Source organism: Brevundimonas denitrificans, assembly GCF_030160755.1.
Lineage (GTDB): Bacteria > Pseudomonadota > Alphaproteobacteria > Caulobacterales > Caulobacteraceae > Brevundimonas > Brevundimonas denitrificans.
In genome coordinates, this window is record NZ_BSOY01000004.1 from 1 (window position 1) to 56005 (window position 56005).

Consider the following 56005-nt stretch of genomic DNA (forward strand, 5'->3'; position numbering starts at 1 on the left):
CGAGACCGCCGTGCGCGGCCAGCGTCCGCCGGAGCGCCGGGCCTGGGAGGCGGCGGCCGTCGAATCCGTCGCCGGCAACAATGTCCGCATCCGCACCGCGCGCGACAATCGCGCCGGCTCGCTGATCGCCGCCGACGCGGCCTGGGCCAACGCCAACCGCCCGCTGCGGCGCGGCGACCTGATCTTCGTCGAGGCGCGGGGCGGCCAGTACCTTCTGAAACAGGTGCCCAACGTCAACGGCGCCCTGGTGGCGATCGAGCCCCAGTCCGGACGGGTGCTGGCCATGGTCGGCGGCTATTCCTACGCCCTGTCCAGCTTCAACCGGGCGACCCAGGCGAACCGTCAGCCCGGCTCGGCCTTCAAGCCCTTCGTCTATGCGGCGGCGCTGGAGGGAGACTATACGCCCGCCTCGATCGTGCTGGACGCGCCGATCAGCTTCGCCGGCGGACGCAATGGCGAACGCTGGAGCCCCGAGAACTACAGCCGCGAATACTATGGGCCGCAGAGCCTGCGCCGGGGGCTGGAGCTGTCGCGCAACGTCATGACCGTGCGGCTGGCGCAGGATGTCGGCATGCGCAATGTCGTGGACCTGTCGCGGCGGATGGGCGTGGCCGACAATCTGCAGCCGAACCTGTCGGTGTCGCTCGGGGCGGGGGAGACCACGCCCTATCGCCTGACGGCCGCCTACGCCGCCTTCGTCAACGGCGGGCGTCGGGTCGATCCCTATCTGATCGAAATGGTGCAGGACCGCGACGGCGAGACCATCTACCGCGCCGACCGCCGCCGCTGCCGCGACTGCGGCCGCCCCTTCACCGGCCAGGAATCGCCGCGGCTCGAGGGGCGCGGGACGCAGGTGATCGATCCGATCACCGCCTACCAGATCAGCTCGATGCTGGAAGGCGTGGTCCAGCGCGGCACGGGCGCCAGCGCCCGGGGCCTCGGCCGCTGGGTCGGCGGCAAGACCGGCACGACCAATGAATACCGCTCGGCCTGGTTCGTCGGCTTCTCGTCGGACATCGTGGTCGGGGTCTTCATCGGCTTTGACGACAACCGGCCGCTGGGCTCGGGCGAGACGGGGGCGACCGGCCCGGTGCCGGTGTTCACCGAGTTCATGCAGGTCGCCCTGCGCGAGCGCCCGGCGCGGCCGTTCGTGCGGCCCCGCAATGCGATCTTCCGCACCGTCAACGGCATCGAGGAGGCTTTCCGCCCCGGCACCGAGCGCCGCCGCGAGGAGGAGCGTCCGGCGCAGGAAATCCCGACCGGCCCGCAGAACTACAATGAGGTGATCCGCCGCGAGGAGGAGGAGGCCACGGGCCAGACGCCGTCCGCCGCCCCCGCTCCGCCCGCGACCCCGCCGCCGCCGAAGAAGGAGCCGGCGGAGGATTTGAGCGGACTGTACTGAGTGGCGAGTGAACCGGGGAAAACGTCGCACCGGCGATAGCGCCCCGCCAATCACTAGCCACTAGCCTCTCGCCGCTAACCCCTCTATGTCCGCGCCTCACTCTTGTATCGCCGGAGAATGCGATGAGACCGGATGTCGAGGCCATGAAGGCCGACATCGAGCAGAGCATCGCTCTGCTCAGGAGGCGTCTTTGACTGGGATGTCGCGCTTCGAAAACTTGATGAGCTGAACGCGCGGGTCGAGGACCCGACGCTGTGGAACGATCCCGAGGCGGCCCAGGCCGTGTCGCGCGACCGCTCGCGGCTGGCCGCCCAGATCGATGCGGTCCGCGAGATGGAGACCGGTCTGGAGGAGGGCGTGATGCTCGCCGACATGGCCGACGAGGAAGGCGACGAGGCGACGCTGGAGGAGGCGCGCGCCTCGCTGAAGGCGATCAAGGACCGCGCCGGCCGCGCCGAGCTGGAAGCCCTGCTGTCCGGCGAGGCCGACGGCAATGACGCCTATCTGGAAGTGAACTCCGGCGCCGGGGGCACCGAGTCCTGCGACTGGGCCGGGATGCTGCTGCGGATGTATTCGCGCTGGGCCCGGGCGCACGGCTATGAGGTCGAGCTGGAGGCCGAGGAATCGGGCGACCAGGCCGGCATCAAGTCGGCCACCATCCTGATCAGCGGACCGAACGCCTATGGCTGGCTGAAGTCGGAATCCGGCGTGCACCGGCTGGTGCGCATCAGCCCCTATGACGCGGCGGCCAAGCGGCACACCTCCTTCGCCTCGATCGGGGTCTCGCCGGTGGTGGACGACGCCATCGAGATCGACATCAATCCGTCGGACGTGCGCACCGACACCTACCGCGCCTCCGGCTCGGGCGGTCAGCACATCAACAAGACCGACTCGGCGGTGCGTCTGACGCACATCCCGACCAACACCGTGGTGGCCTGCCAGGCGGGCCGGTCGCAACACCAGAACCGCGAACAGGCGTGGAAGATGCTGCGGGCGCGGCTGTACGAGCTTGAACTGCAACGGCGCGAGGCGGCGGCCCAGGCCGTGGCCGACGCCAAGACCGACATCGGCTGGGGCCACCAGATCCGGTCCTACGTCCTGCAGCCCTACCAGATGGTCAAGGACCTGCGGACCAACGTCGAGACGTCGGATACGCAGGGCGTACTGGACGGCGATCTGGACCTGTTCATGGGCGCGGCGTTGGCGGCGCGGGTCGGCGAGACGCGGGGATCGACCGTCGAATAGGGAACAGGATGTCGGCGATCTGGCCGGTTCGCCAGGTGCGAGTATCCTGAGCCGCCCTATCCTTCCTCGTCGGCCCCGCCCGCAACCACATTGACCTCCCGGCCTCGTTGAGTCAGCGTCACAACCGGGACGGGGATGTGCGCAATGACGGACGTGATGAGGGCGCGACGATCACGTCAGCGCGCAACTGCGGCGGCGACTTGCGACCCCGTAGAGCTGTCCAGCGAACAATTCCCGGCTGTACGGCCACCCGAAACCCTCGAGGCGCTGGAGCTTGCTCTCAGCGCCGCCCGCCGGGAGGCGGCGCTGGAGGCCCCCGCGCGCGACGTTCTCACCCGCAACGCCCGGCTGCTTGAGGAGCAGATCGGGTTGGCCCGCAATGAACGGTTTCGCGCGCGCATCAAGGCGGTCCGCGACCTGTCCATCTCCGCCACCGTCATCCTGCTGCTGGCGGCGGTCGGTGCGATAGTCTGGAGCGCGCGGCAGGCGAACGAGGTGGTGCTGCAGGCCTTTGTGGTTCCGCCCGACATGGCCGCGGAAGGACTGACCGGCGAAGCGGTCGCGGGGGGAGCTGCTGGACCGGATGGAGATCATCCAGGCGAAGGCAGAGGTTGGCACGGTCTTCTCCCAGGCCGAGGCTCGCGGCGAGGGCGAGACGGTTCGTGTCGAGATTCCGCAGACGGGCGTCTCCCTGGGTGAGGTCGAGCGCTACCTGCGCCAGCGCCTGGGACGCCAGACCATCGTCTCCGGCGCGCTGCGTCGGCAGGGAGATCGCCTGCTGTTGACCGTCCGGGCCAGCGGATCGCCGGGGCGCACGCTTGAGGGGACAGAGGCGGAAATGCCCGCCTTGCTCCAGAGCGCCGCCGAGGCCGTACTGCAGGACACCCAGCCGCTCCGCATGGCGAGCTACCTGACCAGCGAGGAGCGTATGGAGGAGGCCGAAGCCCTGGTGCGCCCCCTGCTTGGCAGAGGCACGGACAAGGAGCGGGCCCAGGCCTACCTGGCGATGAGCGTTCTTCTCCTGAACAGTGAGCGGGCCAGAGAAGCCCTGAGCGCGGCCCGCCGGGCGGTCCAGTTGAACCCATCCGACGGGGCATCGCTGGCTTTCGTGGGCGCATCGGAGTGGATACTGGGGCAGCATGAGGCGGCGCTGGCCTCCATAGCATCGGCGCGAGCCGCCTTCCGTCGGCCCGGCGGCGGCGATGGTCTCAGCCAGATAGCGCGTGCGACCGGCGAACCCGCCATGCTGAGCTACGCGCGACTATTGACCCGAGACCACGCCGCCTCGGTGGAAGCCAGTGAAGAGGCCGCAGCAATCTCCGCCCGAGGCGGCGATGATTCGGGAATGCAGTCCTATCTTTGGGCGGCCGCACAGCAATCAGCTTTGGGTCGCGACCTGCCGTCGGCCCGGCGGCTGGCGGCCGATCTCCCCCGCACAGACGCAACGTTGTTGGTCCGCAATTTTCTGGAAATGGAAACGGCTGCCGCACTGGAAGACTGGCCCCGCGCACTCCGCGCCTCCTTGGCGATACCGAACAACGGGAGTCCTGATGCTGCGGCAATGGACGCCCGTTACCTCGTGCGCAACGGCCGCGTGCCCGAGGCAGCAGAACTGGCCGCCGCCATGCCCAACGACTGCTACCCCTGCCTTATCGTTCGCGGCGAACTCGCAGCCCGGTCGGGCGATCCCGCCGCCGCCGACCGCTGGTTCGCCGAGGCGGTGCGCCAGGGGCCGTCCTTGCCCTCCGCCCACTCCGCCTGGGGCGAGGTCAGGCTGGCGCGCGGCGATCTGCCGGGCGCGATCCGGATGTTCCGCGAAGCGCAGTCTCGCGGCCCTCGCTGGGCAGACCCGCTGAAGTTCGAGGGCGACGCCCTGGCCCGCCAAGGGGATCACCGCGCCGCGCTGCGCCGATACGAAGCCGCCATTGATCGCGCGCCGCGCTGGGGCGCCGCCCATCTGGCCGCCGGCCGCTCGCTCGCCGCCCTGCGACGGCCCAGGGAGGCGACCGAAGCGTATCGCCGTGCACTGCGGCTAGATCTCAGCGCTGCGGATCGGGCGGAAGCATCGCGCCTCGCTTCGGTCCAATCCGCAAGACCATGACGGAGGACGGGCACGCTGAAGGTCCGCAATGGGTCGAAACCGGGTGTCGATCTCGGCCCCCCAAACGGCCCTTACGTCACCAAGGCTTGTGAACGCATGGCCATAAAAAAAAAGGCCCCGGATCGCTCCGGGGCCTTTTGTCTTTCAGACCGGATGGATCAGGCCGAAGGACCCTTCATGTCGATGATCTGCGGCGCGGGCTCGGGCGAGGCCGGACGCGGGGCCGGCGTCGGAGCCGGGGCTTCGCGGCGGCCTTGCAGGACTCGGCCCTGGAAATAGGCGCCGATGTCGATCGACATCTGTTCGGCGGTGATGTCGCCGTCGACATAGGCGGTGGCGATCAGCTTGACCTGTTTGCCCGAGATGCCGCCGACGATGCGGCCGCGAACCTCGACGTAGTCGGCCGAGACATTGCCCTCGACCGCGCCGGTCTCGCCGACGATCAGCCGGCCGACGCGGACGTCGCCCTTGATCGCGCCGTCGATCTGCAGGTCGCCGCCGCCCGTGATGCCGCCCTCGAACTGAAGGTCGGACGACAGGGTGGACAGGCCGCGCGGACTGGGGGCCGACGGGGACGCGGCGCGGGCCGGCGCCGCCGGACTGCCCGGCATGGGCAGATCGGGCAGGGGCGGGATCGACGAGCCGCTGTCAGCGCGAGGCTGGGGCGTCGGGGCGGGGGATTTAGTCTTGTTGAACAAGTTGGTCTCCGGCTCTCATGAAGCGGGCGGGGTTTTGGGGTCGGCCGTCCATCCACACTTCGTAATGCAGATGCACGCCGGTGGAGCGTCCTGTGGTTCCCATGGCGCCGACACGCTGACCGAGTTGGATCCGCTGGCCGGGCATGACAGCCGTGGCGTTCAGGTGGGCGTAGCGCGTCTTGAAACCGCGTCCATGATCTATCTCAACGGTGTTGCCATACCCTGAACGTACGCCGACGAAAGACACGATTCCGGGAGCGGGCGCGTAGATCGGCGTGTTCAGCGGGGCGGCGAAGTCCTGGCCCTGATGCAGGGCGGGGCGGCCGTTGAAGGGGTCGAAGCGGACGCCGAAGCCGGACGTCGTGCGCGACTGGGTCGGGCGGCGGAAGGGCATGCTCTCGGCTGCGTTGGCCAGGGAGCGCATGTCGGACAGATTGTCGGCGGCGTGGCGGATGCGCACCGCGAAGGCCTCATCGACATCCAGCACGGCGGCGAGGGCCCGGGGATCGCGCGCCTCGACCAGCGGTCCGCCCAGGGCCGCGTCGTGCGGGGTGTAGGCCGCCGGGTTCAGGCCGGCGAGGCGGAAGGCCAGCCGCAGCCGTTCGGCGCGGGTCTGGGCCTCGGTCTCGGCGCGGGCGATCAGACGTTCCTGATCCATGCGCACGGCGATCATGCGCTGGACGGGCGAGGACCGGTCGGGATTGAGGGCGGCCGCCGGGCGAAGCGCCTGTTCGGCGCCTTCGACGCCGCGGAACATGCCCATGACCTGGGTCAGGGCCGCGTGGCGGCGTTCGACCATCTGGGCCATTTCATCGAGCGAACCGGTCGTGGCGGTCATGCGCACCACGGCGCTGTCCAGCCGCGCCTGCAGATCGGCGTTCATGCGTTCCGAGGCGGCGCGGGCCCGGGCGACGGTTCGGTCCGTCTGGCTCTGCGCCACCATGTCGAAGACCAGACTGCCGGACGCCATGACGGTCCAGCCGCCCAGCAATACCGCGGCCACGGCGCCGAGCGCCTGTTTTCCGGGCGTCAGGGCCCAGGCCCGGACGGCGTCGCCGTCGCGCAGATACAGATATCGGGTCGGAAACCACTTTCCGATCAGAGACCGCCTGACAGTCGGCTCTTGTTCGGTCATCACGCAACGCCCCCAGAACGTACGACGAGGGGTTATGCGCCATGGCGCAGCTTGGGTACAAGTCTGTTCACGACTTGTTAACCACCTTGGGCGGTCTTCACGCGAAGAACGTCGGTATTCGTCGCTTTTATTCGCTTGGAAGGCGAGTCCGCGAATCTATGTAACGCCGGTTACATCTCCGGCGGGTCTGGAACGTTCCGTGGTCAGATTGATTGGGCGGCCGCCAAGACTTCCGCCGCGTGGTTCTTGACTGACACCTTGCGCCAGACGCGCCGGACGACGCCGTCGCCGTCGATCAGGAAGGTGGCCCGCTCGACGCCCATATACTCGCGGCCGTAAAGCTTTTTCTGGACCCAGACGCCGAAGGCTTCGGTGACGTTCTCCGGCTCGTCGGAGGCGAGGATGACCTTGAGATCGTATTTGGCCTTGAACCGGTCGAGCTTCTTCACCGGATCGCGGGACACGCCGATGACGGTCGCGCCGGCGGCGGCGAAGGCGTCGATGTGTTCGGAGAAGTCCCGCGCCTCATTGGTGCAGCCCGGCGTGTCGGCCTTGGGGTAGAAATACAGGACGACCGTCTGGCCTTTCAGACTGTCCAGGGAGACGCGGTCTCCGCCGGCCGCGGCCATGTCGAATGCAGGGGCTTTCGAGCCTTCGGTGATTTCCGGCATTCCCGTTCTCCGCTTATCCCGGCGAACGCCGGGACCCAGTTCTGTCCAGCCTGACGCCAGCGCCTCAGGACTATCGTCAGCGCAACCGTTCCGTCACCAGCGCTCACCCGAAGCACCGGGTCCCGGCGTTCGCCGGGATGAGCGGAAGGGTCAATGAGGGCGGACCAGGACGATCTGTCCGCGTTTGCCCAGCCGGACCCTGAACGCGCCCAGTTCCGGATCGACGTCTTCCAGCGAGAAGACCCGGGCCGGGTCGCGCACCAGTTCGTCATTGATCCAAACACCCTCGTTCTCGATCTTCTTGCGGGCCTGACCGATCGATGGAGACAGGCCGGACCATTTGAGCAGCGCCTCCGCGCGACGTTCGGTGAAGGGCCCGTCATTTCTCTCCTGCTCGTCGAGCGTGCCTGCCCAGGGCATGTCCTCCGTGTGCAGGCCATCCGTCGCGACCCCTTTTTCAAAGGCGCTTTCCGCGGTTTCGCGCGCTCTTTCGGCGGCGTACGCCCCGTGCAGCATGGTCGTCGCCGCGTCGGCGAGGGCCTTCTTGGCGTCGTTGATGGCCGCGCCGTCGAAGGCCTCCAGCCGGGCGATCTCGTCCAGCGGCAGGTCGGTGAACAGGCGCAGGAATTTGCCCACGTCGGCGTCGTCGACGTTGCGCCAGAACTGCCAGTAGTCATAGGGCGACAGCTGTTCGGCGTTGAGCCAGACCGCGCCCTGGGCCGTCTTGCCCATCTTGCCGCCCGAGGCCGTCGTCAGCAGGGGGGTGGTCAGGCCGAAGGCGGCCTTGTGGTCGACGCGACGCACCAGGTCGACGCCCGAGACGATGTTGCCCCACTGGTCCGAGCCGCCCATCTGCAGGGTGCAGTTCCAGGCCCGGTTGAGCTCGAGGAAGTCCACCGACTGCATCAGCATGTAGTTGAACTCGAGGAAGGTCATCGGCTGTTCGCGTTCCAGCCGCAGCTTGACCGAGTCGAAGGCCAGCATCCGGTTGATGGTGAAATGCGTGCCGTATTCGCGCAGGAATTCGACATAGCCGTAGGTCGACAGCCACTGGTCGTTATCGAGCATGACGGCGTCGGTCGGGCCGTCGCCGAAGGTGAGGAATTTCTCGAACACCGTCTTGATGGAGGCGATGTTCGACTGGATGGTTTCGTCGGTCAGCTGGGGCCGCGAGGCGTCCTTGCCGGTCGGGTCGCCGACCTTGGTCGTGCCGCCGCCCATCAGGACGATGGGCCTGTGGCCGGCCTGCTGCAGGCGGCGCAGCATCATGATCTGGATCAGGCTGCCGACGTGGAGCGACGGGGCGGTGGCGTCGAAGCCGATGTAGCCGGTGACGACCCCGGCGGCCGCCGCGGCGTCCAGCTCGGCCGGGTGGGTGATCTGATGGATATAGCCGCGGTCCTGCAGCGTCTGGAGGAACCTGGACTTGAAGGCGGGCTCGGCGGTCTCGGTCATCGGATCAGGCTTGGCTTGGGAGGGAAGGGGCGTGTAGCACGAGCCTATGGAAGCGCGAACCGCCGGGATGCCCGGACAGCGACTGTCTTTGCAGCGCCACGCCGACTCCGCCGGAGAGGCGGCGTCCCGCGTCGAGGCGACCGCGCGGCGTCCACAGCATGGCCGCCTCGCCCTGCGGTATGTGATCCATGCCCTTGCGGACGATCTCCGCCTGCCGCCGATCGCGGACTCGAGCCGGGTCGATGGCCTGTGGCGGCACACCTGCCTTGAAGCCTTTATCCGGACGCCGACGGGCGACGGCTATTTCGAGATCAACCTGTCCCCCTCGACCCGGTGGGCGGCCTATCGGTTCGACGGCTATCGTGAGGGCATGGCGAACCTCGAAATGTCAGCGCCCCTGATTGAAAGCCGCGCCTGGCCCGATCGTTACGAACTGGAGGCGCTGATCGATCTGGGCGGCCTGCCGGACCTGGCGCGATCCGACTGGCGACTCGGGCTGTCCGCTGTCATCGAGGACGCGGACGGCGACAAGGCGTGGTGGGCCCTGGCCCATCCGCCGGGCCAGCCGGACTTCCATCACGCCGCCGCCTTCGCCTTCGACCTGCCCGCCATGGAGCGCCCATGAAATTCGGCATCGACCGCCTGTTGTCCGAGCCTGAGCTGCGCGCGGCGTTGCAGGGCAGGCGCGTGGCCCTGCTGGGCCATCCGGCCTCGGTGACGGCGGACCTGACGCATTCGCTGGACGCGCTGATGGCGTGCGACGACCTGAACGTGACGGCGGCGTTCGGGCCGCAGCACGGGATGCGGGGCGACCTGCAGGACAATATGATGGAGTCGCCGGACTTCACCGATCCGCGGCACGGCATTCCGGTGTTCAGCCTGTACGGCGAAGTGCGGCGACCGAGCGGTCAGGCGATGGGGACGTTCGACGTCCTGCTGGTCGACATGCAGGACCTGGGCTGCCGCATCTACACCTTCGTGACGACCCTGCTCTACGTGCTGGAGGAGTCGGCGAAGCACGGCAAGGCGGTGTGGGTGCTGGACCGGCCCAATCCCGCGGGCCGGCCGGTCGAGGGCACGACCCTGCTGCCGGGCTGGGAGAGCTTCGTCGGGGCCGGGCCGATGCCGATGCGGCACGGCATGACCCTGGGCGAGATGGGCCGGTGGTTCATCGACCACTTCAAGCTGGACGTCGAATACCGCGTCATCGAGATGCAGGGCTGGGCGCCCGATCACGGGCCGGGCTTCGGCTGGCCGATCGGGGAGCGCAGCTGGATCAACCCCAGCCCGAACGCCGCGAACCTGAGCATGGCGCGCGCCTATGCCGGGACGGTGATGCTGGAGGGGACGACCCTCTCGGAGGGCCGCGGCACGACGCGGCCGCTGGAGCTTTTCGGCGCGCCGGACATCGACGCGCGGGCGGTGATTTCGGAGATGCAGGCGTTTGCGCCGCAGTGGGTGAAGGGCTGCGTCCTGCGCGACTGCTGGTTCGAGCCGACCTTCCACAAGCACGTGCACCAGCTGTGCAACGGGGTGCAGATCCACGTCGACGACCCGGCCTATGACCATGCGGCGTTCCGACCGTGGCGGCTGCAGGCGCTGGGCTTCAAGGCGATCCGGCGGCTGTATCCGGACTACGCCCTGTGGCGCGACTTCCCGTACGAATACGTCTTCGACAGACTGGCCATCGACGTGATCAACGGCGGGCCGGGGCTGCGCGATTGGGTCGACGACGCGGGGGCGACGCCGGCCGATCTGGAGACGCTGGCCGGGCCGGATGAGGCGGCCTGGGTTGAGCTGCGGCGGCCGTATTTGCTGTATTGACGGTACACAATATCCGCTCATCCCGGCTTTCGCCGGGATGAGCGGAATTGAGTTAATCCTTACGCCGGCTTTTCCGCCAGCCGCTTGTCCAGATAGGCGCCGACGCGGGCTTCGACGGCGCCGATGTGGTCCTGCCAGAAATGGCTCGCGCCCTCTTCCAGCTCATAGTCGATGATGATGCCCTTCTGGGTGCGCAGCTTGTTGACCACGCGCTCGACCTCGACGGGCGGGACGACGGTGTCGTTGGCGCCGTGCAGGAACAGGCCCGAGGCGGGGCAGGGAGCCAGGAAGCTGAAGTCGTACATGTTCGAAGGCGGCGAAACCGAGATGAAGCCGTCCGTCTCGGGGCGGCGCATCAGCAGCTGCATGCCGATATAGGCGCCGAACTGATAGCCGGCGACCCAGGTCTGGGAGGCGCCCGGGTTGTTGGACTGGAGCCAGTCGAGGGCTGTGGCCGCGTCGGCCAGTTCGCCGATGCCGCTGTCGAACTCGCCCTGCGACTTGCCGACGCCGCGGCTGTTGTAGCGCAGCGTCGCGAAGCCGCGCTTCTGGAACAGCTGGTACAGGGTCACCGTGACCGGGTTGTTCATATGCCCGGCCGCCTTGGGGTGCGGATGCAGGATCAGGGCGATCGGCGCGTTCGGGCGCTTGCCCGGAGAGTAACGGCCTTCGATACGGCCAGAGGCGCCGGGCAGGATGACTTCAGGCATATGCGGCGAATTCCGTGTTCAACTGTCGTTTCGCACCTGCGTAATACTTGACCGCAGCGGTAGGACTTTCTAAGTCCCGCGTGCGCGCCGACGCCTTTGCGAAGGCGCGGGTTCTAGCACAGGACCCTCGAAAAGCGCGCGATTTTTGAAGGTGCGCGATGCGTCTGTCGACCAAGGGACGATACGCCGTGATGGCGATGGCCGATCTGGCCCGCAACGGGCAGGGCGAGGACGGGGTCCGCGCTGTCTCCCTGGCGGAGATCGCGACGCGCCAGGAGATTTCGCTGAGTTATCTGGAACAGCTGTTCGCCCGGCTGCGGAAGGGCGGACTGGTGCAGAGCGTGCGCGGCCCCGGCGGCGGCTACCGGCTGGCCAAGGGGGCGCATGAGACGGTGGTGGCCGAGATCGTGCTGGCCGTCGACGAGCCCATCCGCGCCACCCGCTGCATCGGCCATTCGTCGCCCAAGGGCTGCATGATGGCAGGCGAGCGCTGCATCACCCACAATCTGTGGGAGGATCTCGGCGACGAGATCCACCGCTATCTGGCCGGGGTGTCGCTTGAGGATGTGGTGATGAACCGCACCGGCGCGCGGCGCCGGGCGACGGCGGCGGAAGCCGGGACCGATATCGGAGTGGCGGCGTGAGCGGCGTTTATCTTGACTACAATGCCTCGGGTCTGGTTCGGCCCGAGGTTCAGTCGGCGATGGCCGAGGCCCTGGCCGACGGCGGCAATCCCAATGCGGTCCACGCGGCCGGGCGGCGGGCGCGGGCGCGGGTCGAGACGGCGCTGGCGCGGGTGGCCGAACTGGTCGGGGCCGACCCGACGGCGGTGGTCTTCTCCAGCGGCGGTACGGAATCCAACGCCCAGGCCGTGGCCAGCGCCATCGCGGCCGGCTGCGAACGACTGATCGTCAGCGCCACCGAACATCCGTGCGTGGCCGAGGCGGCCAACGCCAGCGGCGTGCCGGTCGAGATCCTCCCGGTCGATGCGAACGGCGTGGTCGACCTGGCGTGGCTGGCGGTGACGCTGGGCCGGCCGGGCGGCCGGGCGCTGGTGGCCATCCATCATGCGAACAATGAGAGCGGCGTGATCCAGCCGATCGCCGAGGCGTCGCTGATGGTGCAGGCCGTCGGCGGCTGGCTGCACGTCGACGCGATCCAGACGGCGGGCAAGATCCCGGTCGATATGCGGGCGCTCGGCGCGGACACCCTGACCCTGTCGGCGCACAAGCTGGGCGGGCCGCAGGGCGTGGGCGCGCTGGTGTCCAAGGAGGGCACGCCCGTCATCCGCACCCTGCACGGGGCGGGTCAGGAGCGGGGGCTGCGCGCCGGTACGGAGAATGTGCCCGGCATCGCCGGCTTCGGCGTCGCGGCGGTCTGCGCCGCGCGCGACCTGTCTGAAGCCATGACCCATGCGGCCTGGCGCGACGCGGCCGAGGCGAGGGTCAAGGCGGCGGGCGCGACCATCATCGGCGGCGCGGTCGAGCGCCTGCCCAACACCCTGTTCATGGCCGTCGAGGGCTGGGACAGCCCGCAGCAGCTGATCACCCTCGACCTGCAGGGCGTCATGGTCTCGGCCGGCAGCGCCTGTTCCTCGGGCAAGACCCGGCCGTCCAAGGCGATCTCGGCCATGGGGCTGGACCACCTGGCCACCGGCGGGGTGCGGGTTTCGGGCGGCTGGGGCACGACCCGGGACGACTGGATGCGGTTCGCCGACGCCTGGGTCGAGGCCTGGGCCAAACAGCGCCAGCGTACCGCCGTGCGCGCGAAAGCCGAGGCCTGATGGCCGCCGTCCAGAAGACCATCGACGCCGTCGCCGCGCTGGAGAAGTACGAGCACGGCTTCACCTCGGACATCGACACGGAATACGCCCCGCGCGGGCTGAACGCCGACATCGTGCGGTTCATCTCCGAGAAGAAGGGCGAGCCGGAGTGGATGCTGGAATGGCGGCTGGCCGCCTATGAGCGCTGGCTGGCGATGGAGGAGCCGACCTGGGCTTCGGTGAAATACACGCCGGTCGACTACCAGAGCCTGTTCTATTACGCCGCGCCGAAGGAGAAGGCGGGGCTGAAGTCGCTGGACGAGGTGGATCCCGAAATCCTCGCCATCTACGCCAAGCTGGGCATCCCGCTGAAGGAGCAGGAGGTGCTGGCGGGCGTCGAGGGCGCGGCGCGCTACGCCGTGGACGCGGTGTTCGACAGCGTGTCGGTGGTCACCACCTTCAAGGCGGAACTGGCCAAGGTCGGCATCATTTTCATGCCGATTTCCGAGGCCTTGCGAGAACATCCCGAGCTCGTGCGCCAGTATCTGGGCTCGGTGGTGCCGGTCTCGGACAACTATTTCGCAGCCCTGAACAGCGCGGTCTTTTCGGACGGGTCGTTCGTCTACATCCCCCCGGGCGTGCGCTGTCCGATGGAGCTGTCGACCTATTTCCGCATCAATGCGAGTCAGACGGGCCAGTTTGAACGGACGCTGATCATCGCCGACAAGGGCAGCTACTGCTCCTATCTGGAGGGCTGTACCGCCCCGATGCGCGACGAGAACCAGCTGCATGCGGCGGTGGTCGAGCTGGTGGCGCTGGACGACGCCGAGATCAAATATTCGACGGTGCAGAACTGGTACCCCGGCGACGCCGAGGGCAAGGGCGGCATCTATAATTTCGTCACCAAGCGCGCCGACTGCCGCGGCGACCGGTCGAAGGTGTCGTGGACCCAGGTCGAGACCGGCTCGGCCGTGACGTGGAAATATCCGTCCTGCATCCTCAAGGGCGAGGAGAGCTCGGGCGAATTCTATTCGATCGCCATCACCAACGGACATCAGCAGGCCGACACCGGCACCAAGATGATCCATCTGGGCAAAAACTCGAGGTCGCGGATCATCGCCAAGGCGGTGTCGGCCGGGAAGTCGGACTCGACCTATCGCGGTCTGGTGTCTGTGCATCCCAAGGCGACGGGGGTCCGCAACTTCACCCAGTGCGACAGCCTGCTGATCGGCAAGGACTGCGGCTCGCACACCGTGCCCTATATCGAGGCGCGCAACGGCTCGGCCCAGCTGGAGCATGAGGCGACGACGACGCGCCTGTCCGACGACCAGCTGTTCTACGCCCAGCAGCGCGGCCTGTCGCAGGAGGAGGCCGTGGCCCTGCTGGTCAACGGCTTCGTCCGCGACGTGATGCAGAAACTGCCGATGGAGTTCGCCGTCGAGGCGCAGAAACTGGTGGCGATCTCGCTGGAAGGGAGCGTGGGGTGAGGGCGGCGGCACTCGCGCTTGGCGCGCTCATCACGGGCTGCACGACGGCGCCCGCGGAGGAACAGCCGCTGTCGGCGACCGAGCAGGCAGCCATGCTTGCGGCGATGCCGCGGGAAGATCGCGAGGCGTTCGAGCTTCTGATCTGGGCGCGTGACGCCGACTCCGGACCCATCGTGGCGAGGTTCAACGCCTGTATCGATCAGCGGACCGCCGGCGGCTCCGGCCGGGTGACGGCTTCCGATTTGGCTGGTGAAGCGCTCGACGCCTGTTTTCCCGTCGTCGAGCCTCTGATCCGGGGGGTCGCCATGCGCGTACCCGCCCTCGCGACGGGGGCGACCGGCGCCGATCTGAACAGCTGGGCGGACATACAGGCGAAGGAGCAGCGCGACGCGTTCCTGGCCGCCCTGACGACACGCATAGAGGCGTCCCGCGCCAGTGAGGCCGACAAGTGACGCGTCCCGATATCCATCAACCTTCGCCTGCCGCAGACAAAAAAATGCTCTCCATCTCCAACCTCCACGTCTCCGTCGGCGACAAGCCGATCCTCAAGGGCCTGACGCTCGACGTTCCGGCGGGCGAGGTGCACGCCATCATGGGGCCGAACGGGGCCGGCAAGTCGACGCTGGGCTACGCCGTGGCCGGACGGCCCGGCTATGAGGCGACGCAAGGCGGCGTCTCGTGGAAGGGCGAGGACCTGCTGGGTCTGGAGCCCGCCGAGCGGGCGGCGAAGGGCGTGTTCCTGTCGTTCCAGTATCCGATCGAGATTCCCGGCGTCCCGGCGCTGACCTTCGTGCGCACGGCGCTGAATGCCCAGAAGCGGGCGCGCGGCGAGGAGGAGGTCACGGCCCCCGCCTTCCTGAAGATGGTCAAGGCGGCGTCGACGGCGCTGAAGATGGATTTCGACATGCTCAAGCGGCCGCTCAACGTCGGCTTCTCGGGCGGCGAGAAGAAGCGGATGGAGATCCTGCAGATGGCCCTGCTGGAGCCGTCGCTGCTGATCCTCGACGAGACGGACTCGGGCCTCGACATCGACGCCCTGCGGATCGTGGCCGAGGGGGTCAACGCCCTGCGCTCGCCCGACCGCGCCATGCTGGTGATCACCCACTATCAGCGGCTGCTGGACTACATCAAACCGGACCGGGTGCATGTGCTGGCCGGCGGGCGGATCGTGGCCTCGGGCGGGCCGGAACTGGCGCTGCAGCTGGAAGCCGAGGGCTACGACAAATATGCGATGGAGGCGGCGTGAACGCCTTTCCGCTCATCGATCTGAAGGACGCCTCCAGCTTCCCCTCGCGCCGGGTCGAGGCGTGGAAATACTCCGACCTGCGCCGTCACCTGCGCGAGGCCCCCGCGCCTTCGCCGTCGGCGACGGTGCCGCTGGTCGGCGGCGGACCGTTCGAGGCCCTGGGCGGCGAGGCCATGGTGTTTGTCAACGGCCGGGCCGTGGGCGAGACCCAGATGATGGTCTCCGGAGACAAGATGGTGCGTCTGCGCCTGATCTCGCGGGCGCAGGGGACGGGTCATGCGCTGACGGCGCGGCTCTCGGTGCGGGCCGGGGCGAAGCTGCTGCTGCTGGAGAGCCATGAAGGGCACGGCTCGGCCTATGTCGCGCACAACCGGCTGGAGCTGGACGTGGCGCGGGGCGCCGAGGTGACCCGGATCGTGCTGACCGACGAGCCGGCGGATGCGATGTCGATCACCCAGGCGCAGGTGCGGGTCGAGGCGGGCGGGCTGTACCGCCAGACGATCCTGACGACCGGCGCGAAGCTGCAACGGCTCGAGACGCAGGTAACCCATCGGGCCAGAGGCGCGGATGTGCGGCTGGACGGGGTCTATGTGCTGTCGGGCGAGCGGCAGGCCGATCTGACCAGCGTGGTCGATCACGTGGCGGCGGACGGCGTCACCAGCCAGCTGACCAAGGGCGTGGTGCGCGACACGGCGCGCGGCGTTTTCCAGGGCAAGATCGTGGTCGAACGCGGGGCCGACGGGACGGATGCGCGGATGGGTCACCACGCCCTGATCCTGGGCGAACGGGCCGAGATCGACGCCAAGCCGGAGCTGGAGATCTATGCCGACGACGTGCAGTGCGCGCACGGCAATACGGTGGGGAATCTGGACGAGGCGGCGCTGTTCTACATGCAGCAGCGCGGGATCGCGGCGGACGAGGCGCGGGCGCTGCTGACCCAGGCCTTCCTGATCGAGGTCGTCGACCGGATCGTACATGAAGGCGCGAGAGAGGTGGTGCGGGAATGGCTGACGGCTCGCCTGTGACTCTCTTCGACCCCTACGCCGCCCGCGCGCAATTCCCGATCCTGTCGCGACAGGTGAACGGGAAGCCGCTGGTCTATCTGGACTCGGCCGCCTCCGCGCAGAAGCCGCGGGCGGTGATCGACGCCATGACGGCGGCGATGGAGGGCAGCTACGCCAACGTCCATCGCGGCCTGCACACCCTGGCCAATGAGACGACCGAGGCGTTCGAGGCGGCGCGCGACGGCGTGGCGCGGTTGCTGAACGCGGAGGCGTCGTCCAACATCGTCTGGACCAAGGGCGGGACCGAGGCGATCAATCTGGTCGCGTCCGGCCTCGGCCAGTCCATCCAGCCGGGCGACGAGATCATCGTCAGCCAGATGGAGCATCACTCCAACATCGTGCCCTGGCACATGCTGCGCGAGCGGCGCGGGGCGGTGCTGAGGTGGATCCCGGTGCTGGACGACGGCTCGCTCGACATGGCGGCCTATGCGGACCTGCTGGGGACGAGGACGAAGGTCGTCGCCGTGACCCACATGTCCAATGTGCTGGGCACGATCAATCCGGTGCGGGCCATCACGGAAATGGCCCACGCGGTCGGGGCGCAGGTGCTGATCGACGGCTGTCAGGGGGCGGTGCACGCGGCGCCGGACGTCCAGGCCATCGGCTGCGACTTCTACGCCTTCACCGGCCACAAGCTGTACGGCCCGACGGGCGTCGGCGCGCTCTATGGAACCGTCGAGGCGCTGGAGGCCCTGCCGCCGTACCAGGGCGGCGGCGAGATGATCGAGACGGTCACCGAGGACGCGGTCCGCTATGCGCAACCGCCGCACCGGTTCGAGGCGGGCACGCCGCCGATCCTGGAGGCCATCGGCCTGGGCGCGGCGATCGAATGGCTGTCGCGCTTCGACCACGACGCCGTCGCGGCGCATGAGCGCGCGGTCTATGACCACGCCCTCGCGCGGCTGGACGGGCTGAACTGGCTGCGGGTCATCGGCGCGGCGGAGGGGAAGGGAGCCATCCTGACCTTCACCGTCGAGGGCGCCCACGCCCATGACATCGCCCAGGTGATGGACCGCTATGGCGTCGCCGTGCGCGCGGGCCTGCACTGCGCCGAGCCGCTGGCGAAACGATTTGGCCTGACGTCGAGCGCCCGCGCCAGCTTCGCCCTATATAACACCCTCGAGGACGCCGACGCCTTCGCCGACGCCCTGATCAAGGCCCGTGAGTTTTTCGCATGAGCGATCCGACGACCGAAAAGACCGACAGCGCGGCCTTCGCCGAAGCCTGGGACGCGCCGCAGAAGAGCGCCCTGGCCCAGGCCGAGATCGACCGGATGACGGACGACATCATCGAGGCGCTGAAGTCGGTCTACGACCCGGAAATCCCGGTCGACATCTATGAACTGGGGCTGATCTACAAGGTCGACCTGTCCGACGATCGCGACGTGGTGGTCGAGATGACCCTGACCGCGCCGGGCTGCCCCGTGGCCGGCGAGATGCCGATCTGGGTCGAGGAGGCGGTCAAGAAGGTCGAGGGCGTCCGGTCGGCGCGCGCGGAACTGACCTTCGATCCCCCGTGGGACGCGTCGAAGATGAGCGACGAGGCCAAGCTGGCCCTGAACATGTTCTGATGGACCGTCCGATGACCGAACTTCAGACCACGCCCCGCCCGCGCCGTCCGCGTCCCAAGGCCGTCAGCCTGACGGACGCCGCTGCGGAGCGCGTGCGCGACATCATGGCGAAAGCCGACAAGCCCTATGTCGCCCTGCGCGTCGGGGTGAAGAACGGCGGCTGCGCGGGGCAGGAATACACCTTCGCCTATGCCGAGACGATCGAGCCGCTGGACGAGGTGGTCGAGGACAAGGGCGTCACGATCCTGATCGACCCCAAGGCCATCCTGTTCCTGATCGGCTCGGAGATCGACTACGAGACGACGAAGCTGGCGTCGAAATTCGTCTTCCGGAATCCGAACCAGACGGACGCCTGCGGCTGCGGCGAGAGCGTCACCATCATTCCCGCGAAGGCGCTGGAAGCCGACTGATGATCCGGCTGGAAGGGGTCACCAGGCGCTTCCGGAGCGCGGCGGGCGAGCGCGTGGCGCTGGACGCGGTCGATCTGACCGTCGAGGCGGGGCAGGTGTTCGGCGTGGTCGGGCGGTCGGGCGCGGGCAAGTCTACCCTGATCCGGACCATCAATCTGCTGGAACGGCCGGACGCGGGGACGGTCACCGTCGACGGGCGCGAGATGACGGCCCTCGCCCCGGCCGAGCTGCGCGCCGCGCGTCGGCGGATCGGAATGATCTTCCAGCATTTCAACCTGCTGAACGCTAAGACGGTGGCCGAGAACGTGGCCTTCCCGCTGCGGCTGGAGGGTCGGCCGGCGGCCGAGGTGGATCGGCGGGTCGCGGACCTGCTGGAACAGCTGGGCCTGTCGGAGCATGGGAAGAAACATCCGGCGCAGCTGTCGGGCGGACAGAAGCAGCGGGTCGGCATCGCCCGGGCCCTGGCCTGCGAGCCCGGCGTACTTCTCTGCGACGAGGCGACCAGCGCCCTCGATCCCGAGACGACCGATGAAATCCTGTCGCTGCTGGACCAGCTGAACCGCGACCTGAAGCTGACCATCGTCCTGATCACCCACCAGATGGAGGTGGTGCGCCGGGTCTGCGACCGGGTGGCGGTGCTGAAGGACGGGCGGGTGGTGGAGCAGGGGGCGACCGCCGACGTCTTCCTGCATCCGCGACACGCCGCCACCCGCGCCATGCTGGCCGAGGGCGAGGAGGGGTTCGAGACCGCCGACGTGCCGCCAGGCGGCCGGCTGGCCAAGCTGACGTTCCGGGGCGGCTCGACCTATGAGCCCGAGCTGAGCCGCGTCGCGCGCTCGGTGGGCGTGGACTATTCGATCCTGTCGGGGCGGATCAGCCGCATCCGGGGCGAGCCCTACGGGCAGCTGGTCGTGGCCTTCACCGGCGGCGACGCCGAGGCGGCGGTGGCGCAGCTGACGGCGCGCGGCGTCGCCGTCGAGGACGTGGGGGGGACGGTCTGATGGATGGCTTCTTCGCCAATGTCGACTGGCCAGAGATCGCGCGGGCGTCGCGGGACACCCTGCTGATGCTCGGCGGGTCGATGGCGTTGACCGTCGGATTCGGCATTCCGCTGGGGGTGCTGCTGTACCTGTCCGGCAAGGGGCGGCTGGCGGCCAATCCGGTCGTGAACGCGGTGCTGTCGCTGGTCGTCAACATCCTGAGATCGGTGCCCTTCATCATCCTGCTGATCGTCATGCTGCCGGTGACAGTGTTGCTGGTCGGCACGTCGCTCGGGGTTGCGGGAGCCATTCCGCCGCTGGTCGTGGGCGCGGCGCCCTTCTACGCGCGCCTGGTCGAGACGGCGCTGCGCGAGGTCGACAAGGGGGTGGTCGAGGCGACCCAGGCCATGGGCGGCTCGACCTTCCAGATCGTGACGCGCGCCCTGTTGCCGGAGGCCATGCCGGGCATCCTCGCCGGCGCGACCGTCACCGCCATCGCCCTAGTCAGCTATACCGCCATGGCCGGGGTGGTCGGCGCGGGCGGGCTGGGCGACCTGGCCATCCGCTTCGGCTACCAGCGGTTCCAGACCGATGTCATGGTCGTGACCGTCGTTCTGCTGCTCCTGCTGGTGCAGCTTCTCCAGATGCTCGGCGACCGGCTGGTCGCCGCCGTTTCCCATCGCTGATCGCATCCCCGAAAGGCCCGCCATGAACCGTCGCTCGCTCCTGACCCTCGCCGCCGCCGCGACGGCGCTCGCCGCCTGCGGGCAGGGTGCGGACAAGACCGCCGGAACCACAGGCCCGCTGATGGTCGGGGCGACCGCCGTGCCGCACGCCGAGATCCTGGAACACATCAAACCGCTGCTGGCGGCTGAAGGAATCCAGATCGAGATCAAGGTGTTCAATGACTATGTTCAGCCGAACACCCAGTTGGCCGAAGGCCGGCTGGATGTGAACTATTTCCAGACCAAGCCCTATCTGGACGAGTTCAACGCCTCGCGCGGTTCGGACCTGATCACGGTGGCCGGGGTGCATGTCGAGCCGCTGGGGGCCTATTCGCGCCGCTTCCGCTCGCTGGCCGCACTGCCGGACGGCGCCGAGGTGGCGGTGCCCAATGACGCATCGTCGATCGGGCGGTCGCTGATCCTGCTGCAGAAGGCGGGTCTGGTGCGGTTGCGGGACCCGGCCAATCCGCTTCAGACGCTGCGCGACATCGTCGAAAATCCGAAGAACCTGCGCTTCCGCGAACTGGAGTCCGCGACCCTGCCGCGTGTGCTGGACCAGGTCGACATGGCGGTGATCAACACCAACTACGCCCTGGACGCCGGCCTGAAGCCGCGCACCGACGCCCTGACGCTGGAAGGCGCCGACAGCCCCTATGTGAACTATCTGGTGGCGCGGCCGGACAATCGGACGGACCCGCGCATCGTCGCCCTGGCGGCCATGCTGCGCAGCCAGGCGGTCAAGGACTTCATCGCCGCGAAGTATGACGGCGCCGTCATCCCGGCGGCTTGAACCACTGGTTGATTCCCTATACCCTCGTCTAGCGATTTAGGGGTGTGGCATGCCGAAGCGGAGCCTGATGATTTCCCTCGCGCGCGCGAGTGTCGCAGTGTCGCTCGTCGCTCTGTTTCGTTCGTGGAACGGCGACAGTCCCGGCGATTGGTGGCCGCAGGCTTTGGGCCTGGCGACCGGCTTCATCCTGTTCGACCTGATCCGTCTCGGGTTGACGAGGCGTCGGGTGTCAACGCGCTGAGGTTCGCCCTGGCCACCTCGTCCGGGGCCAGAACCGTGACCGCGGGCGTGACAGGCTGACCGGTGGCCTCGGCGATCAGTTCCGCGGTCTTGCCCTCAACGACGGCCTCAAGCCGGGCGAGGAATTCGTCTTTGCCCAGCCCCGTCGGAATGGGATCGAGGAACTCCAGCGTCGCGGTCCCGGGGTTCTTGCGGAATTCTTCCTGCGGCCAGAACAGGCCCAGGTTGGTGGCCAGCGGCACGACCGGCATGTCGAAGTCGCGGTACATGTGCCAGACGCCGGACCGGTAGCGGAATTTCTCGCCCACCTTGGCCAGATTGCCCTCGGGATAGATCAGGATCTTGCGGCCCGCGGCATGGGCGTCGGCCGAGCGATCCTTCAACGCCTCGCGGGCTTCGCGGCCGCCGCAGTTGTTGACGACGATGGCGCCCAGCTTGCGCAGCACCGTGCCGAGGAGCGGAAACTTCTCCAGATGGTCGCCGGTGACGAAGGCGAGGTCGTCGAACTGGTCGTAGGTCGCGAAGCCGTCGCCCCAGCTCTGGTGCTTCGAGGCGATGATGAAGGCGCCGGTCGGCAGGCGTTCGCGGCCGCGCACCTGCAGGTGGATGCCGGCCAGCAGGCGCATAGCCTGCACCATCCGTTTCACATAGCGGCGGATGATCCAGCTGGTCGCGCCCCGCCCGGGCGTGAGGGCCGCGAAGGCCGCGGCCGAGGCATAGGCGATCGACAGGGTCCAGTAGGCGAGGTTGAAGGCGAAGCTGCGCATCGGTCCACTATGACGCGAAACGACCGGGGCGGAAGGCGTCAGGCGGCCTCGTCAAGACACTCGGCGCTGGTGATGCGGTTGCGACCGGCGTGTTTGGAGGCATAGAGGGCCGCATCGGCGCGATCCAGCAGCGCGGAGGCGGTCTCGCCCGGCCGGCGCTGCGCGAAGCCGGCGGACAGGGTCACCGCCCCCAGTTCGTCATCCGTCGAGCGGCGACGCAGCGAGCGGGATGCGATCTCCTTGCGGATGGACTCCAGCGCCGCCTCGACCTGGACCACGTTTTCCTTGGGGAAGATCATGGCGAACTCTTCGCCGCCGTAACGGGCGGCGATCCGGGGCGCCTTGGCCACGCGTCCCATGACGCTGGCCACATAGCGCAGCACCTGGTCGCCGGTCTGGTGCCCCCAGGTGTCATTGAACCGTTTGAAGTGGTCGATATCGAGCACGGCAAGCGTCAGGGCGCCGCCCCCGGTCTCGGCCTGGGCGCAGGCGGCGTCCAGATGTTCGTCGAACGCCTTGCGATTGGCCAGGTTGGTGAGCGCGTCGGTCATGGCGTCGCGTCGCACCTGCTCGAGGTGCTCGCGCAGACGGGCGACTTCGCGGGTCGAGGCGTCCAGCCGCTTCTCCAGAGTCTCGTTCTCGCGCTGGACCTTGCGGGTGGCCGAGGTCAGGCCGGAGACGATGGCCCGGAGGCCGGCGCCGTCGCCGGCGGTCTCGATGCTGGTCGCGGCCTTGTCCAGGGTCTGGCCGTAGGCGGCCTGGGACTGGTGGGCCTTCGAGATGGCTTCCGACACGCTGGACAGTTCCCGGTCCAGCACGCGGCCGGCGTCGCGAATCTCTTCGGTCAGGCGCCCGCGGGGCAGGTATTCGGCGGCCAGCATGTCGGCCGTCGCTTCGGTGAACGGCTCGGACGCCGCCAGAATGCGCGTGATTTCGCGGCCGAGCGGCCCTTCCGGGTCGCCGAGGTAATGGACCCAGATCTCGAAATTCAGCGGCGTCGGCCAGACGCCCGCGGCTTCCATCGCCTCGATGACCCGGCGCGCCAGACCGTAGGCTTCAGGTCCCCGAAGAGTGGTTTCGAGTTCAGCCGCCATACAAATTCCCCGCCGGGCCGCACCGAGCGACCGATCTCGCCGGTAACGCTATGCGCGGTTCCGTAACGACGGGTTAAATCCGGTTCGCTGATCGCCGAATTGGGAGTTATTTCAACTCTTGAGGGAGACGGGTCGGCGCAGGAAGGCGGGAATATCGCCTTCGCCGAACGGACGGCCGTTCGAACGCTGCGGCTCGGGGCTCGCATTGTCGCCCCGACGGTCCGACTGTCGCAGGTGGGTTTCCTGCACGGGACGGTCCTGGGACGCGGGGTTCGCAGTGGCGACCGGCGCCGCAGCCGGGGCGTCCGCGATCTCGACGGCCTCTGTGGCGGCGGACCTGGCGCCGCGACGGCTGCGGGTCCGACGCGGTTTGGGCGCGTCCGTCGTCGGGATATCGCTCGCGGGCGCCTCGACAGCGGCTTCCGTCTTCGCCGGCTCGGCGGTCGGGACGGGAGCGACGACCTCTGAAGGCTCAACGGCCGCGTCCTGCGGCGTTTCGCGGGGACCGCGACCACGGCCACGGGCGGGCGCGCGTTCGGGACGATCCGGATCACGGCGCGGCTGGGTCTTGCCGGGTGAGAAGTCGACGCCGTCGAGGGTCAGCTCGATGGGGTCCATCTTGATCAGCTTCAGAACCTTGTCGAGCGACCGGTCGTCCGCCGGCGTGACGATCATGAAGGTCTGGCCCAGCTTGCCCGCGCGACCCGTGCGGCCGATGCGGTGGACGTAGTCGTCGGCGTGGTGGGAGACGTCGTAGTTGAAGACGTGGCTGACGTCGGGGATGTCGAGGCCGCGCGCGGCGACGTCGGAGGCGACGAGCAGCTTCAGCTCGCCCGAGCGGAAGGCGGCCAGGGTCTTCATGCGCAGCGACTGGTCAAGGTCGCCATGGATCGGCGCGGCGTCGAAACCGTGCTGCTTCAGCGACTTGGCGACGACGTCGACTTCGGATTTGCGATTGCAGAAGACGATGCCGTTGCGCACGTCGGCGCGGCCGATCAGGGCGCGCAGGGCGGCGCGCTTGGCCTTGGGGTCGCTGGAGGGGATGCGGACCAGATACTGGGTGATGGTCTCGGCCGTCATGGCGGGGCGCGAGGCCTCCAGCCGCGTCGGGTCCTTGAGGAACTGGGTCGTCAGCCGGGTGATCTCGGGCGGCATGGTGGCCGAGAAGAACAGGGTCTGGCGGCGCGGCGGCGTCAGTTTGAAGATGCGCTCGATGTCGGGGATGAAGCCCATGTCCAGCATGCGGTCGGCTTCGTCGATGACCATGATCTCGACGCCGTTGAGCATGACCTTGCCGCGCTCGAACAGGTCCAGAAGGCGGCCCGGCGTGGCGATCAGGACGTCGACGCCCTTGTTCAGCAGGGTCACCTGGTCGCCCATGGAGACGCCGCCGATCAGCAGGGCCCAGCTCAGCTTGGTGCCCTTGGCGTATTTCTCGAACGAGGAGGCGACCTGGTCGGCCAGTTCGCGGGTCGGGGCCAGGACGAGGGCGCGCGGCATGCGGGCCTTGGCCCGGCCCGACGACAGCCGGTCGATCATCGGCAGGGTGAAGGCGGCGGTCTTGCCGGTGCCGGTCTGGGCGATCCCCAGCACGTCGCGGCCGGCGAGGGCCACCGGGATGGCCGAGGCCTGGATCGGGGTGGCCGTGGTGTAGCCGGTGTCGGCGACGGCCTTGAGAGTCGTGGCCGAGAGGCCCAGCTGGGAGAATTCGGTCATGGGTCCTTGGGACTGGTAAGGACGTCCCGCGCATCGGGCCGTCGTGCGATGTCGCGGAACCGCCCTGTCTCTGGGCGAGCGGGCGGCGCGGATTCGCCAGTCCTGTCCCGAACGTGCGCCGCATATAGAAGCCCCCACGCGAGAGTCAACTATTCGTGTGCCCGGAGTCAGGGGTTGGAATTATCTAACCGAACGTTAATAGTCCGCATCGGGAAGGGCTGAGTAGGGGTGCTGGAATGCTGCGAACGCTTGCCGTCGCGACGCTGACAGTCGCATGTCTGGCTGCGGGTCCGGGTCGGGCCGAGATGAATTCCGTTTTCGGCAATACCGTCGTTTCGCGCTACCCGGACGGCGGCTGGGTCAAACACTGGTTCAATCCTGACGGCACCTATGCGGCGCAGTTTTCCGACGGCCGTCGGCTGGCGGCGCGCTGGTCGGTCGCGGGCGAGCAGGTCTGCCTGACCAATATGCGGCCCTATATGCTGATCCCGCGATTCTGCACCCAGATGGTCGAGGCCGAGGTCGGCCAGACCTGGCATTCCCGCGATCCGCTGGGCCGCCGGGTCCAGAATGTGCTGGTCGCGGGCCGGAACCCGTAACATCCGATATCCCCCACGGGTTGCGCGCCCTCGCTGGACGGCGTTGCAGGGGTAGCGTGAGAAGCTGAAGCCTCGGGGGAGGGTGTGTGCGTCTGTTCCTGATCGCCCTGACGGCCGCTTTCGCCGTGTGGCTGCCGCGCGCGCCCGCCGAGGGCAGCGAGGTTCCCTATTTTCCCCGCGCGACGGCGCAGGCGGGTCAGGCGATCCTGGCGACGCCGCCGGGGCGCTACGGTTCGATCCAGCACGGCCGGACGCCGCTGCCGCCCAGAGCCATCGCCCTGACCTTCGATGACGGCCCCAGTTCCCTGTACAACAGCCGGGTGCTGGACATCCTCGACGAGCGGGGAATCAAGGCGACCTTCTTCTTCGTCGGCCAGTATGTGAGGGCCAATCCCGAACAGGTGCGCGAGGTCGTGCGCCGGGGCCACAACGTCGCCAGCCACAGCTGGTCGCACCCGACCTATCTCCGCTACTGGGCCCGCGAGGCCCAGGTCAGCGAGGTGCGCCGGAGCTATGCCGCCCTTGAGGCCGCCCTGGCCGACGCCCCGCCCGGGGAGCGCGCCCGGATCGAGCCGATGTTCCGGTTTCCGGGTCTCGGCGAGGGCGCATACATGGCCGACTGGCTGAACCAGCGGGGCGTCATCGTCGTCTCGGCCGAGGCCGGCACCGACGACTGGCGCGGCTATTCCGCCGAATCGATCACCCGGATCACCCTCAACGCGATGGAGAGCAACCAGGGCGGCGTGCTGATCCTGCACGAAACCCGGCCGCAGATGATCCAGGCCCTGCCGGGCCTGCTGGACGAACTGACCGCGCGGGGCTTCACCTTCGTCCAGATCACGGCGGGGCCGGAAGGACGCGCACAGGCGCTGGCGGCCGAGGATGCGGTGTTGACGCTGCGGTGACGGGAGCCGGTTCACACCGGCGGGGCCGCGCCATTCCCTGAATTCGATTTCAAAGGGAATGGCGCGAGTGACGGGACTCGAACCCGCGACCTCCGGCGTGACAGGCCGGCACTCTAACCAACTGAGCTACACCCGCGTATTCCCGACGCGAAGCAGTGCTCCGCGGCGAGGGGCGTCGTTTAGGCGGGGGGGCCTCGCACTGTCAAGCGCGTCCGGGAATGAAATCGACGATCAGCGCGTCACGGCTCCCGGACCCGCCACGGCGGCGGCTTCCGGCGGCGCGACCGGGCCCGTTATGCCGCCGTCCGCGGGCAGCTGGACGGCGACCGCAGGGGGCGGCGGCGTGTAGTGAACGCCGACCCCCGGCCCCAGCGGCAGATCCAGTGCCACCCACAGCGCCACCATGGACAGGCCTGCGATCAGGAAGGCGCCGGCGTAGGGCAGCATGGTCGACATCAGCGAGCCGAGGCCAAACCTCGGGTCCCAGCGCTGGGCGAAGGTCAGGATGAGGGGGAAGTAGCTCATCAGCGGGGTGGCGATGTTGGTCACCGAATCGCCCATGCGGTAGGCGGCCGTGGTCATCTCGGGGCTGATGCCCAGCAGCATGAACATGGGCACGACAATCGGGGCGAGGGCCGACCATTTGGCCGAGGCCGAGCCGACGAACAGGTCGAAGAAGCAGGACACCAGGACGACGCTGATCAGCAGCAGGGGGGCGGGCATGTTGATCTGCCGCAACTGCTCGGCGGCGTTGATGGCCAGGATCGGCCCCAGCCCTGACCAGTTGAACATCGCCACGAAATGGGCGGCGAAAAAGACGAGCACGAGATAGGGGGCGAGCTGGACGATGCCTTCGCGCATCATGCGCACGAGATCCCGGTGGCTGGTCACGCTGCGCGATCCGACGCCGAACGCCGCGCCGGACAGGAAGAAGGTCAGGGCGAAGAAGGCGGCCAGGGACTTGTAGAGCGGGTTGAACCGTTGCGCCGGCTCGGCTTCCGGATCGATGAAGGGCGAGCCGGGCAGGGCGGTGATGAGCGCCCAGACGGCGATCATGGCGAGGATGGTCAGGCCGGCGAAGGCGAGGCCGCGTTTCTCGTCCGCGGTCACGACCTGCTTCTCGTCCGCCGTCGCGGCGGGCGCGTCCTTCGGAGTCCAGGGGCCAAGGCGGGGCTCGATGATCCGGTCGGTGATGAACCAGACGATCGGGGTGAAGACCAGCACGACGCCGACGATGAAGAACCAGTTGCCGGCGATGTTCACGGAATAGGACGGATCGATCAGATGCGCCGCCGGCTCGGTGATGCCGAGCAGCAATGCGTCCTGCGCGCCGGGAAAGAGATTGCCCGCATAGCCGCCCGACACCGCGGCGAAGCCGGCTGCCAGGCCCGCCAACGGATGCCGTCCGACGGCGGCGAAGATCACGGCGGCCAGCGGAATGACCACGACATAGGCTGCGTCCGAGGCGTGGTGCGAGACCATGCCGGTAATGACGATGACCGGCGTCAGAATCACCTTGGGGGCGTTCAGCAGGGCGGCGCGGATGGCGGTGGTGAAAAGGCCGCTGCGCTCGGCTACGGAGGCGCCGTAGATGATGGTGACCACGATCCCCAGGGGCGGAAAGTCGGTCAGGGTCGAGGGCATGCCGATGATCAGCCGCTCGAGATTGGCGGGCGACAGCAGGCTGGCGGCTTCCAGCGTGTCGCCCGTCACCGGATTGACCGCGGACCAGCCCAGACCGGCCCCGACCAAGCTCAGGACGACCAGGCCGCCGATCAGCCAGAGGAACAGAAAGACGGGATCCGGCAGCTTGTTGCCAATGCGTTCGATGCCGTTCAGCACCCGGCTTCCAATGGTCATGCGTCCCTCCCGGACGGTCTTCAGATCAGCCGGTCATAGGGCGGGAGGGGGCGTCGCGAGGCAAGGCGTCGGGCCTGCGACATGCTGTCCCCAAATCTGCGAACCATTCTCAAGAAAAACCTTTCGTCACATGGGTTTGAACGGGCGCGGTTCCAAGGCTAGAAAGCGCCGAATCCGCCCCTCCCTTTGACGGCGGACAAGGTCCCTTCCGGATGAATGCATTCCTGCTCGAATATCTGCCGATCGTGATCTTTCTCGGGATCGCGGCGGTTCTCGGCCTCGGCTTCATGCTGGCGGCCTGGGTCCTGGCCCCGAAGAACCCCGACTCCGAGAAACTGTCGGCCTATGAATGCGGCTTCAACGCCTTTGACGACGCGCGCATGAAGTTCGACGTGCGCTTCTATCTGGTGTCGATCCTGTTCATCATCTTCGACCTCGAGGTGGCCTTCCTGTTCCCGTGGGCGGTGTCGATGTTCGACCTGTCCCGCTCGGGCATGGTGTTCGCCTTCTGGTCGATGATGGTCTTCCTCGGCGTGCTGACCGTCGGTTTCATCTACGAATGGAAGAAGGGCGCGCTCGAATGGGAGTGACGACCAATACCGTCCCGCTGATCGGGGTCGGCAACCAGGGCGCTTCGCCCGTGGGGCCGGCGTCCTCGCGGCTGGCCACGCCGATGAGCACGACCATGTTCAACACCGGCGCCCGGTCGTCGGTGGAGGGCTATGATCCGGCCATCCACGACAAATTCTTCGAGGCCGTGAACGCCGAACTGGGCGAGCGCGGCTTCATCACCACCTCGCTGGACGACGTCATCAACTGGGCCCGGACGGGCTCGCTGATGTGGATGACCTTCGGTCTCGCCTGCTGCGCCGTCGAGATGATGCAGGCCTCGATGCCGCGCTTCGACATGGAGCGGTTCGGCATGGCCCCGCGCGCCAGCCCGCGCCAGTCGGACCTGATGATCGTGGCCGGCACCCTGACCAACAAGATGGCTCCGGCCCTGCGCAAGGTCTACGACCAGATGCCGGACCCGCGCTATGTGCTGTCCATGGGCAGCTGCGCCAACGGCGGCGGGTACTATCACTACAGTTACAGCGTCGTTCGCGGCTGCGACCGGGTCGTGCCGGTGGACGTCTATGTTCCCGGCTGTCCGCCGACGGCGGAGGCGCTGCTGTACGGGCTGCTTCAGCTGCAGAAGAAGATCCGCCGCACCGGGACGATCGACCGATGACCGCGCTGGCCCGTATCCAGGAGATGGAAACCGCCCTGACGCCGCTGGGCGCAGAGATGGTGGGCGCTCTGGGCGTCGAGGCGCAGGTGGCGTTCGGCGAACTGACGCTGATCACCGACCGCGACAGCATCATCGAGGTGCTGACGGCGCTGAAGGAGCGGTTCGGCTTCCAGCAGCTGCTCGACATCTGCGGCGTCGACTTCCCGGACCGCGAGGAGCGGTTCGAGGTGGTCTATCATCTGCTGTCGATGACGCGGAACGCGCGCGTGCGGGTCAAGCTGACCACGGACGAGGTCCAGCCGGTGCCCAGCGCCGTGGACGTCTTCCCCTGCGCCGACTGGTTCGAGCGCGAGGCGTTCGACATGTACGGCATGCTGTTCTCGGGCCACCCCGACCTGCGCCGGCTGCTGACCGACTATGGCTTCCAGGGGCATCCGCTCCGCAAGGACTTCCCGATGACCGGGTATGTCGAAGTGCGTTACGACGAGGAGCAGAAGCGGGTTGTGTATGAACCCGTCAAACTGACCCAGGAGTTCCGGAACTTTGATTTCCTGTCGCCCTGGGAAGGCGCCGAATATCCGGCGACCATCCTGCCCGGCGATGAGAAGGCGGGATGATCCATGAAGATGAATCGCGCGGCCATCCGTTCAGCGTCGTCCTTCTTTCTGGTGACGTTTTCGACGGCCTTCCTGTTCACGCTCGGCGCGCGGCTGACCGGCTGGTTCACGCGGGCGCCCGAGGTGGAGCCGGCGCAGCTGCAGTCGCTGGGCGTGGCCATCATGGTCGCCGTGGTCTGTCTGGCGGTCGGGGCGGGCATCCGTCGCCTGTCGGCCGGCGAGCTGCAGAGCGCGCTGCTGGGCGCTTCGGCGGTGCTGCTGTCGACGCCCTTGGCGCTGGCGGTGCTGACCGGCAACTGGGAGCTTTCGACCGCCGCGGTCTCGGGCATGGGCGTGCTGACGCTGGCGCTCGGCTGGCTGGTGGCGCTGACCCGCAAGGGTCGTTTGCACGACGAGGATTCCGTTGATGGCTGACGGCCACGCCCCCACGACGCCGATCGGCGCCACAGACATCTTCGACGACGGCCTGACCGACCACGCCCGGGCGCTGGACGACCGGAAGTTCACGATCAATTTCGGCCCGCAACATCCGGCCGCGCACGGCGTGCTGCGTCTGGTGCTGGAGCTGGACGGCGAGCTGGTGACGCGCGTCGACCCGCACATCGGCCTGCTGCACCGCGGCACCGAAAAGCTGATGGAGGCCCGCACCTACCTCCAGAACGTGCCCTATCTGGATCGCCTCGACTATGTCGCGCCGATGAACCAGGAGCACGCCTTCTGCCTGGCCATCGAAAAGCTGCTGGGCGTGGACGTGCCATACCGGGCCCAGCTGATCCGGGTGCTGTATTCCGAGATCGGCCGCATCCTCTCGCACCTGCTGAACGTGACCACCCAGGCCATGGACGTCGGCGCCCTGACGCCGCCGCTGTGGGGCTTCGAGGAACGCGAGAAGCTGATGGTGTTCTACGAGCGCGCCTCGGGCGCCCGTCTGCACGCCAACTATTTCCGGCCCGGCGGCGTCCATCAGGACCTGCCCAATGACCTGATCGACGACATCGGCCGCTGGTGCCGCGAGTTCCCGGCGGCGCTGAAGGACATCGAGTCCCTCGTCACGGAGAACCGCATCTTCAAACAGCGCAACGTCGACATCGGCGTGGTGTCGAAACAGCAGGCGCTGGACTGGGGCTTCACCGGCGTGATGCTGCGCGGCTCGGACATTCCGTGGGACCTGCGCAAGTCGCAGCCCTACGAATGCTACGCCGACCTCGAGTTCGACATCGCCGTCGGCAAGAACGGCGACTGCTGGGACCGCTATCTCTGCCGCATCGAGGAGATGAAGCAGTCGGTGCACATCATGGAGCAGTGCATCCACAAGCTGCGCAACTGCCCCGGCGAGCCGGTGATGACCGAGAACAACAAGATCGTCCCGCCGCGGCGCGGTGAGATGAAGCGGTCGATGGAAGCGCTCATCCACCACTTCAAACTCTACACCGAGGGCTTCCGCACGCCCGAGGGCGAAGTCTATGCGTCGGTCGAGGCGCCCAAGGGGGAGTTCGGCATCTATCTGGTCTCGGACGGCACCAACAAACCCTATCGGGTCAAGATTTCGGCGCCGGGCTTCCGCTCGCTGCAGGCCATGGACTGGATGAATCGCGGCCACATGCTGGCCGATGTGAGCGCCATCCTCGGCTCGCTCGACATCGTGTTCGGCGAGGTGGACCGATGAGCGGCTTCGTCGTCGATCCGATTTTCACCCAGATGCAGGCGATCGCCTTCGCCGGCCTGCTGACCTTCGCTCTCGTCTTGCAGGTGGTGTTCTCACCGAAGCGGCGCGCGATCATGGGCGGGATGAAATTCGCCGTGGCCAGCGCCGTGGTCGCGGCCCCGGGGCTGGCGGGCGTGACGTTCGTGCGCGGCGCGTACCGTCTTGGCTATCTGGAAGAGGGGCGCGGCTTCTGGGAGGCCAATCTGCGTTCGCTCGTCTGGATGAGCGGCGCGATCTTCGCGGGCCAGATGGCCGTACGCTTTCTGCCGCCGATGTCGTGGCTGTCGCGTGATCTGGGAAATGCCGGCCGCGCCGTGTGGAGCGAGCGCCTGGGCCGCTGGATGGGTAAGCAACAATGAGCGTGCGTCGTCTCGCCAAGGTACAGCCGGCCTCGTTCGCCTTTTCGAAGGCGACGAAGGCAAAATGTGATTGGTGGATCGCCAAATATCCGGCCGACCGTCGCCAGTCGGCGGTGATCCCGATCCTGTGGCTGGTGCAGAAACAGGAGGGCTGGTGCCCGGAGCCGGCGCTGCGCGCCATCGCCGAGCTGCTGGGCATGCCCTACATCCGGGTGCTGGAGGTCGCGACCTTCTACACGATGTTCATGCTGGAGCCGGTCGGCTCGGCCGCCCTGATCCAGGTCTGCGGCACCACGCCCTGCATGCTGCGCGGCGCGGGCGAGCTGATGGATGTCTGCAAGAAGAAGATCGGTCCCAAGGACGTGTTGAGCGCCGACGGCCGCTTCACATGGCAGGAGGTCGAATGCCTCGGCGCCTGCGCCAATGCGCCGATGGCCCAGATCAACGACTACTATTTCGAGGACCTGACCGCCGACAGCATGGCGCAGATCATCGACGACTTCGCCGCCGGCAAGAAGCCGAAGCCGGGCAGCCGCATCGGCCGCACCAGTTCGGAGCCGGAAGGCGGGGCGCTGACCCTGACCGATCCGAAACTCTATGACGGCTCGGCCGCGAAGAAGATCAAGAAGCTGCCGAACTCCGATCCGGTGACGGCATGACCCGGCCTGATCTGACCGACGACGCCAAGGTCGCGGCCTATCGCTCGGAGCTGCGGCTTGTCGGGCGCAGCCAGCGTCTGGCCGGATTCGCCCTGGTCGTCGGCGGGGCGATCGCCGTCTGGGCCGCGGGCTACGCCGGCGGCGCAGGGCCGATGGTGCAGTGGGGCGGCTATGCGGCGCTGGCCCTGGGCTGGGCCCTGATGCTCGCCGCCATCTTCCTGCGCACCCGCTATCACCGCCAACGCATGCGGGAGACGAACTGAACCATGGTCGGCATCCTCGAAGACAAGGACCGCATCTTCACCAACCTCTACGGCTTCCACGACTGGACGCTGGAGGGGGCGAAGTCGCGCGGCGCGTGGAACGCGACCAGGGACATGCTCGACCTCGGGCGCGACTGGATCATCGCCAACGTCAAGAACTCGGGCCTGCGCGGACGCGGCGGCGCGGGCTTCGGCACGGGGCTGAAATGGTCCTTCATGCCGAAGGAGGTGAAGGACCGGCCGCACTATCTGGTCGTCAACGCCGACGAATCCGAACCCGGGACCTGCAAGGACCGGGAGATCATGCGCCATGATCCGCAGCTGCTGATCGAAGGCTGCCTGATCGCCAGCTTCGCGATGCAGGCGCACGCCTGCTACATCTATCTGCGCGGCGAATATGTGCTGGAACGCGAGCGCATGGAGGCGGCGGTCAAGCAGGCCTATGAGGCGAAGCTGATCGGCAAGAACAACGTCCATGGCTGGGATTTCGACGTCTACATCCACCACGGCGCCGGGGCCTATATCTGCGGCGAGGAGACGGCTCTGCTGGAGTCGCTGGAGGGCAAGAAGGGCCAGCCGCGGCTGAAGCCGCCGTTCCCGGCGGGCGCCGGTCTGTACGGCTGTCCGACGACGGTGAACAACGTCGAGTCGATCGCGGTGGTGGGCACCATCCTGCGCCGCGGGGCCGAGTGGTTCGCGGGCTTCGGCCGGCCGAACAACACCGGCACCAAGATCATGTCCATCAGCGGCCATGTGAACCGGCCGTGCAATGTCGAGGAGGCGATGTCGATCCCGCTGCGTCAGCTGCTGGAAGACCATTGCGGCGGCGTGCGCGGCGGCTGGGACAATCTGAAGGCCATCATACCGGGCGGCTCGTCGGTGCCGTTGATCACGCGCGAGATGTCCGAGACCGCGCTGATGGATTTCGACTCCTTGCGCGAAATGCGCTCGGGCCTCGGCACGGCGGCGGTGATCGTCATGGACCAGTCGACCGACCTGGTCCGCGCCATCGCCCGCATCAGCTATTTCTACAAGCATGAGAGCTGCGGCCAGTGCACGCCGTGCCGCGAGGGCACGGGCTGGATGTGGCGGGTGCTTGAGCGGATGGCCGTCGGCGAGGCCGACCCTTCCGAGATCGACCTGCTGCTGGAGGTCTCGACCCAGATCGAGGGTCACACCATCTGCGCCCTCGGCGACGCCGCCGCCTGGCCCGTTCAGGGCCTGATCCGGCATTTCCGGCACGAGATCGAGGAGCGGATTTCCTCCTACCGCAGCCGCCGCGCGAATTTCGCCGGCCATGCGATCGCGGCGGAGTAGGGATGCGCGCCGCCGCCGTCATCGTCGTAACCGCTCTGACCCTCGCCGCCTGCGGTGAGCGGGCCGAGAAGGCTGCGCCGACTTCGGCAGACGCCGCGCCGGTGGCGCCCGCCGCCTCCGCGCCCCCGGCCACGCCCGTCGCCCTGACCGACGCCGATCTGCGCCGCGTCTGCCGCGCCGGACTGGCGGCCATTCACGGGCAGGACGAGGAGTCGATCACGATCGACGCGCTGAACGGCCCCATCGTAAACGTCTCCTGGCGGGCTCCGGTCGACGGCGGACGCCGGCGGGCCCAGTGCCGGGTCGACGGCGATCTGGTCGTCTGGAAACCCGCGGATCGCACCAGCCCCATAGACGACCGCTGGATGAACCAGGCCGGCGATCCGGTGACGCGCTTCGTGCTCGACGGCGAGCGGGTGACGATCACCCAGACCCTGCCTGACAGCGGTGCGGTTGCAGACGTTCAGGGGCAGGGCTGATGCGCGGCAAGGTCCTCAGTTACGACGACTACACCGGTTCCGGCCTGATCAGCGGCGACGACGGCGTGCGCTACACCTTCACGCGCGGCGGCCTGATGGGCGGAGCGCGCGAGGCGTTTCCGGGCTCGACGGTCGATTTCGAGATCGCGAACGGCACAGCCGCCAACATCTACATCATCGGCGGCGCGCCGCTGAACCTGTCGGGCGACAAGAACCGGATCGTGGCCGCCTTGCTGGCCTTCGTTCTCGGCGGGATCGGCATCCACAAATTCTATCTCGGCAAGACGACGGCCGGGGTGCTGATGCTGCTGGGCGGTACGGTCGGCTGGATCACCTTCGGCTTCGTTCCGGCGCTCGTCTATCTGATCGCCTTCATCGAATTCATCATCTACCTGCTCAAGACCGACGGCGACTTCCACCGCGACTATGTCGCGGGGAACAAGTCCTGGTTCTGATCCGGTTCGCTTAGAGAAACGCAGAGGTCGCGGCGAATGCCCATCGCGAAAGTCAACGGCGTAGAGGTCGAGTTCGAGCCCGGGATGACCGTGCTCCAGGTCGCCGAACGCGCCGGACAGGAGATTCCGCGCTTCTGCTATCATGAGCGGCTGTCGATCGCCGGCAACTGCCGCATGTGCCTGGTCGAGGTGAAGCCCGGACCGCCGAAGCCGCAGGCTTCGTGCGCCCTGCCGGCCGCCGAGGGGCAGGAGATCTTCACCGACACGCCGATGGTCAAGAAGGCCCGCGAAGGGGTGATGGAGTTCCTGCTCATCAACCACCCGCTGGACTGCCCGATCTGCGACCAGGGCGGCGAGTGCGACCTGCAGGACCAGGCCATGGGCTATGGCCGCGACGGTTCCCGCTATGCGGAGAACAAGCGCGCGGTCGAAGAAAAGAACATGGGTCCGACCATCAAGACCTTCATGACGCGGTGCATCCAGTGCACCCGCTGCGTGCGGTTCGTGACGGAGGTGGCGGGCGTGCCGGACATCGGCATGATCTCGCGCGGCGAGGACGCCGAGATCACCACCTATCTGGAGAAGGCGGTCGACAGCGAGCTGTCGGGCAATGTCAACGACCTGTGCCCCGTCGGCGCACTGACCCACCGGCCGTGGCAGTACCACTATCGTCCGTGGGAGCTGAAGAAGACCGAGACCATCGACGTCATGGACGCGCTGGGATCGAACATTCGCGCCGACGCCAAGGGCGCCGAGGTGATGCGCATCCTGCCGCGCGTGAACGAGGGCATCAACGAGGAGTGGCTGTCCGACATCAGCCGCTACGCCGTCGACGGCCTGCAGCGCCAGCGGCTGGACAAGCCGTATGTGCGCGAGAACGGCAAGCTGCGCGCGGCGTCGTGGGACGAGGCCCTCGGCATTGTGGCGGCGAAACTGAACGCCGCGGCTGCGGACCGGATCGGCGTCATCGCCGGCGACCTCCAGGACGCGGAATCGATGAAGGCGGCGCTGGACCTGTTCCGGGCGCTGGGATCGGCCAATACCGACTGCCGTCAGGACGGCTCTGCGCTGGGTTACGGCCCGCGTGAGGGCTGGCTGTTCAACTCGGGCCTCGCGGGCGTCGAGAACGCCGACGCCGTGCTGATCGTGGGCGCCAATCCGCGCACCGAGGCGCCGTTGCTGAACACCCGCCTGCGCAAGGCCTGGCTGGCCGGCAAGACCGAGATCGGCCTGATCGGCGAACAGGCCGACCTGACCTATGACTACAGCTGGCTCGGCGCCGGCTCGAAGACCCTGGCCAAGCTGCCCAAGGCGGCTATGGACTTCCTGACCAAGGCCGAGCGGCCGGCGATCATCGTCGGCGCGGGCGCCGTGTCGGGCTCCGATGGCGCGGCCGTGCTGAACGCGCTCGGCGCGCTGGCGAAGAAGGTCGGCGTGGTCGCGGATGGCTGGAACGGTTTCAACGTGCTGCACAGCGCGGCGTCGCGGGTAGCCGGTCTCGACATGGGCTTCGTCCCGGGCGAGGGCGGCAAGACGGCGGCCGAGATGGCGGCCAAGGGCGCGCTGGATGTGCTGTTCCTGCTCGGCGCCGACGAGATCGACCTGTCGAAGTCCGGCGCCTTCCGCGTCTATCTGGGCAGCCACGGCGACCGCGGGGCGCACGGCGCGGACGTGATCCTGCCGGGCGCGGCCTACACCGAGAAGTCGGGCCTGTACGTCAATACCGAGGGTCGCGTGCAGATGGCCGAACGGGTCGTCTTCCCCAAGGGACAGGCCAAGGAAGACTGGGCTGTGCTGCGCGCCCTGTCGGCCATGGTCGGCCACACCCTGCCGTACGACACGCTTGACGCCCTGCGTTCGAAACTGATGGCGGACCATCCGACGTTTGGACGGATCGACTACCTGCCGGCGCCGGCGTCGTTCGATGTCGGTTCGCTGGGCAGGAAGGGCGATCTGGGCGACGCCAGCTTCGTGTCGTCCGTGCGCAACCCCTATCTGAACAACCCGATCACGCGCGCCAGCGTGACCATGGCCGAGCTGTCCGCCCTGCGGATCGCCCCGGTCGCGATGGCGGCGGAGTAAGGCGCGATGGACTTCTGGACCACTCCTCTCGGCTGGACCCTCGCCACCGCCGGCGGCATCCTGCTCGTCACCGTCGGCATCCTGATCTCGCTGGCCTTCCTGCTGCTGGCCGACCGGAAGATCTGGGCCGGCGTGCAGATGCGCAAGGGCCCGAACGTCGTCGGGCCGTTCGGCCTGCTGCAGTCGTTCGCTGACTTCTTCAAGTTCGTGCTGAAGGAAATCATCGTGCCGGCCGGGGCCGACAAGGTGGTCTTCCTGCTGGCGCCGTTGCTGACCTTCATCCTCGCCTTTATCGCCTGGGCGGCCATTCCGTTCGCGCCGGGCTGGGTCATCTCCGACCTCAATGTCGGCATCCTGTACATCTTCGCGATCAGTTCGCTGGGCGTGTACGGCATCATCATGGGCGGCTGGGCTTCGAACTCGAAGTATCCGTTCCTCGGCTCGCTGCGGTCGGCTGCGCAGATGGTGTCCTATGAGGTCTCCATCGGTCTGGTGATCATCAACGTCATCCTGCTGGCCGGGTCGATGAACCTGACCTCGATCGTGACCCAGCAGCAGGGCATGTTCTGGAACTGGTTCGCTTTCGGCGGCGGGGCCGGGACCTGGCCGACCATCGCGGTGATGTTCCCGATGGCCATCATCTTCTTCGTCTCGGCCCTGGCCGAGACCAACCGCCCGCCGTTCGACCTGCCCGAAGCGGAGTCCGAGCTCGTGGCCGGCTATCAGGTCGAATACAGCTCGACGCCCTACCTGCTCTTCATGATCGGCGAATACGCCAACATCGTCTTCATGTGCGCCATGATCACCCTGCTGTTCTTCGGCGGGTGGAATCCGGGCGTGCCGCAGGACTGGCTGGACGCCCTGCCGGGCTGGCTGGAGCAGGCGATCTATCTGGTCACCTTCTTCGGCAAGACCGTGTTCTGGTTCTGCATGATCGCCCTCGTGAAGGCCTTCGTGCCCCGCTACCGCTATGACCAGCTGATGCGTCTGGGCTGGAAGATCTTCCTGCCGACCTCGCTCGTCTGCGTCGTCGTAGTCGCCGCCTGGCGCGTGTTCGCGGTGGGTTCATGAGCCGGACCCTGACCCTCCTGCTGGCTGCCGCGACACTGTCGGCCTGCGCGCCTTACGAGCCCGAGCCCGTCTCGCCGTATCAGTGGCAGCAGCGGCAGGAACGTATCGAGCGGCAGGAGGCCGAGCGCCTGCGCCGCTGCGAAACCATGGACCAACAGAGCGAGCGTTACGCCCGCGAGTGCGCGCGCACCGGAGCCAGCCAGTAATGTTCAACCGTCTCGTCCAGGCCGCGAAGGGCGCGCTTCTGATCGACGCCGTCGGCGCGATCGGCCTGTCGCTGAAATACATGGCCCGTCCCAAGGCCACGGTGAACTATCCGTTCGAGCGCAATCCGCAGTCGCCGCGCTTCCGGGGCGAGCACGCCCTGCGCCGCTATGCGAACGGCGAGGAACGCTGCATCGCCTGCAAGCTGTGCGAGGCCATCTGCCCGGCCCAGGCCATCACCATCGAGGCCGAACCGCGCGCCGACGGCAGCCGCCGCACGACCCGCTACGACATCGACATGGTCAAATGCATCTACTGCGGACTGTGCGCGGAAGCCTGCCCGGTGGACGCGATCGTCGAAGGCCCGAACTCGGAATTCACCGTCGAGACGCGGGAAGAGCTGCTCTACGACAAGGACCGGCTGCTCGCCAACGGCGACCGCTGGGAACGACTGATCGCGAAGAATCTGGAACTCGACGCGCCTTACCGTTAAGGCGCAGACGCTGAACAGGACGGCGATTCCGAAGGGGATCGTCCTCCACTAACCGAAAGGGGCCGAGGCCTCCGATGTTGCAAGGCATTGCCTTCTATCTGCTGGCCACGGTGGCCGTGCTGGGCGGCCTGATGGTCGTCACGGCGAAGAACCCCGTGCACAGCGTGCTGTGGCTGATCCTGGCCTTCTTCTCGTCGGCGGGGCTGTTCGTCCTGCTGGGCGCGGAGTTCCTGGCGATGCTGCTGGTGGTCGTCTACGTCGGCGCCGTCGCGGTGCTGTTCCTGTTCGTGGTGATGATGCTGGACGTCGACTTCGTGCGCCTGCGCGAGGGCTATGCCCGCTATCTGCCGCTGGCGGCCATTGTCGCCGGCATCCTGCTGGCCGAGATGATCATGATCTCCCTGGCCGTGGTCAGCGGCGGCGCCGCCGCCGACGCGGCCGGACCGGTCGCGGCCACGGCGGACATGTCCAATGTCGAGGCCATCGGGCGTGTTCTGTACACGGACTATGTCTACATCTTCCAGGCGGCCGGGATCGTGCTGCTGATCGCCATGATCGGGGCCATCGTCCTGACCCTGCGCCACAAGCCCAACATCAAGCGCCAGAACGTCGCCCGCCAGGTCGGCCGCGACGCGAAGACGGCCATGGAGGTCAAGTCCGTGACCACCGGCGCCGGCGTGACTCCCGAGGATCTGGTCTGATGGAAATCACCCTGCAGCACTATCTGGCGGTCGCCGCCATCCTGTTCACCATCGGCGTCTTCGGCATCTTCGTGAACCGCAAGAACGTCATCATCATCCTGATGTCGATCGAGCTGATCCTGCTGGCCGTCAACATCAATTTCGTCGCCTTCTCGGCCTATCTCAACGACGTGCAGGGGCAGATCATGGCCATGTTCGTCCTGACCGTCGCCGCGGCCGAAGCCGCCGTCGGCCTGGCCATTCTGGTGACCTTCTTCCGCAACCGCGGCGACATCGCGGTTGACGACGCCTCCGTGATGAAGGGCTGACCGTGGATCTCGTGCTTCTCGTCACCCTCGGCGTCTTCGCCCCCCTGCTCGGCGCGGCCATCGTCGGCCTGAGCGGCCGGCGGCTCGGCGACCTGGTGTCCAAATCGATCACGACCGGCCTGCTGTTCTTCTCCTGCGCCGTGGCGTGGATCGTGTTCAGCCAATGGACCTGGGGCGGGCTCGAGGCCTTCACGGTCGAGCTGTTCCCCTTCATCAACGTCGGCGATTTCCAGTCGGTCTGGTCGATCCGCATCGACGCCCTGTCGGCGGTCATGCTGGTCGTGGTCACCAGCGTGTCCTCGCTCGTCCACCTCTATTCCTGGGGGTATATGGCCGAGGATCCCGACAAGCCGCGCTTCTTCGCCTATCTCTCGCTGTTCACCTTCGCCATGCTGGCGCTGGTCACCGCCGCCGACTTCATGCAGCTGTTCTTCGGCTGGGAAGGGGTGGGTCTGGCGTCCTATCTGCTGATCGGATTCTGGTACAAGAAGTCCACCGCCAGCGCCGCCGCCATCAAGGCCTTCGTGGTCAACCGGGTCGGCGACTTCGGCTTCGCCCTGGGCATCCTGACGGTGTTCTGGATGTTCGGCACGATCCAGTTCGCCGAACTGTTCCCGATGATCGCCGCCAGGGCCGGCACGGGCTGGGACTTCCTCGGCCACACCTGGTCGGCGCTCGATCTCGCGGGCGCCCTGCTGTTCGTCGGCGCCATGGGCAAGTCGGCCCAGTTCTTCCTGCACACCTGGCTGCCCGACGCCATGGAGGGCCCGACGCCTGTGTCGGCCCTTATCCACGCGGCGACTATGGTCACCGCCGGCGTCTACATGGTCTGCCTGCTGTCGCCGATCTATGAATACGCCCCGGTCGCCTCGGCCATCATCGCCCTGACCGGCGCGGTCACGGCCCTGTTCGCGGCGACGGTCGGTCTGGCCCAGAACGACATCAAGCGGGTCATCGCCTATTCGACCTGTTCGCAGCTCGGCTACATGTTCTTCGCGGCGGGCGTCGGCGCCTATCAGGCCGCCATGTTCCACCTGTTCACCCACGCCTTCTTCAAGGCCCTGCTGTTCCTCGGCGCCGGCTCGGTGATCCACGGCATGCACCACGAGCAGGACATGCGGAAGATGGGCGGGCTGTGGAAGCTGCTGCCGGTCACCTATGCGGTCATGACCATCGGCACCATCGCCATCACCGGCCTGGGCATTCCCGGCGTCGGCGGTCTGGCGGGCTTCTATTCGAAGGACTCGATCATCGAGAGCGCCTTCGCCTCGTTCACCAACGGCCATTCGGCCATGGGGCTGTTCGCCTTCTTCGTCGGCATCCTCGCCGCTGGCCTGACCGCCTACTATTCATGGCGGCTGGTGTTCATGACCTTCCACAACAAGCCGGTGTGGAAGGACGCGCATCACGACGATCACGCGCATGACGACCACGCCTCGCACGCCCATCTGGAAACGCATGACGAGCCGCTGGCCGACGACGGCCATGCGCATGACGACCATGCCCACCACGGCCCGCTGAAGCCGCATGAGAGCCCGCTGGTGATGCTGGTTCCGCTGCTGCTGCTGTCGGTCGGAGCCATAGCCGCGGGCTTCGTCTTCGCGCCCTGGTTCATCGGCGACCACGAGCACGGCTTCTGGCGCGGCGCGATCTTCGTGGCCGAGGCCAACCACGTCCTGCACGACAGCCACGCCGTCCCGACCTGGGTCAAGTGGTCGCCGCTGATCCTGACGCTGATCGGCACCTTCGCCGCCTTCTGGCTCTATGTCCTCAAGGAGGGCATGGCGCGCCGGATGGCCGACAGGGGCGGCGTCGTTCACGCCTTCCTCTACAACAAATGGTATTTCGACGAGCTGTATGAGTTCGTGTTCGTGAAGGGCGCGCGGGCGGTCGGTGACCTGTTCTGGAAGGTCGGCGACGTGAAGATCATCGACGGCGGCGGGCCCAACGGCATGGCCTGGCTGTCGCGGAAATTCGCGGGCGGCCTGAGCCGCTTCCAGTCCGGCTATGTCTATTTCTACGCCTTCGTGATGTTGCTCGGCCTGGCCGGCTTCCTCGCCTTCGCCATCTATGCGTGGGGAGCCTGATCTTGCCCCAGATCCCCTACATCCTCAGCGTCGTCACCTTCCTGCCGCTGGTCGGCGCGGGCCTGATCCTGCTGGCGCGGCTGTTCAACAAGGCCGGGGCCGACGGCGCGGCGCGCTGGATCGCGCTGCTGACCACCGTCGTGACGCTGGCGGTCTCGGCCGTGCTGGTGGCGACCTTCGATCCGTCCAGCGCCGCCTATCAGTTCGTCGAGCGCTACGTCTGGTTCGTGGGCGCCCAGTACCATATGGGCGTGGACGGGATTTCGATCCTGTTCGTGCTGCTGACCGCCTTCCTGATGCCGATCTGCATCCTCGCCAGCTGGAACACGATCAGGGACCGGGTGGTCGATTACATGATCGCCTTCCTGGTGCTGGAGACGCTGGTCATCGGGGTGTTCACCTCGCTGGACCTGTTCCTGTTCTACATCTTCTTCGAAGGCACCCTGGTGCCGATGTTCATCATCATCGGCGTGTGGGGCGGGGCGAACCGGATCTACGCCTCGTACAAATTCTTCCTCTACACCCTGCTCGGGTCGGTGCTGATGCTACTGGCCATGCTGTGGATGGCGGCGGAGACCGGCACCACCAGCATTCCGGCGCTCAAGGAGTACGCCTTCTCCGCCGAGGCCCAGCCGCTGCTCTGGCTGGCCTTCTTCGCCTCGTTCGCGGTGAAGATGCCGATGTGGCCGGTGCACACCTGGTTGCCCGACGCCCACGTCCAGGCGCCGACGGCGGGCTCGGTCATCCTGGCCGGCATCCTGCTGAAGCTGGGCGGCTACGGCTTCCTGCTGTTCAACCTGCCCATGTTCCCGCAGGCGTCGCAGATGTTCGCGCCGCTGGTCTTCACCCTCTCGGTGATCGCCATCGTCTACACCTCGCTGGTCGCCTTCCGGCAGACGGACATGAAGAAGCTGATCGCCTATTCGTCGGTGGCCCACATGGGCTTCGTGACCATGGGCATCTTCGCCGGCAACGATCAGGGCGTGCAGGGCGCGGTGTTCCAGATGCTGAGCCACGGCCTGATCTCGGGCGCGCTCTTCCTCTGCGTCGGCGTGGTCTACGACCGGATGCACACCCGCGAGATCGCCCTTTACGGCGGTCTGACCGCGCGGATGCCGTGGTTCGCGGCCATCTTCATGCTGTTCACCATGGCCAACGTCGGCCTGCCGGGCACCTCGGGCTTCATAGGCGAGATTCTGACCATGGTCGGCATCTATGAGGTCTCGACCTGGACGGCGCTGTTCGCCGCCTCGGGCGTGATCTTCTCGGCCGTCTATGCGCTGACCCTGTATCGCAACGTCATGTTCGGCGAGATCACCAATCCGGCGATGAAGGCGATCACCGACGTCGACAGGCGCGAACTGCTGATCTTCGCCCCGCTGATCATCGGCACCCTGTGGCTGGGCGTTCAGCCCGGTCTGGTGCTGGATTACACCGCCGCCTCGGTCGAGGCCCTGACGACTGCCTATCGCGCCGCGATCGGCGGGTGAGACGATGATGCCTGATCTTATCTCCGCCCTTCACCTCTCGGCCCCGGAAGCGACCCTCGCGGTCGGCGGTCTGGTGCTGCTGATGCTCGGCGCCTTCATGGGCGAAAAGAGCGTGCGCTTCATCTCGGCCCTGTCGGTCGGCCTGCTGGTCGCCGCGACGGCCGTGGCCGTGACCGGTCCGCTGGGGCAGGCGTTCAACGGCGCCTATGTGGCCGATCCGCTGGCGGTCTACGGCAAGGCCCTGATCTTCCTGTCCAGCGCCGTGGCCATCGTGCTGGGAGACGGCTGGATGCGCCGCGCCAGGATCGCGAAATTCGAATATCCGATCCTGATCGTCCTGGCCTCGGCCGGCATGGGGATGATGGCCTCGTCGGGCGACCTGATCTCCCTCTATGTCGGCATCGAGCTGCATTCGCTGGCCCTCTATGTGCTGGCCGCCTTCCACCGTGACGACCTGAAGGCCTCCGAGGCGGGGCTGAAGTATTTCGTGCTGGGCGCCCTGTCGTCCGGCCTGCTGCTTTACGGCGCCAGCCTGATCTACGGCTTCACCGGCTCGATGCGGTTCGACGAGATCGCCGCCTATGCCGCGGCCAATCAATCGACGGGCCTGATCTTCGGTCTGGTCTTCCTGATCTGCGGACTGGCGTTCAAGGTCTCCGCCGCGCCGTTCCATATGTGGACGCCGGACGTTTATGAGGGCGCGCCGACGCCGGTGGTGGCCCTGTTCGCCACCGCCCCCAAGGTCGCGGCCATGGTGCTGATCGCCCGCACGCTGGAAGGCGCCTTCGCCGGGTCGCACGACCAGTGGGCGCAGGTGCTGATCCTGATCTCGCTGATCTCGTTCGCGGTCGGGGCATTCGGCGGTCTGGTGCAGAAGGACCTGCAGCGGCTGCTGGCCTATTCGTCGATCGCCAACATCGGCTACGCCCTGCTGGGCATCGCCGCCGGCACCACGGCGGGCGTGCAGGCCATGCTGGTGTTCATGACCCTGTACGTCCTCGACCAGTTCGGCTTCTTCGCCATCCTGCTGTCGCTGTCGCGCGGCGGAAAGCCGATCCGCAAGATCGCCGATCTGGCGGGCCTGCGGAAGGACAAGCCTGTGACAGCCATTGCGCTGACCGTGCTGTCGCTGTCGGTGCTGGGCATGCCCCCGCTGGCGGGCTTCTGGGCCAAATTCTATGTCTTCGGCGCGGCCGCCGACGCCGGCTACTGGATGGTCGGCGCGGCCGGCCTGGTGGCCTCGGTCGTGGCGGGCTTCTACTATCTGCGGATCATCAAACTGATGTGGTTCGATCCGACGCCCGAGGGCGTGGGGCCGACGGATGCGTCGCCGGTCGAGGCGAGGACCATCGCCTGGGCCTCGGCGGCCTTCTCCTTCCCGCTGGTGATCGTCGCCATCGGCTGGATCGACCATTTCGCGGGCGTCGCCGCGACCGGTTTCGGAGCCGGGTAGGGGCGGATGCCCGCCGCGCCCATCCTGCTGCTCGACCAGACCGACTCGACCAATGCGGACGCCCGCCGGCGCGCGGACGCGGGCGAGACCGGACCGCTGTGGATCGTCGCGCGGCGCCAGACCGAGGGTCGGGGACGCCGTGGGCGGCAATGGGAAAGCCAGGACGGCAACCTGTTTTCCACCCTGCTGCAATTGACGCGAAAATCTCCCGCCGAGGCGGCGCAGGTGACGTTCGTGGCGGCCCTCGCCATCGCGGACCTGCTGGATGCGTATGCGCCTCCGTCGCTGGTGACGATCAAATGGCCCAATGACGTGATGCTGGCCGGCCAGAAGGCGTCGGGCGTGCTGGTCGAGTCCGGCGCGCATGAGAGCGGCGGGCTGTGGCTGGCGGTCGGGATCGGGGTCAATCTGGCGCATGCGCCGGAGGGGACCGAGCGGCCGGCGACGGCGCTCGTCCACCATCTTCGCGGCGATGTGACCGCGCCGCCGACGGTCGAGGCCGCTGCGGCGAAGCTGGCCGAGGCCTTCGATGTCTGGATGACGCGGTGGGAGACGCTGGGGTTCCAGCCGATCCTGGACGCCTGGCGGGCGCGGACGGTCGGGCTGGACGGCCCCGCCGTGGCCCGGCTGGGCCGTGAGACGGTCGAGGGCACAGCCGAGGGCGTGGCGTCCGACGGCGCGCTGAAATTGAGGTTGGCGGACGGGAGCCTGCGACTGATCTCCGCCGGCGACGTCTTCTTCGGGGAGGCCGCGTGATGCTGCTGGCGATCGAGCAGGGTAATACGAACACGCTGTTCGCCGTCCATGACGGCAGCGACTGGATCGCCCAGTGGCGCACCGCCACCGAGAGCAGCCGCACGGCCGACGAATACGCCGTCTGGCTGAGCCAGCTTCTGGCCATGCATGGACTGGCCATCGCCCAGCTGGACGGCTGCATCATCTCCAGCGTGGTGCCCCAGTCGATCTTCAACCTGCGCAACCTGTCGCGCCGCTATCTGTCGGTGGAGCCGCTGGTGATCGGGGACAATGTAAAGCTGGGCATGACGGCGCGGATCACCAAGCCGAGCGAGGCGGGGGCCGACCGGCTGGTGAACGCCATCGGCGCGCACCTGGTCTATCCAGGCGACCTGATCGTCATCGACAGCGGCACGGCCACCACCTTCGACGTCATCGCCGCCGACGGCGCCTTCGAAGGCGGCGCGATCGCTCCCGGCATCAATCTGAGCCTGCAGGCGCTGCATGAGGCGGCGGCCATGCTGCCGCGCATCGCCATCCAGCGGCCCGACCGGGTGATCGGCAAGGACACCGTCTCCAATATGCAGTCCGGCGTCTTCTGGGGCTATGTCGCCCTGATCGAGGGCATGGTCGCGCGCATCAAGGCGGAATGGGGGAAGCCCATGACCGTGATTGGAACGGGCGGCGTGGCCAGCCTGTTTGAAGGTGCAACTGATTCAATCGACCGGTTCGATCCGGACCTGACTATCCGCGGCCTCCTCGAAATCTGGCGGCGGAACACCATCTAAAGGACCTATGAAAAAGAAAACCAACGACGAACTCGTCTTCCTGCCGCTGGGCGGCTCGGGCGAGATCGGGATGAATCTCAATCTGTACGGCTATGGCCCCGAGGCGAACCGCGAGTGGCTCGTCGTCGATGTGGGCGTGACCTTCGGCGACCTGTCGACGCCCGGCGTCGATGTGATCGTGCCCGACCCCGCCTTCCTGGAAGGCGAGACCATCCGCGGCATCGTGCTGACCCACGCGCACGAGGACCATATCGGCGCCCTGGGCTGGCTGTGGTCGCGCATGAAGGCGCCGCTGTACGCCACGCCGTTTACGGCCTTCCTGATCCGCGAGAAGCTGCGCGAGGCGGGCATTCTCGACCAGGTCAAGCTGATCGAGGTGCCGCTGGGCGGGACGATCGACCTGGGGCCGTTCCAGGTCACGATGGTGACCATGACCCATTCGATCGCCGAGCCGAACGGCCTGGCGATCAGGACGCCGCTGGGCACGGTGCTGCACACCGGCGACTGGAAGATCGACGACGATCCCATCATCGGCGAGGTCACCGACGCCGGCGCCATCACCCGCCTCGGCGACGAGGGCGTGCTGGCGATGGTGTGCGATTCCACCAATGTCTTCGTCGAGGGCTCGGCGGGTTCGGAAGGCGGTGTCCGTAACGCCCTGATCGAACTGATCGGCGGGCTGAAGGGCCGGATCGCGGTCGGCTGTTTCGCCTCGAACGTCGCGCGCATGGACAGCGTCATCCGCGCCGCCGAGGCTGCGGGCCGCCGCGTGTCGCTGGCGGGCCGGTCGATGCACCGGATCACCTCCGCGGCCAAGTCCGTCGGCATGCTGAACGACGTCAAGCCGTTCCTGACCGACGAGGAGGCGCGCGTCTGGCCGGCCGACCAGATCCTGTATCTGTGCACCGGCAGCCAGGGCGAGGCCCGCGCGGCCCTGTCGCGCGTGGCCGAGGGCACCCACCCCTACATCAAGCTCAGCAAGGGCGATCACTGCATCTTCTCGTCGCGGGTCATCCCCGGCAATGAGCTGTCGATCGGCCGTCTGCAGGACAAGCTCGCGGATCGCGGGGTGCGACTCTACACGGAGAAGGACCATCCCGGCATCCACGTCTCGGGCCACCCGTGCCGCGACGAACTGCGCCAGATGTACGCCTGGGCACGGCCGAAGATCGCCGTGCCGACCCACGGCATGCGCCGCCACCTGGCCGAGCACGCCAATCTGGCGAAGGATGTTGGCGTCTCCGAGACGGTGACGCCGCGCAACGGCGACATGGTGCGGCTGGCCCCCGGGCCCGCCACCATCATCGACGAGGTTCCGAGCGGCCGGCTGTACGTCGACGGCGGCCGACTGGTCACCGAACAGGGCGAGGCGCTGCACGAGCGGCGGCACGCCTCGACCAACGGCGTGCTGATCGTCAGCTTCGCGATGGACAAGCGCGGCAAGATCGTCAGCGACATCGACGTGCGCGCCATCGGCCTGCCGGGCGACGCGGAATCGCCGCTGGGCGACGCCCTCGACGATCTGGCGGAACGCGCCGAGGCTGCGGTGATGAAGCTCAAGGGCGCGGCCCTCGAGGACGAGATGGTCATCGAACAGGCCGTCTCGCGCGCCCTCAAGAAGGCCAGCCAGCAGATCTGGGACCGGCGGCCGATCGTCGAGACCATCATTCTGCGGCTGTGACTTAGGCAGTCAGGCCTTTGAACCGAAGGCGGGGCTTCCTATAAGAAGCCGAATCCCCCGCCCAAGGTCCCCCCATGCCCGACGCCCCGCCCGAGTTTCTGTACAAACGCGTCCTGCTGAAGGTCTCGGGCGAAGTCCTCATGGGCGACCAGGCCTATGGCATCGACATGAAGACCGTCGCCGGCGTGGCCCAGGCCGTGGCCGACGTGGCGCGGGAGGGCGTGGAGATCTGCCTCGTCATCGGCGGCGGCAACATCTTCCGCGGACTGAGCAAGGCCGCGGGCGACATGGAACGGGCCACCGCCGACTATATGGGCATGCTGGCCACGGTGATGAACGCCCTCGCCATGCAGGCGGCGCTGGAGAAGATCGGCGTCCAGACCCGGGTGCAGAGCGCCCTGACCATGAACGCCGTGGCCGAGCCCTATGTGCGCCGCCGCGCCCTGCGTCATCTTGAAAAGGGCCGGGTGGTGATCTTCGCTGCCGGCGTCGGCGCGCCGTTCTTCACCACCGACTCCGGCGCCGCGCTGCGGGCCGCCGAAATGGGCTGCGACGCCCTGCTGAAAGGCACCAGCGTCGACGGCGTCTACACCGCAGACCCCAAGAAGGACCCGACCGCCACCCGCTATGAGTCCCTGACCTATCACGATGTGCTGGCCAAGGACCTGAAGGTCATGGACGCCTCGGCCATCGCCCTGATGCGTGACTCGGGCATTCCGATCGTGGTCTTCTCGATCCGCGAGAACAATTCGCTGCGCCGGACGCTGACGGGGGAGGGGACCTTTACGGTCATCTCGTCCAACAAGGCCTCCTGAGCCGCCAAAGACAAGAAAACGCGAGAGAAACGACCATGGCCAAGCCCGATCTGAAAACCTACCGCGAGCGCATGGACAAGTCCGTGGCCGCCCTGAAGGAAGAGTTCAACGGCCTGCGCACGGGCCGCGCCAACGTCGGCCTGCTGGATCCCGTGCAGGTGCAGGCCTACGGCTCCAACGCCCCGCTGAACTCGGTCGCCGCCATCAGCGTGCCGGAGCCGCGCATGATCTCGGTCAATGTCTGGGACAAGTCGATGGTCGGCCCGGTCGAGAAGGCCATCCGCGCCGCCGGTCTGGGGTTGAACCCGATCGTCGATGGTCAGACCCTGCGCATCCCCGTGCCGCCGCTGACCGAGGAACGCCGCAAGGATCTGGCCAAGCTGGCCGGCAAATACACCGAGCAGCAGAAGATCGCCGTCCGCAACGTCCGCCGCGACGCCAATGAGGATCTCAAGAAGGCCGAAAAGGCCGGCGAGATCAGCCAGGACGAGCAGAAGAAGATGGAGACCGAGGTCCAGAAGGACACGGACGCGGCCATCAAGCGCATCGACGAGGCCTTGAGAGCCAAGGAAGTTGAGATCATGCAGGTTTGACGGCGCGAATTGCCGTAGGATACGCCCCGCATGCCCGCCGAACCCCTTCACACCGCGCCGACTGACGGCCCGCGCCCCGGCGATCCGAGGCACGTCGCCCTGATCATGGACGGCAATGGTCGCTGGGCGGAGGCGCGCGGTCTGCCGCGCGCCATGGGCCACCGCGAGGGCGTCCAGGCGCTGAAGCGGACCGTGGAGGCGGCCCCCCGGTTCGGCATCCGCTGCCTGACGGTGTTCGGCTTTTCGACCGAGAACTGGAGCCGGCCGGCTGAAGAAGTCTCGGACCTGATGGGACTGGTCCGCTCCTATGTCACCAGCGATCTGAAGCGGCTGGAGCGCGCGGGCGTGCGGGTCCGGGTGCTGGGCCGCCGGGCGGGGCTGCCCGCCGACATCGTCGCGATCATCGACCGGGCCGAGGCGACCACGGCGCACAATGAAAAATTCCTGCTTCAGGTCGCCTTCAACTACGGCGGCCGGGCGGACATCGTCGATGCGGCCCAGCGCCATGTCGACGCCGTGCTGGCCGGACGCGCCACGGGACGGCTGGACGAGGAGGCGCTGGGTCTGGGCCTGTCCACCGCGGGCGCGCCGCCGGTCGACGTGATCGTGCGCACCTCGGGCGAGCAGCGCCTGTCGAACTTCCTGCTGTGGGAGGCCGCCTACGCCGAGCTGGTCTTTCAGAACGTCCTCTGGCCCGACTATGGCGCCGAGGCGCTGGCCGATGTGATCCAACAATACCGCAACCGGGACCGCCGCTTCGGCGGCCGGGCCGCGCCAGCCGAGGCCGCCGCGCCCGCCCTTGCGGCCGGCTGATGGCGTTCAGGGCCCGCGACATTGGCCTGAGGGCCGCCTCGGCCATCGTGCTGGCCCCCGCCGCGGTTCTGGCCATCTGGGCCGGGGGTCTGTGGTTTCTGGCGCTGATGCTGCTGGCCTGCGCCCTGCTGGCCGTCGAATGGGCGATGATGAGCGCGGCCCGGGCCTGGCGGGTGATGGCGGGGGCGGTCGCGTTCGGCCTCGTCGCCGGGGTGGTGGCGGCGCACGCCGGGCAGCTCTCGCTGGCCCTCGTCATGCTGGTGTTCGGCGCGGTGGCGGCCGGTCTGTTCGCGCGGAACCGCGGGCAGGAAGCGCTCGATGCCGCCTATGGCGTGCTCTATCTCGGCTGGCCGGCCGTGCTGCTGATCTGGCTGCGCGACGTCGACACCGCGAGCGGCCTGGCCTGGACGGTGTCCGCCTTCGCCATCGCCTGGGCGTCGGACATCATGGCCTATCTGGTCGGCAGTCTGGTCGGCGGACCCAAGCTGTGGCCGCGTTTCTCACCCAACAAGACCTGGTCCGGCTTCATCGGCGGGCTCGCGGCCGGCACGGCCGCGGGCGCGGCCTTGGGGACCTTCCTCGATATGGGCATCGGCCCCTGGTGGGGCGCGGCCCTGGGACTGGCGGCGGCCCTGGCCACCATGGCCGGCGACCTGTGGGAGTCGGCGCTCAAGCGTCGCTATGGCGTCAAGGACGCCGGCAAGCTGATCCCCGGCCATGGCGGTCTTCTGGACCGGGTGGACGGACTGATGTTCGCCGTCGTGGTGGTGGCTTGCGGGCGGCTGATCGTCGTCATGACGGGTGGCGCGGCATGATCCGGCGGCGGGTGACAGTGCTGGGCGCCACCGGCTCGGTCGGCTGTTCGACGCTGGACCTGATGGATCAGGCCGAGACCGCCGGGACGGGGGCGTTCGAGGTCGAGGCCCTGACCGGCGGCGCCAATATCGCCCGACTGGCTGAACAGGCGCGGCGCTGGAAGCCGAGGCTGGCCGTCACGGCGGATCCGGCCCGGCTGGACGAACTGCGCGCGGCGCTGGCCGGAACCGGGGTCGAGGCGGCCGCGGGCGACCAGGCGGTGATCGAGGCCGCCGCCCGGCCCGCCGACTGGATCATGGCCGCCATCGTCGGGGCGGCGGGCCTGCGTTCGGCCTGGGCGGCGGCGGCGACCGGCGCGACCCTCGCCCTGGCCAACAAGGAGAGCCTGGTCTGCTGCGGACCGGCCCTGATCGAGCGGGTCAAACGTTCGGGCGGGCGGCTGCTGCCGGTCGATTCCGAGCATTCGGCGATCCATCAGGTCTTTCCGCATGCGGCGCCCGAACAGGTCGCCAGGCTGGTTCTGACGGCCTCGGGGGGGCCTTTCCGCAATTCGCCGATCGCGGCGCTGAAGTCGATTACGCCGGAACAGGCCGTCGCCCACCCGAACTGGAGCATGGGGGCCAAGATATCGGTCGACAGCGCCACCATGGCCAACAAGGGGCTGGAGACGATCGAGGCGGCTTATCTCTTCGACATGCCGGCCGAGCGGATCGGCGTCGTGGTGCACCCGGAGTCCATCGTCCACAGCCTCGTGGAATATGTCGACGGCTCGACCCTGGCCCAGATGGGGCCGCCGGACATGAAGACGCCGATCGCCTACGCCCTGGCCTGGCCCGACCGGCTCGCCTGGAACGCGCCGAGGCTGGACCTCGCGGCCCTCGGTCGGCTGACGTTCGAGGCGCCGGACGACGAGCGTTTCCCGGCCCTGAAACTCGCGCGACAGGCGTTACAGGCGGGCGGGGCCGCGCCCATCGTGTTCAATGCCGCCAACGAGGTTGCGGCCCTGGCCTTCCTTGACCGTCGACTGGGCTTTCTCAATATTGCCGCAGTCGTCGCCGACACCTTGTCGCGCGTGACGGCCTCGGGGGTGGATTCCGGTTCCGACAGCGCCTGCGACGCGGCACTGGCCGTGGATGCGCAGGCGCGAAGGATGGCGGAATCAATCATCCGCGGCATCGCGGCGGCGGCCTGAATGGCGAAGGGACCGATAACGGCATGACGGGCTTCTTCGGTCAGGCGCTGCTCTACATCGTACCCTTCCTGCTGGTGCTGACGTTTATCGTCACCATCCATGAACTCGGCCATTTTCTCGTCGCCCGCGCCTTCGGCGTGAAGGTCGACCGGTTCTCCATCGGCTTCGGCAAGACCATCGTCGCCCGCACCGACAAGCACGGCACCGAGTGGCGGCTGGCCTGGCTGCCGCTGGGCGGCTACGTCAAATTCTCGGGCGACCTGGACGCGTCCAGCGTGCCCGACCAGGCCGGTCTGGCGGAGCTGAGGCAACGGGTGATCGCCGAGAACGGCCCCGGAGCCGAGCGCGACTATTTCCATTTCAAGCCGATCTGGCAGCGGGCGTTGATCGTCGCGGCAGGACCGGCGGCCAATTTCCTGCTGGCCATGGTGCTGTTCACCGTCCTGTTCAGCGTGGTCGGCGAGCAGATCGCGGCCCCGCGTGTCGCCGCCGTCGTGCCCGGCAGTCCGGCCGCGGTCGCGGGCTTCCAGCCACGCGACCTGATCACGGCCGTCAATGGCCGGCCGGTCGAGGAGGGGCTCCAGGTCACCCGCACCGTGATCATGAGCGCCGGGGACCCGGTGCGTTTCACCGTGAACCGGGGCGGACAGATCGTGACTCTGGTGGCGACGCCCGAACGCCTGCTTGTCGAGGACGAACTCGCCGGCCGGGTGCGGATCGCCCGCATCGGGCTGGATATGCAGCCCTTGCCGGAGGATTTCCGTTTCCGGCGTCTGAATCCGGTCGAAGCGGCCGGCAAGGGCGTCGAGACGATCGGAACCACCGTCGGAACGACCGCGACCTACCTCGGGCGCATCTTCAGCGGCAAGGAATCCGGCGACCTGCTGAACGGCCCCCTCGGAATCGCCAAGGCCGCCGGCGGGGTCACCCGTCAGGCTGTGGCGGCGAATCCGGACCCCGGCTACATGGCCGCCAACCTCGCCCTGACGTTTCTTCAGTTCGCCGCCATAGTTTCGATCGGAATTGGCATTGTTAATCTGCTGCCGATTCCGGTTCTGGATGGGGGACATCTGCTGTTCTACGCTTATGAAGCTGTGGCCCGCAGGCCAGTCCCCGCGCGCGTTCAGGAGGTCGGCTACCGGGTCGGTCTTGCTTTGCTGGCGGGATTGATGTTGTTCGCGACCTGGAACGACCTGCAGAAGCTGAGCCTGTTCAAATTCCTCGGCGGGTTCGCATGACGAGCCGACGCCAGCCCCCGATGGTTTCCCGTATGATCCGACAAGATGCGTCCGCCCTCCGTTTCGCCAGGGCCCTGAGCCCCAGCCTGCTGGCCCTTGCGGCCGCCGCAGGACTGGCCGGCCCGGCCATGGCCCAGAGCCAGGCGCCGGCCGCCCCGGTGATCCAGCCGGCGCCGGCCGAGGTCGGCCCGCCAGCACCTGCACAGGCTGCGCCGGTGCAGGACCAGCGGGTCACGATCAACCGCATCCTCGTACGCGGCAACCAGCGTATCGACCAGACCACGGTCCTGTCCTATCTGCCGATCCAGCCGGGCGACGTGGTCGATCCCGCGGTGCTGGACGTCGCCGTGCGCACCCTGACCCGCACCCAGCTGTTCGCCGACGTCCAGCTGGGCGTCCAGCCCAACGGCGACCTGGTTGTCGAGATCGTCGAGAACCCGATCATCAACCAGGTGGTGTTCGAGGGGAACGGCGCGGTCAGCGAGGACAAGCTGCGCGAGGAAGTCACGCTCAAGCCGCGCGGCATCTATACCCGCGCCCGGATCCAGGAAGACGTCGGCAAGATCGTCGAACTGTACCGCCTGTCCGGCCGCATCTCGGCGACCGTCACGCCCAAGATCATCCAGCTGGACCAGAACCGCGTCGACGTGGTGTTCGAGATCAACGAGGGTCCCGAGACCGGCGTGCGGGCCATCACCTTCCTCGGCAACAGCGCCTATTCGGACAGCGACCTGCGCGAGGTCATGGTGACGCAACAGTCGGCCTGGTACCGCCTGTTCACGACCAATGACAACTACGACCCGAACCGTCTGGACTACGACCGCGAGCAACTGCGGAAATTCTACACCAACCGCGGCTACTATGATTTCCGCGTCCTGTCGGCGATCTCCGAACTGACGCCGGACGACAGCGCCTTCGGCATCACCATCACCGTGGACGAAGGCGACCGCTACAATTTCGGAACGGTCGAGGTCGTCACCGAGAACGACCGGCTCAATCCGGACTTCCTGAAGCTGCTGCTGCCGATCCGCACCGGGGACCTGTACGAGAGCGACAAGATCGAGTCTGCCGTCGACGCCCTGACCTTCGCGGCCGGCTCGGCAGGCTATGCCTTCGTGGAGATCGAGCCGACCTATCGCGCCAACCCCGAGACCGACACCGTCGACGTCACCTTCAACGTCAAGGAAGGCCAGCGGGTTTACGTCGACCGGATCAACGTCATCGGCAACACCCGCACCCTGGACAATGTCATCCGTCGCGAGATGATGCTGACCGAGGGCGACGCCTTCAACCGCACCCTGCTGGAGCGTTCGCGCAACAATCTGCGGGCCCTGGGCTTCTTCAAGGACGTCACCGTCGAGGAGGCCCGCGGCACGGCGCCCGACCGCTCGGTGGTCAATGTCACCGTCACGGAACAGCCGACCGGCGAACTCTCCGTCGGCGCCGGCTTCAGTTCGGTCGACTCCTTCGTGGTCAACCTGGGCATCACCGAGCGCAATTTCCGCGGCCGGGGCCAGAACGTCGTCGCCCGCGTGGAATGGGGCTCGCTGCGTCAGCAGGTCGACTTCCGCTTCACCGAGCCCAAATTCCTCGGTCGTGACCTGCGCGCCGGCTTCGACGCCTTCCACTCGCGTTACGACCTCAGCGAATATTCCTCGTACGACTACCGCTCGACCGGCGGCGGCCTGCGACTGTCCTATCCGCTGAACGGCTACACCCTGCTGAGCACCCGCTACTTCCTGAAGAGCGACGAGATCATCGTGCCCCAGGGCTATTGCAGCGGCGGCGGCGGCGGCGGGGCCGCTGCGCTTTGCGACCAGGTCGGTTCGTTCCTGAACTCCTCGGCCGGCTACACCCTGCTGGTCGACCGCCGGAACGACCCGGTGCGACCCACGCGCGGCTGG

59 protein-coding genes and 1 tRNA gene (1 of these 60 cut by a window edge) are annotated in these 56005 nt (G+C 67.6%); 49 read left to right on the forward strand and 11 right to left on the reverse strand.

All coding sequences use genetic code 11. The annotated features are described in order from the left end of the window. Together QQJ79_RS01680 and prfB are read left to right on the forward strand one after the other, a co-directional pair. Positions 1–1402, forward strand: a 1402-nt coding sequence (locus QQJ79_RS01680) for a penicillin-binding transpeptidase domain-containing protein (RefSeq protein WP_284220443.1), incomplete at its 5' end; no start/stop codon positions are given. Positions 1403–1524: 122 nt separating this feature from the next. Beyond that, positions 1525–2647, forward strand: a protein-coding gene (gene prfB, locus QQJ79_RS01685; protein WP_284220445.1) for a peptide chain release factor 2 whose coding sequence is annotated in 2 segments (ribosomal slippage) — positions 1525–1593 and positions 1595–2647 — 1122 coding nt in all. Because the reading frame shifts where the segments join, the coding sequence is not laid out codon by codon here. Positions 2648–2818: 171 nt separating this feature from the next. Here the strand turns inward: prfB and QQJ79_RS01690 are convergent. Then, positions 2819–3265 (reverse strand): hypothetical protein, encoded by a 447-nt coding sequence (locus tag QQJ79_RS01690; protein WP_284220446.1) that lies wholly within the window; start codon positions 3263–3265, stop codon positions 2819–2821. On the opposite strand from QQJ79_RS01690, the gene QQJ79_RS01695 reads away from it, so the two are divergent. After that, entirely contained in the window at positions 3231–4748 is a 1518-nt protein-coding gene (locus QQJ79_RS01695; RefSeq protein WP_284220449.1) for a tetratricopeptide repeat protein, read from the forward strand. The genes QQJ79_RS01690 and QQJ79_RS01695 overlap by 35 nt on opposite strands. A gap of 158 nt (positions 4749–4906) precedes the next feature. On the opposite strand, the gene QQJ79_RS01700 is transcribed toward QQJ79_RS01695, so the two are convergent. From QQJ79_RS01700 to tyrS, 4 genes are all read right to left on the reverse strand, one after another. Beyond that, positions 4907–5446, reverse strand: a complete 540-nt coding sequence (locus tag QQJ79_RS01700; protein WP_284220451.1) for a bactofilin family protein — start codon at positions 5444–5446, stop codon at positions 4907–4909. Beyond that, on the reverse strand, positions 5430–6581 hold the full coding sequence (locus QQJ79_RS01705) for a peptidoglycan DD-metalloendopeptidase family protein (RefSeq protein ID WP_284220452.1): 1152 nt from the start codon (positions 6579–6581) through the stop codon (positions 5430–5432). Before QQJ79_RS01705 ends, QQJ79_RS01700 begins: the two co-directional genes overlap by 17 nt. Positions 6582–6784: 203 nt before the next feature. Continuing rightward, positions 6785–7252, reverse strand: a complete 468-nt coding sequence (gene bcp / locus QQJ79_RS01710; protein WP_284220454.1) for a thioredoxin-dependent thiol peroxidase — start codon at positions 7250–7252, stop codon at positions 6785–6787. 150 nt (positions 7253–7402) lie between these two features. Further along, positions 7403–8707 (reverse strand): tyrosine--tRNA ligase, encoded by a 1305-nt coding sequence (gene tyrS / locus QQJ79_RS01715; RefSeq protein WP_284220456.1) that lies wholly within the window; start codon positions 8705–8707, stop codon positions 7403–7405. Positions 8708–8774: 67 nt separating this feature from the next. On the opposite strand from tyrS, the gene QQJ79_RS01720 reads away from it, so the two are divergent. Further along, positions 8775–9332, forward strand: coding sequence for a DOMON-like domain-containing protein (locus tag QQJ79_RS01720; RefSeq protein WP_284220458.1), 558 nt, complete (start codon positions 8775–8777; stop codon positions 9330–9332). Next, a complete protein-coding gene (locus QQJ79_RS01725) occupies positions 9329–10531 on the forward strand; it encodes an exo-beta-N-acetylmuramidase NamZ family protein (RefSeq protein WP_284220459.1) in 1203 nt (400 codons plus the stop codon). Before QQJ79_RS01720 ends, QQJ79_RS01725 begins: the two co-directional genes overlap by 4 nt. Positions 10532–10590: 59 nt before the next feature. Here the strand turns inward: QQJ79_RS01725 and QQJ79_RS01730 are convergent, their stop codons facing one another. After that, on the reverse strand, positions 10591–11241 hold the full coding sequence (locus tag QQJ79_RS01730; RefSeq protein ID WP_284220461.1) for an alpha/beta hydrolase: 651 nt from the start codon (positions 11239–11241) through the stop codon (positions 10591–10593). Positions 11242–11399: 158 nt separating this feature from the next. Here QQJ79_RS01730 and QQJ79_RS01735 point away from each other — a divergent pair, with 158 nt between their 5' ends. The 12 genes from QQJ79_RS01735 to QQJ79_RS01790 are packed head-to-tail and all read left to right on the forward strand — an operon-like array spanning position 11400 to position 21275. Beyond that, on the forward strand, positions 11400–11885 hold the full coding sequence (locus QQJ79_RS01735; protein WP_284220463.1) for an Rrf2 family transcriptional regulator: 486 nt from the start codon (positions 11400–11402) through the stop codon (positions 11883–11885). Further along, a complete protein-coding gene (locus QQJ79_RS01740) occupies positions 11882–13024 on the forward strand; it encodes a cysteine desulfurase family protein (RefSeq protein ID WP_284220464.1) in 1143 nt (380 codons plus the stop codon). The genes QQJ79_RS01735 and QQJ79_RS01740 overlap by 4 nt, the downstream gene beginning before the upstream one ends. Beyond that, positions 13024–14490: a Fe-S cluster assembly protein SufB gene (sufB, locus tag QQJ79_RS01745; RefSeq protein WP_284220466.1), complete on the forward strand. Its 1467-nt coding sequence runs from the start codon at positions 13024–13026 to the stop codon at positions 14488–14490. The genes QQJ79_RS01740 and sufB overlap by 1 nt, the downstream gene beginning before the upstream one ends. Then, positions 14487–14942, forward strand: coding sequence for a hypothetical protein (locus tag QQJ79_RS01750; protein WP_284220468.1), 456 nt, complete (start codon positions 14487–14489; stop codon positions 14940–14942). Before sufB ends, QQJ79_RS01750 begins: the two co-directional genes overlap by 4 nt. Positions 14943–14986: 44 nt before the next feature. Beyond that, positions 14987–15736 carry a Fe-S cluster assembly ATPase SufC gene (gene sufC, locus QQJ79_RS01755; protein ID WP_284220470.1) on the forward strand — a complete coding sequence of 250 codons (750 nt, stop codon included), beginning with the start codon at positions 14987–14989 and terminating at the stop codon, positions 15734–15736. After that, positions 15733–16761 carry a Fe-S cluster assembly protein SufD gene (gene sufD / locus QQJ79_RS01760; protein ID WP_284220472.1) on the forward strand — a complete coding sequence of 343 codons (1029 nt, stop codon included), beginning with the start codon at positions 15733–15735 and terminating at the stop codon, positions 16759–16761. Before sufC ends, sufD begins: the two co-directional genes overlap by 4 nt. Beyond that, entirely contained in the window at positions 16740–17978 is a 1239-nt protein-coding gene (locus tag QQJ79_RS01765) for an aminotransferase class V-fold PLP-dependent enzyme (RefSeq protein ID WP_284220474.1), read from the forward strand. The genes sufD and QQJ79_RS01765 overlap by 22 nt, the downstream gene beginning before the upstream one ends. Next, positions 17975–18370: an SUF system Fe-S cluster assembly protein gene (locus QQJ79_RS01770; RefSeq protein ID WP_284220476.1), complete on the forward strand. Its 396-nt coding sequence runs from the start codon at positions 17975–17977 to the stop codon at positions 18368–18370. The genes QQJ79_RS01765 and QQJ79_RS01770 overlap by 4 nt, the downstream gene beginning before the upstream one ends. Before the next feature lie 11 nt (positions 18371–18381). Further along, positions 18382–18780, forward strand: a complete 399-nt coding sequence (locus tag QQJ79_RS01775) for a HesB/IscA family protein (RefSeq protein ID WP_284220478.1) — start codon at positions 18382–18384, stop codon at positions 18778–18780. Further along, positions 18780–19781: a methionine ABC transporter ATP-binding protein gene (locus tag QQJ79_RS01780; protein ID WP_284220483.1), complete on the forward strand. Its 1002-nt coding sequence runs from the start codon at positions 18780–18782 to the stop codon at positions 19779–19781. Before QQJ79_RS01775 ends, QQJ79_RS01780 begins: the two co-directional genes overlap by 1 nt. Then, on the forward strand, positions 19781–20446 hold the full coding sequence (locus QQJ79_RS01785; protein ID WP_284220485.1) for a methionine ABC transporter permease: 666 nt from the start codon (positions 19781–19783) through the stop codon (positions 20444–20446). Before QQJ79_RS01780 ends, QQJ79_RS01785 begins: the two co-directional genes overlap by 1 nt. Before the next feature lie 22 nt (positions 20447–20468). Then, the gene (locus QQJ79_RS01790; protein WP_284220486.1) at positions 20469–21275 is read left to right on the forward strand and encodes a MetQ/NlpA family ABC transporter substrate-binding protein; all 807 of its coding nucleotides are present in this window, start codon (positions 20469–20471) and stop codon (positions 21273–21275) included. A gap of 182 nt (positions 21276–21457) precedes the next feature. On the opposite strand, the gene QQJ79_RS01795 is transcribed toward QQJ79_RS01790, so the two are convergent. The 3 genes from QQJ79_RS01795 to QQJ79_RS01805 all read right to left on the reverse strand — a co-directional run bounded on the left by QQJ79_RS01795 (position 21458) and on the right by QQJ79_RS01805 (position 25092). Beyond that, positions 21458–22282, reverse strand: a complete 825-nt coding sequence (locus QQJ79_RS01795; protein WP_284220487.1) for a lysophospholipid acyltransferase family protein — start codon at positions 22280–22282, stop codon at positions 21458–21460. 38 nt (positions 22283–22320) lie between these two features. Beyond that, positions 22321–23376, reverse strand: a complete 1056-nt coding sequence (locus QQJ79_RS01800; RefSeq protein WP_284220489.1) for a GGDEF domain-containing protein — start codon at positions 23374–23376, stop codon at positions 22321–22323. A gap of 111 nt (positions 23377–23487) precedes the next feature. Beyond that, positions 23488–25092 carry a DEAD/DEAH box helicase gene (locus tag QQJ79_RS01805; RefSeq protein WP_284220491.1) on the reverse strand — a complete coding sequence of 535 codons (1605 nt, stop codon included), beginning with the start codon at positions 25090–25092 and terminating at the stop codon, positions 23488–23490. Between the two features lie 305 nt (positions 25093–25397). Between QQJ79_RS01805 and QQJ79_RS01810 the strand changes: the two genes are divergently transcribed. Both QQJ79_RS01810 and QQJ79_RS01815 read left to right on the forward strand, forming a co-directional pair. Continuing rightward, complete coding sequence (locus tag QQJ79_RS01810) at positions 25398–25691, forward strand: hypothetical protein (RefSeq protein WP_284220492.1); 294 nt, start codon at positions 25398–25400, stop codon at positions 25689–25691. Between the two features lie 86 nt (positions 25692–25777). Continuing rightward, the gene (locus QQJ79_RS01815) at positions 25778–26596 is read left to right on the forward strand and encodes a polysaccharide deacetylase family protein (protein ID WP_284220494.1); all 819 of its coding nucleotides are present in this window, start codon (positions 25778–25780) and stop codon (positions 26594–26596) included. Positions 26597–26655: 59 nt separating this feature from the next. Here QQJ79_RS01815 and QQJ79_RS01820 read toward each other — a convergent pair. Together QQJ79_RS01820 and QQJ79_RS01825 are read right to left on the reverse strand one after the other, a co-directional pair. Continuing rightward, a tRNA-Asp gene (locus tag QQJ79_RS01820) sits at positions 26656–26732 on the reverse strand. 95 nt (positions 26733–26827) lie between these two features. Further along, positions 26828–28456, reverse strand: a complete 1629-nt coding sequence (locus QQJ79_RS01825) for an AbgT family transporter (protein WP_284220497.1) — start codon at positions 28454–28456, stop codon at positions 26828–26830. A gap of 212 nt (positions 28457–28668) precedes the next feature. Between QQJ79_RS01825 and QQJ79_RS01830 the strand changes: the two genes are divergently transcribed. The 30 genes from QQJ79_RS01830 to bamA all read left to right on the forward strand — a co-directional run. Next, positions 28669–29046: an NADH-quinone oxidoreductase subunit A gene (locus tag QQJ79_RS01830; protein WP_284220500.1), complete on the forward strand. Its 378-nt coding sequence runs from the start codon at positions 28669–28671 to the stop codon at positions 29044–29046. Further along, on the forward strand, positions 29016–29687 hold the full coding sequence (locus QQJ79_RS01835; protein WP_414631325.1) for a NuoB/complex I 20 kDa subunit family protein: 672 nt from the start codon (positions 29016–29018) through the stop codon (positions 29685–29687). The genes QQJ79_RS01830 and QQJ79_RS01835 overlap by 31 nt, the downstream gene beginning before the upstream one ends. 23 nt (positions 29688–29710) lie before the next feature. Continuing rightward, a complete protein-coding gene (locus QQJ79_RS01840) occupies positions 29711–30304 on the forward strand; it encodes an NADH-quinone oxidoreductase subunit C (protein WP_284220589.1) in 594 nt (197 codons plus the stop codon). Positions 30305–30307: 3 nt separating this feature from the next. Continuing rightward, a complete protein-coding gene (locus QQJ79_RS01845) occupies positions 30308–30718 on the forward strand; it encodes a hypothetical protein (RefSeq protein ID WP_284220502.1) in 411 nt (136 codons plus the stop codon). Continuing rightward, entirely contained in the window at positions 30711–31970 is a 1260-nt protein-coding gene (locus QQJ79_RS01850) for an NADH-quinone oxidoreductase subunit D (protein ID WP_284220503.1), read from the forward strand. Before QQJ79_RS01845 ends, QQJ79_RS01850 begins: the two co-directional genes overlap by 8 nt. Beyond that, the gene (locus QQJ79_RS01855; protein WP_284220505.1) at positions 31967–32368 is read left to right on the forward strand and encodes a hypothetical protein; all 402 of its coding nucleotides are present in this window, start codon (positions 31967–31969) and stop codon (positions 32366–32368) included. The genes QQJ79_RS01850 and QQJ79_RS01855 overlap by 4 nt, the downstream gene beginning before the upstream one ends. Next, on the forward strand, positions 32365–33027 hold the full coding sequence (gene nuoE / locus QQJ79_RS01860; RefSeq protein ID WP_284220507.1) for an NADH-quinone oxidoreductase subunit NuoE: 663 nt from the start codon (positions 32365–32367) through the stop codon (positions 33025–33027). The genes QQJ79_RS01855 and nuoE overlap by 4 nt, the downstream gene beginning before the upstream one ends. Continuing rightward, a complete protein-coding gene (locus tag QQJ79_RS01865; protein ID WP_284220509.1) occupies positions 33024–33290 on the forward strand; it encodes a hypothetical protein in 267 nt (88 codons plus the stop codon). The genes nuoE and QQJ79_RS01865 overlap by 4 nt, the downstream gene beginning before the upstream one ends. Positions 33291–33293: 3 nt before the next feature. Then, positions 33294–34607, forward strand: a complete 1314-nt coding sequence (gene nuoF, locus QQJ79_RS01870) for an NADH-quinone oxidoreductase subunit NuoF (RefSeq protein WP_284220512.1) — start codon at positions 33294–33296, stop codon at positions 34605–34607. Between the two features lie 2 nt (positions 34608–34609). Continuing rightward, a complete protein-coding gene (locus tag QQJ79_RS01875) occupies positions 34610–35086 on the forward strand; it encodes a hypothetical protein (protein WP_284220513.1) in 477 nt (158 codons plus the stop codon). Beyond that, a complete protein-coding gene (locus QQJ79_RS01880; RefSeq protein ID WP_284220515.1) occupies positions 35086–35541 on the forward strand; it encodes a TM2 domain-containing protein in 456 nt (151 codons plus the stop codon). Before QQJ79_RS01875 ends, QQJ79_RS01880 begins: the two co-directional genes overlap by 1 nt. 36 nt (positions 35542–35577) lie before the next feature. Then, positions 35578–37623 (forward strand): NADH-quinone oxidoreductase subunit NuoG, encoded by a 2046-nt coding sequence (gene nuoG, locus QQJ79_RS01885; protein WP_284220516.1) that lies wholly within the window; start codon positions 35578–35580, stop codon positions 37621–37623. Positions 37624–37629: 6 nt separating this feature from the next. Next, on the forward strand, positions 37630–38694 hold the full coding sequence (gene nuoH / locus QQJ79_RS01890; RefSeq protein WP_284220518.1) for an NADH-quinone oxidoreductase subunit NuoH: 1065 nt from the start codon (positions 37630–37632) through the stop codon (positions 38692–38694). Continuing rightward, positions 38691–38900 (forward strand): hypothetical protein, encoded by a 210-nt coding sequence (locus QQJ79_RS01895; RefSeq protein ID WP_284220520.1) that lies wholly within the window; start codon positions 38691–38693, stop codon positions 38898–38900. The genes nuoH and QQJ79_RS01895 overlap by 4 nt, the downstream gene beginning before the upstream one ends. Then, on the forward strand, positions 38900–39391 hold the full coding sequence (nuoI, locus tag QQJ79_RS01900; protein ID WP_284220521.1) for an NADH-quinone oxidoreductase subunit NuoI: 492 nt from the start codon (positions 38900–38902) through the stop codon (positions 39389–39391). Before QQJ79_RS01895 ends, nuoI begins: the two co-directional genes overlap by 1 nt. A gap of 74 nt (positions 39392–39465) precedes the next feature. Beyond that, entirely contained in the window at positions 39466–40092 is a 627-nt protein-coding gene (locus QQJ79_RS01905) for an NADH-quinone oxidoreductase subunit J (protein WP_284220526.1), read from the forward strand. Then, positions 40092–40400 carry an NADH-quinone oxidoreductase subunit NuoK gene (gene nuoK / locus QQJ79_RS01910; RefSeq protein WP_055829307.1) on the forward strand — a complete coding sequence of 103 codons (309 nt, stop codon included), beginning with the start codon at positions 40092–40094 and terminating at the stop codon, positions 40398–40400. Before QQJ79_RS01905 ends, nuoK begins: the two co-directional genes overlap by 1 nt. Positions 40401–40402: 2 nt before the next feature. Then, the gene (nuoL, locus tag QQJ79_RS01915) at positions 40403–42487 is read left to right on the forward strand and encodes an NADH-quinone oxidoreductase subunit L (RefSeq protein WP_284220531.1); all 2085 of its coding nucleotides are present in this window, start codon (positions 40403–40405) and stop codon (positions 42485–42487) included. Between the two features lie 11 nt (positions 42488–42498). After that, on the forward strand, positions 42499–43977 hold the full coding sequence (locus QQJ79_RS01920; protein WP_284220591.1) for an NADH-quinone oxidoreductase subunit M: 1479 nt from the start codon (positions 42499–42501) through the stop codon (positions 43975–43977). A gap of 7 nt (positions 43978–43984) precedes the next feature. Further along, a complete protein-coding gene (nuoN, locus tag QQJ79_RS01925; RefSeq protein ID WP_284220533.1) occupies positions 43985–45430 on the forward strand; it encodes an NADH-quinone oxidoreductase subunit NuoN in 1446 nt (481 codons plus the stop codon). A gap of 6 nt (positions 45431–45436) precedes the next feature. Beyond that, a complete protein-coding gene (locus QQJ79_RS01930; protein WP_284220534.1) occupies positions 45437–46186 on the forward strand; it encodes a biotin--[acetyl-CoA-carboxylase] ligase in 750 nt (249 codons plus the stop codon). Further along, positions 46183–46953: a type III pantothenate kinase gene (locus tag QQJ79_RS01935; RefSeq protein ID WP_284220536.1), complete on the forward strand. Its 771-nt coding sequence runs from the start codon at positions 46183–46185 to the stop codon at positions 46951–46953. The genes QQJ79_RS01930 and QQJ79_RS01935 overlap by 4 nt, the downstream gene beginning before the upstream one ends. 7 nt (positions 46954–46960) lie before the next feature. Continuing rightward, positions 46961–48634: a ribonuclease J gene (locus QQJ79_RS01940; protein ID WP_284220538.1), complete on the forward strand. Its 1674-nt coding sequence runs from the start codon at positions 46961–46963 to the stop codon at positions 48632–48634. Between the two features lie 74 nt (positions 48635–48708). Next, a complete protein-coding gene (pyrH, locus tag QQJ79_RS01945) occupies positions 48709–49449 on the forward strand; it encodes a UMP kinase (RefSeq protein WP_284220540.1) in 741 nt (246 codons plus the stop codon). A 35-nt stretch (positions 49450–49484) separates the two neighbouring features. Beyond that, the gene (gene frr, locus QQJ79_RS01950) at positions 49485–50042 is read left to right on the forward strand and encodes a ribosome recycling factor (RefSeq protein WP_055829332.1); all 558 of its coding nucleotides are present in this window, start codon (positions 49485–49487) and stop codon (positions 50040–50042) included. Between the two features lie 30 nt (positions 50043–50072). Beyond that, a complete protein-coding gene (gene uppS, locus QQJ79_RS01955) occupies positions 50073–50855 on the forward strand; it encodes a polyprenyl diphosphate synthase (protein WP_284220544.1) in 783 nt (260 codons plus the stop codon). Continuing rightward, positions 50855–51670 (forward strand): phosphatidate cytidylyltransferase, encoded by an 816-nt coding sequence (locus tag QQJ79_RS01960; RefSeq protein WP_284220547.1) that lies wholly within the window; start codon positions 50855–50857, stop codon positions 51668–51670. The genes uppS and QQJ79_RS01960 overlap by 1 nt, the downstream gene beginning before the upstream one ends. Further along, positions 51667–52863, forward strand: coding sequence for a 1-deoxy-D-xylulose-5-phosphate reductoisomerase (gene dxr, locus QQJ79_RS01965; protein ID WP_284220549.1), 1197 nt, complete (start codon positions 51667–51669; stop codon positions 52861–52863). Before QQJ79_RS01960 ends, dxr begins: the two co-directional genes overlap by 4 nt. Before the next feature lie 23 nt (positions 52864–52886). Continuing rightward, on the forward strand, positions 52887–54101 hold the full coding sequence (locus tag QQJ79_RS01970) for a M50 family metallopeptidase (RefSeq protein ID WP_284220551.1): 1215 nt from the start codon (positions 52887–52889) through the stop codon (positions 54099–54101). A gap of 32 nt (positions 54102–54133) precedes the next feature. Continuing rightward, positions 54134–56005 carry the 5' portion of an outer membrane protein assembly factor BamA gene (gene bamA, locus QQJ79_RS01975; protein WP_284220553.1) on the forward strand. Its footprint extends 579 nt past the window's final position, so only the first 1872 of its 2451 coding nucleotides appear in the window; the start codon lies at positions 54134–54136; the stop codon falls past the right edge of the window.

Coding starts and splice junctions, on each gene's coding strand:
- nuoN (WP_284220533.1), top strand. CDS start 43,985: ATGCCTGATCTTATCTCCGCCCTTCACCTCTCGGCCCCGGAAGCGACC.
- QQJ79_RS01720 (WP_284220458.1), top strand. CDS start 8,775: ATGCCCGGACAGCGACTGTCTTTGCAGCGCCACGCCGACTCCGCCGGA.
- QQJ79_RS01930 (WP_284220534.1), top strand. CDS start 45,437: ATGCCCGCCGCGCCCATCCTGCTGCTCGACCAGACCGACTCGACCAAT.
- tyrS (WP_284220456.1), bottom strand. CDS start 8,707: ATGACCGAGACCGCCGAGCCCGCCTTCAAGTCCAGGTTCCTCCAGACG.
- QQJ79_RS01725 (WP_284220459.1), top strand. CDS start 9,329: ATGAAATTCGGCATCGACCGCCTGTTGTCCGAGCCTGAGCTGCGCGCG.
- QQJ79_RS01830 (WP_284220500.1), top strand. CDS start 28,669: ATGAATGCATTCCTGCTCGAATATCTGCCGATCGTGATCTTTCTCGGG.
- QQJ79_RS01695 (WP_284220449.1), top strand. CDS start 3,231: ATGGAGATCATCCAGGCGAAGGCAGAGGTTGGCACGGTCTTCTCCCAG.
- QQJ79_RS01770 (WP_284220476.1), top strand. CDS start 17,975: ATGAGCGATCCGACGACCGAAAAGACCGACAGCGCGGCCTTCGCCGAA.
- QQJ79_RS01730 (WP_284220461.1), bottom strand. CDS start 11,241: ATGCCTGAAGTCATCCTGCCCGGCGCCTCTGGCCGTATCGAAGGCCGT.
- nuoE (WP_284220507.1), top strand. CDS start 32,365: ATGAGCGTGCGTCGTCTCGCCAAGGTACAGCCGGCCTCGTTCGCCTTT.
- frr (WP_055829332.1), top strand. CDS start 49,485: ATGGCCAAGCCCGATCTGAAAACCTACCGCGAGCGCATGGACAAGTCC.
- nuoK (WP_055829307.1), top strand. CDS start 40,092: ATGGAAATCACCCTGCAGCACTATCTGGCGGTCGCCGCCATCCTGTTC.
- sufB (WP_284220466.1), top strand. CDS start 13,024: ATGGCCGCCGTCCAGAAGACCATCGACGCCGTCGCCGCGCTGGAGAAG.
- nuoF (WP_284220512.1), top strand. CDS start 33,294: ATGGTCGGCATCCTCGAAGACAAGGACCGCATCTTCACCAACCTCTAC.
- QQJ79_RS01735 (WP_284220463.1), top strand. CDS start 11,400: ATGCGTCTGTCGACCAAGGGACGATACGCCGTGATGGCGATGGCCGAT.
- QQJ79_RS01800 (WP_284220489.1), bottom strand. CDS start 23,376: ATGGCGGCTGAACTCGAAACCACTCTTCGGGGACCTGAAGCCTACGGT.
- QQJ79_RS01845 (WP_284220502.1), top strand. CDS start 30,308: ATGAAGATGAATCGCGCGGCCATCCGTTCAGCGTCGTCCTTCTTTCTG.
- QQJ79_RS01875 (WP_284220513.1), top strand. CDS start 34,610: ATGCGCGCCGCCGCCGTCATCGTCGTAACCGCTCTGACCCTCGCCGCC.
- QQJ79_RS01880 (WP_284220515.1), top strand. CDS start 35,086: ATGCGCGGCAAGGTCCTCAGTTACGACGACTACACCGGTTCCGGCCTG.
- dxr (WP_284220549.1), top strand. CDS start 51,667: ATGATCCGGCGGCGGGTGACAGTGCTGGGCGCCACCGGCTCGGTCGGC.
- nuoH (WP_284220518.1), top strand. CDS start 37,630: ATGGACTTCTGGACCACTCCTCTCGGCTGGACCCTCGCCACCGCCGGC.
- QQJ79_RS01790 (WP_284220486.1), top strand. CDS start 20,469: ATGAACCGTCGCTCGCTCCTGACCCTCGCCGCCGCCGCGACGGCGCTC.
- QQJ79_RS01810 (WP_284220492.1), top strand. CDS start 25,398: ATGAATTCCGTTTTCGGCAATACCGTCGTTTCGCGCTACCCGGACGGC.
- nuoG (WP_284220516.1), top strand. CDS start 35,578: ATGCCCATCGCGAAAGTCAACGGCGTAGAGGTCGAGTTCGAGCCCGGG.
- bcp (WP_284220454.1), bottom strand. CDS start 7,252: ATGCCGGAAATCACCGAAGGCTCGAAAGCCCCTGCATTCGACATGGCC.
- QQJ79_RS01895 (WP_284220520.1), top strand. CDS start 38,691: ATGAGCCGGACCCTGACCCTCCTGCTGGCTGCCGCGACACTGTCGGCC.
- QQJ79_RS01970 (WP_284220551.1), top strand. CDS start 52,887: ATGACGGGCTTCTTCGGTCAGGCGCTGCTCTACATCGTACCCTTCCTG.
- QQJ79_RS01940 (WP_284220538.1), top strand. CDS start 46,961: ATGAAAAAGAAAACCAACGACGAACTCGTCTTCCTGCCGCTGGGCGGC.
- QQJ79_RS01850 (WP_284220503.1), top strand. CDS start 30,711: ATGGCTGACGGCCACGCCCCCACGACGCCGATCGGCGCCACAGACATC.
- QQJ79_RS01805 (WP_284220491.1), bottom strand. CDS start 25,092: ATGACCGAATTCTCCCAGCTGGGCCTCTCGGCCACGACTCTCAAGGCC.
- QQJ79_RS01705 (WP_284220452.1), bottom strand. CDS start 6,581: ATGACCGAACAAGAGCCGACTGTCAGGCGGTCTCTGATCGGAAAGTGG.
- sufC (WP_284220470.1), top strand. CDS start 14,987: ATGCTCTCCATCTCCAACCTCCACGTCTCCGTCGGCGACAAGCCGATC.
- QQJ79_RS01855 (WP_284220505.1), top strand. CDS start 31,967: ATGAGCGGCTTCGTCGTCGATCCGATTTTCACCCAGATGCAGGCGATC.
- QQJ79_RS01795 (WP_284220487.1), bottom strand. CDS start 22,282: ATGCGCAGCTTCGCCTTCAACCTCGCCTACTGGACCCTGTCGATCGCC.
- QQJ79_RS01775 (WP_284220478.1), top strand. CDS start 18,382: ATGACCGAACTTCAGACCACGCCCCGCCCGCGCCGTCCGCGTCCCAAG.
- uppS (WP_284220544.1), top strand. CDS start 50,073: ATGCCCGCCGAACCCCTTCACACCGCGCCGACTGACGGCCCGCGCCCC.
- pyrH (WP_284220540.1), top strand. CDS start 48,709: ATGCCCGACGCCCCGCCCGAGTTTCTGTACAAACGCGTCCTGCTGAAG.
- QQJ79_RS01780 (WP_284220483.1), top strand. CDS start 18,780: ATGATCCGGCTGGAAGGGGTCACCAGGCGCTTCCGGAGCGCGGCGGGC.
- QQJ79_RS01765 (WP_284220474.1), top strand. CDS start 16,740: ATGGCTGACGGCTCGCCTGTGACTCTCTTCGACCCCTACGCCGCCCGC.
- QQJ79_RS01785 (WP_284220485.1), top strand. CDS start 19,781: ATGGATGGCTTCTTCGCCAATGTCGACTGGCCAGAGATCGCGCGGGCG.
- QQJ79_RS01905 (WP_284220526.1), top strand. CDS start 39,466: ATGTTGCAAGGCATTGCCTTCTATCTGCTGGCCACGGTGGCCGTGCTG.
- QQJ79_RS01840 (WP_284220589.1), top strand. CDS start 29,711: ATGGAAACCGCCCTGACGCCGCTGGGCGCAGAGATGGTGGGCGCTCTG.
- QQJ79_RS01825 (WP_284220497.1), bottom strand. CDS start 28,456: ATGACCATTGGAAGCCGGGTGCTGAACGGCATCGAACGCATTGGCAAC.
- QQJ79_RS01960 (WP_284220547.1), top strand. CDS start 50,855: ATGGCGTTCAGGGCCCGCGACATTGGCCTGAGGGCCGCCTCGGCCATC.
- nuoI (WP_284220521.1), top strand. CDS start 38,900: ATGTTCAACCGTCTCGTCCAGGCCGCGAAGGGCGCGCTTCTGATCGAC.
- QQJ79_RS01865 (WP_284220509.1), top strand. CDS start 33,024: ATGACCCGGCCTGATCTGACCGACGACGCCAAGGTCGCGGCCTATCGC.
- QQJ79_RS01835 (WP_414631325.1), top strand. CDS start 29,016: ATGGAAGAAGGGCGCGCTCGAATGGGAGTGACGACCAATACCGTCCCG.